Raw genomic sequence first — 56,065 nt, forward strand, 5'->3', positions numbered from 1 at the left:
CCGGTCCGGAGAGTGAACCCTTGTTGGGGACGGCGATGCGCAGCATGGGCTTCCTTTGGTGCGTAGTTGCGAAGGGTGTGGGCGGGGCGGGGCCCCGGTACTACGGGCTCCGGCCTAGAGGTGCGCGTAGACGTCGTCGAGGGAGATCCCGCGCGCCACCATCATCACCTGGACGTGGTAGAGCAGCTGTGAGATCTCCTCGGCGGCGGCGTCCTTGCCCTCGTACTCGGCGGCCATCCAGACCTCGGCGGCCTCCTCGACGATCTTCTTGCCGATGGCATGGACGCCCTCGCCGACGAGCTCGGCGGTGCGGGAGGTGCTGGGGTCGCCGTTGGCGGCCTTGTGCTGGAGCTCCGTGAAGAGCTCTTCGAAGCTCTTGGTGGGTTCGTTCGCCATGATGTCCTTAGGGTACGGGCTCACCCCGGTCCCCCGGTGCCGGGGTTCACTCCTTGGACTACCGCCAGGGTTCGCTGACGGTGCGCAGGGTCATGGCGGTGGAGACGGCGGCGGTGACCGCTTCGTGCCCCTTGTCCTCGTTCGACCCCTCAAGCCCGGCGCGGTCCAGCGCCTGCTCGTCGTTGTCGCAGGTCAGGACGCCGAAGCCGACGGGGACTCCGGTGTCGATCGACACCTGCACCAGGCCCTGGGTGACGCCCTGGCAGACGTAGTCGAAGTGCGGGGTGCCGCCGCGGATGACCACGCCGAGGGCGACGATGGCGTCGTAGCCGCGGCCGGCCAGCACCTTCGCGACGACCGGGAGCTCGAAGCTGCCGGGGACGCGGAGCAGGGTGGGCTCGTCGATTCCCAGCTCGTGCAGGGCCCGCAGGGCGCCGTCGACCAGACCGTCCATGACCTTCTCGTGCCACTGGGCCGCGATCACGGCCACCCGGAGGTCTCCGCAGTTCTTCACGCTCAGTTCGGGTGCGCCCTTGCCGCTCACAGCTCTGCTCCTCGGTGTTTCGGTTCCGCTGGTGTGTACGAGTGGTGTGTCTGCGTGGTTCTGGTTACTGGTTGCCGCAGGCGGAGGTGGGTACGGCACCCTCCAGCCAGGGCAGGTCGTGGCCCATCCGGTCCCGCTTGGTGCGCAGGTACCGGAGGTTGTGCTCGCCGGCCTCGACGGGCATGGCCTCGCGGCCGGTGACGGCGATGCCGTGGCGGACGAGGGCGGCCGACTTGTCGGGGTTGTTGGTCAGCAGCCGGACGCTGCGGACGCCGAGGTCGGCGAGCATCTGGGCGCCGGCCCCGTAGTCGCGGGCGTCGGCGGGCAGGCCGAGCTCCAGGTTGGCGTCCAGGGTGTCGCGGCCGCGCTCCTGGAGCTCGTAGGCGCGCAGCTTGGACAGCAGTCCGATGCCGCGGCCCTCGTGACCGCGCAGGTAGACGACCACTCCGCGGCCCTCGGCCTGGATGCGGGCCATGGCGGCCTGAAGCTGGGGGCCGCAGTCGCAGCGCTGGGACTGGAAGATGTCGCCGGTCAGGCATTCGGAGTGCATCCGGACCAGGACGTCCTCGCCGTCGCCGACCTCTCCGTGGACGAGGGCGACGTGCTCGACGCCGTCGGCGGTGGAGCGGTAGCCGTACGCCGTGAACTCGCCGACGGCGGTCGGCAGGCTGACCTCGGCCTCGCGGCGCACGGTCGGCTCGGAGGAGCGGCGGTAGGCGATCAGGTCCTCGATGGAGATGATCGTCAGGCCGTGCTTGCGGGCGAAGGGGATCAGCTCGGGCAGCCGCAGCATGACCCCGTCCTCGCCGGCGATCTCCACGATGGCGCCGGCGGGGCGCAGGCCCGCGAGGCGGGCGAGGTCGACGGCGGCTTCGGTGTGGCCGTTGCGGACCAGGACGCCGCCGGGCTTGGCGCGCAGCGGGAAGACGTGGCCGGGGCGGACGAAGTCGCCGGCCTCGGAGGTGCCGTTGGCCAGGAGGCGCAGGGTGGTGGCGCGGTCGGCGGCGGAGATGCCGGTGGTGACGCCGTGCGCGGCGGTGGCGTCGACGGAGACGGTGAAGGCGGTCTTCATCGACTCGGTGTTGTTCTGGACCATCTGCGGGAGCTCCAGGCGCTCCAGCTCGGGGCCCTCCATGGGCGCGCAGATCAGGCCCCGGCACTCGCTCATCATGAACGCGACGATCTCGGGGGTGGCCTTCTCGGCGGCGATGACGAGGTCGCCCTCGTTCTCGCGGTCCTCGTCGTCGACGACGACCACGGGGCGGCCGGCGGCGATGTCGCGGATGGCCTGCTCGACGGGGTCGAGGCGGAAGGCCTCCTGGGCGGCCGTCCCAGCCGGGTCCGGCACGGACTTGAGGATGGTGGTCATGCCGTTGCTCCTTCGAGGGCCGTGGCGGGGGTGGTGCGCGAGCGCTGGTACCAGTCGTAGGCGCCCCACAGGACGAGCGCGAAGTAGACGACGTAGACGAGGCCGGAGAAGGCCAGGCCGCTGTTGAAGGCGAGGGGGACGCCGACGAGGTCGACGAGGAGCCAGGCGAACCAGAACTCGACCAGGCCGCGGGCCTGGGCCACCATCGCCACGATCGTGCCGACGAAGATGTAGGCGTCGGCCCACGGGCTCCACGACAGGTCCGGGAACAGGGTGAACAGGCCGCCCACGGCGAGGGTGCCGGCGGCCGCCCCGGCGAGGAGCAGTCCGCGCTCCTTCCAGGTGGCGGTGCGCACGGCGATGGATCCGTCCTGGGCCTTCTGCCGGCCGAGCTGCCAGGCGCGCCAGCCCCAGACGGCGACCGAGATCACCAGGAGCTGCTTGCCGACGCCGCCCGCGAGGTGGGCGGAGGCGTAGGCGGCGACCAGGATCAGTCCGGAGAGGAGCTGGGCGGGCCAGGTCCATATGGAGCGGCGCCAGCCGAGGGCGAGGGCGGCCAGGCCCATCAGGTTGCCGATCATGTCGGACCAGATGACCTTCTGGCCGAACACCTCGAAGGCCTGGGCGTTGAGCCAGGTCAGGGCGGTCACTGCGCCGTCTCCTTCGCGTGGAGGGGGTCCACACCGGCGGCCAGCAGGCGCTCGACGTACTTCGCGAGGACGTCGACCTCGAGGTTGACCGGGTCGCCGCTCTGCTTGATGCCGAGGGTGGTCAGCGCGAGGGTGGTGGGGATGAGGCTGATGGTGAAGTAGTCGGCGGCGGCCTCGACCACGGTGAGGCTGACGCCGTCCACGGTGATGGAGCCCTTCTCCACGACGTACCGTGCGAGGTTCTCCGGCAGCGAGACCTTGACGATCTCCCAGTGCTCCGAGGGGGTGCGGGAGACGATCCGGCCGGTGCCGTCCACGTGCCCCTGTACGAGGTGGCCGCCGAGCCGTCCGCCGAGGGCCATCGGGCGCTCCAGGTTGACCCGGGAGCCGGCGGCGAGGGCGCCGAGGCTGGAGCGGTTGAGGGTCTCCTGCATGACGTCGGCGGTGAACTCGCCGTCCTCGGTCTCCACCACGGTCAGGCAGACGCCGTTGACGGCGATCGAGTCGCCGTGCTTGGCGCCTTCGGTGACGACGGGGCCGCGCAGGCGGAAGCGGGAGGCTTCGGCCAGCTGCTCGACGGCGGTGACCTCGCCCAGTTCTTCGACGATTCCGGTGAACACTCAGTGCTCCTTGGGGGCGTTGGTGGGGACGGCGGTGATGCGCAGATCGGGGCCGGTGCGGACGGCCTCGGTGATGTCGAGGCGTACCGCGCGGGCGATGTTCGTGATGCCGGCGCCGGCGAGGGCGGCGGGGCCGGCGCCGAGGAGGGCGGGGGCGATGTAGCCGACGACGCGGTCCACGGCCCCGGCCTCCAGGAAGGCTCCGGCGAGGGTGGGGCCGCCTTCGAGGAGGAGGGAGCGCACGCCGCGCCCGTACAGCTCGGCGAGGAGGCGGTCGAGGGGGACGCGTCCGTCGTGCAGCGGCAGCCGGAGCACCTCGGTGCCGGGCAGGTGCGCGGTGTCGGCGTCCTCGCCGGTGACGATCAGGGTGGGGCCGGCGTCGTCGAGGATGCGGGCGGTCGCCGGGAGGCCGGCGCGGGCGTCGAGGGCGACGCGCAGCGGCTGGACGGCTCCGTCGACGCCGCGGACGGCGAGGTGGGGGTCGTCGGCGCGCAGGGTGCCGCCGCCGACGAGGACGGCGTCGGCCTCGGCGCGCAGCCGGTGGACGTCGGCGCGGGACTCCGCGGAGGTGATCCAGCGGCTGCTGCCGTCCTCGGCGGCGCTGCGGCCGTCGAGGGTGGCGGCGTACTTCCAGGTGACGTGGGGGCGGCCGAGGCGCACGGAGGTCAGCCAGGCGGTGTTGCCCTGTTCGGCCTCGTCGGCCAGGAGCCCGGCCTCGGTGTCGACCCCGGCGGCGCGCAGGGTGGCTCCGCCACCGCTGGCCTGCGGGTTCGGGTCGGAGACGGCGTAGACCACGCGGGCGATCCCGGCGTCGACGAGGGCCTGCGCGCAGGGGCCCGTACGGCCGGTGTGGTTGCAGGGTTCGAGGGTGACGTAGGCGGTGCCGCCGCGGGCGGCGTCTCCCGCCGCGCGCAGGGCGTGGACCTCGGCGTGCGGGCCGCCGGCCCGCTCGTGCCAGCCTTCGCCGACGACGGCGCCCGCGGGGTCGGTGATGACGCAGCCGACGACGGGGTTGGGGCTGGTGGAGCCGAGTCCGCGGGAGGCGAGCTCGACGGCCCGGCGCATCGCGGTGATGCTCGGGTCGGGTGCTGCCTGCGCGGCATGTGTCGCCACCGGGTCCTCCTGCCTCATCGGGCACGGACTCCGGGGCCTGTCGGGATACGACAGATGAAGCGGGTAGCGCACGCGGGGACGCCGAGGCCGGATGACACGGTCCGTCCGACACGTATCCGCTGGGAATACGCCGATGGACCGCCGACGGCGGCGTACCGGTGACTGGCCCGCCGCGCACTGCCTCCCATCCGGACTTTAACCGTCGGTCCAGGAATTTCACCTGGTCAACCGGCCGCTGGATGCGGACGGGTCGCGGACTATACCGCCGGTTCGGAATTACACCGACCCCGGAGTGCGCTGCTACTGGTACTAGGGCCAGTGTGCCACGGGTGATCGGGGGCCATGCGGGTGATGCGCTGTGGCCTGGCTCACAGAAGCGCCGCCCCTTGAGCGCCCCTATTGCGCCAAGAGTGTCGCGATCCCCCCTCCCCCCGCTTTGGTCCAGACCTATTGACGGGTTGGTCTAGTCCTCTTAACGTTCCCTTCATCTTCCCCGGGAGCCGGCCTGTCGACGTGCGCACGTCACGGGCCAACCAGCGCCGTTTTTCTGCCTGTTGCCGCACGTTGGCCCTGTCACCCTCCCCTCCCCAGGAGGCACCATGCCGTCCCCCACACGTACGAGAGCGATGCTCCTGGCATCCGGCGCGACGATCGCCGGACTGCTGGTCGGCGGACTCTCCGCGGGCGTCTCCCACGCCGCCCCCGACAACGAGAGCTGTCGCCCCGACGGCCTCTACAAGACCGCCGGCGTCGACGTCCCGTACTGCTCGGTCTACGACTCCGAAGGCCGCGAGAAGATGGGCGCCGACCACCAGCGCCGCGTCATCGGCTATTTCACCGGCTGGCGCACCGGCAAGGACGGCAGCCCCGCCTACCTCGCCAACAACATCCCGTGGTCCAAGGTCACCCACCTGAACTACGCCTTCGCCCACGTCGGCGCGGACAACAAGCTCTCGGTCGGCGCGGACAACGCGAACAACGCCGCCACAGGGATGACCTGGCCGGGCGTCGCGGGGGCCGAGATGGACCCGGCCCTCCCGTACAAGGGCCACTTCAACCTGCTGAACAAGTTCAAGAAGCAGTACCCGAACGTGAAGACGCTGATCTCGGTCGGCGGCTGGGCCGAGACCGGCGGCTACTTCGGCGACGACGGCAACCGGGTCGCCTCCGGCGGCTTCTACTCGATGGCCACCAACGCCGACGGCTCGGTCAACCAGGCCGGCATCGAGACCTTCGCGGACTCCTCGGTGGAGTTCGTCCGCAAGTACGGGTTCAACGGCGTCGACATCGACTACGAGTACCCGACCACCATGAAGGACGCGGGCAACCCGCTGGACTGGCAGCTGTCCAACGCCCGCCGGGCCGGCCTGGTCAAGGGTTACGACGTCCTCATGAAGACCCTGCGCGAGAAGCTCGACCGCGCGGGCGCCGCCGACGGCAAGCACTACCTGCTCTCCGTCGCCGCCCCCTCCTCCGGCTACCTGCTGCGGGGCATGGAGACGTTCCAGATGCAGAAGTACCTGGACTACGTCAACATCATGTCCTACGACCTGCACGGAGCCTGGAACGAGTACGTCGGCCCCAACGCGTCCCTCTTCGACGACGGCAAGGACGCCGAGCTGGCGGCCGCGGGCGTCTACTCCACCTCCCAGTACGGCGGCGTCGGCTACCTCAACACCGACTGGGCCTACCACTACTTCCGCGGTTCGATGCCGTCGGGCCGGATCAACATCGGCCTGCCGTACTACACCCGCGGCTTCAAGAACGTGCAGGGCGGCACGGACGGCCTGTGGGGCAAGGCCCCGGCCACCGGCTGCCCGGCGGGCGCCGGTCTCACCAAGTGCGGTGACGGCGCGGTCGGCATCGACAACCTGTGGCACGACAAGGACGCGAACGGGGTCGAGTCCCCGGCGGGCTCCAACCCGATGTGGCACGCCAAGAACCTGGAGAAGGGCGTCGTCGGCGACTACGTCACCAAGTACGGCTTCCCCGCGAACACCACCCTGACCGGCAGCTACGCCCGCAAGTACGACTCCACGCTCGTGGCGCCGTGGCTGTGGAACGCGCAGAAGAAGGTCTTCCTGTCGACCGAGGACGAGCAGTCGGTGGCGGCCAAGGCCGATTACGTGGTCGACAAGGGCATCGGCGGCACGATGGTCTGGGAGCTGGCCGGCGACTACGCGTACAACGCGGCCAAGGGCCAGTACGAGATGGGCGACACGCTCACCTCGCTGATGTACGACAAGTTCAAGGCCGCCACCCCGTACGGCGCGAAGAAGGCGGGCGCCGCCCTGCCGGCGCAGGCCGTGGACATCAAGACGGAGTTCACCGAGTTCAAGCTGGGCGACTCCAACTACCCGATCACTCCGAAGCTCAGGATCACCAACAACACCAGGAGCACGCTGCCCGGCGGCACCGAGTTCCAGTTCGACTACGGCACCTCGGCCCCGGCCAACGCCTCGGACCAGTCCGGCTTCGGTACGAAGGTGATCGCCACCGGCCACACCGGCAGCAACGTCGGCGGCCTGAAGGGCGACTTCCAGCGGGTCTCCCTGAAGCTCCCGGCCTGGCAGACGCTGGCCCCGGGCGCATCGGTCGACCTCGCGTTCAACTACTACCTGCCGGTGTCCACGCCCTCCAACTGGACGGTGAACATCTCCGGCACCACCTACGCCCTCGCCGGCGACCTGGCGCGCGGCACCACCACCGGCGAGCCGGGCGGCGGCAGCACCCCGCCGACCACCCCGCCCACCACTCCCCCGACGACCCCGCCGACCACCCCCGGGACCTGCACCTCCCCGGCGTACGTGGCCGGCACCGTCTACAACTCCGGGAGCGTGGTCTCGCACAAGGGCCACAGCTGGAAGGCCCAGTGGTGGACGCAGAACGAGGAGCCCGGCAGCACCGGCCAGTGGGGCGTCTGGAAGGACCAGGGCGCCTGCTGATCACCCGTGACGGGGCGTGAGTGAGGACCCGGTGGCCCGGCGGCCACCGGGTCCTCGCGCGGGCTGTCACATTCCGCGGCTCCCGTCTGTCTCCTGGGCGAAGGCACCCCACGCGGAAGGACATCCACCATGAGCACGATCCTCGTCACCGGCGGCACCGGGAACCTCGGGGCACTGGTCGTCGACCGGCTGCGCGGCCGGGGGCAGGAGGTCCGGGTCCTGAGCCGGTCGTCCGCCGAGTACCCGGTCGACCTGCGGGACGGCAGCGGGCTGGACTCGGCGATGGCCGGCGCGCGGGTGGTGGTGCACTGCGCCAGCTCGCCGCGCGGGGGCGACGACGTCGCCGCCCGGCACCTGATCGAGGCGGCCCGGCGCAGCGGGACCGTCGGCAACATCGTCTACATCTCCATCGTCGGGGTGGACGTGGTGCCGTTCGGCTACTACCGGACGAAGCTGAGGGTGGAGGGGATGCTGGAGGGGTCCGGGCTCGGGGTCACCATCCTGCGGACCACCCAGTTCCACGACCTGGTGGCCCAGGTGACGGCCACGGCGGCGAAGCTTCCGCTGGTCCCGCTGCCCAAGGGGGTGCGGGTGCAGCCGATCGCGGCCGAGGAGGTCGCGGACCGGCTCGCGGAGCTGGCCGTGCCGGCCCCGGCGGGCCGGGTCCCGGACATGGGCGGCCCCGAGATCCGCACCCTGCAGGAGTGGGGCCGCGCCTACCTCGCGGCGACGGGCAGCAGGCGGCGCGTGGTCACGCTGCCGCTCGCGGGGAAGGCGTACGCGGGCTTCCGGCGCGGCGGGAACCTGGCCCCGGCCCAGGCGGTGGGCCGGACCACCTTCGGGGAGTTCCTGGAGCGGCGGGGGTAGGCGGCGGGCGGCCCTCCGGCCGCCGGGGCCCTCTGCCCCCTCAGCCCCCGAACAGGTCGTCCTGGGCGGCCTCCCGCGCGGCCAGGCGGGCGCCCTCCAGGACGGCCGGGCCACCGAGGGCGGTGGCGCGGACCTCCGTCGGGACGGGGGTCAGGACGGCCAGGCGGTCCGCGACGCGGGCGGCGAGACCGGGGCCGCCCGCGCGGCCGAGCTCCCCGCCGAGGACCACGCAGCCCGGGTCCAGGACGGCGGCGACGGCCGCCGCCCCGAGGGAGAGCCGCTCGGCGAGGGCGTCGAGGAAGGCCTCCCCCGCCGCGCCGGCCACGGCCTCCTCCACCGGGCCGGTGAAACCGTGCTCCGCGGCCAGGGCGGCCACCGCCGCGCGCGCGGCCAGCGAGTGGAACCCGCCGCCGCAGTCCGTGGCGGAGGGCAGGCCGGCGGTCCCGGGGACGGGGAGGAAGCCGATCTCGCCGGCCCCGCCGGAGGCGCCCCGGCGCAGCCGCCCGTCCAGGACGACGGCGGCGCCGACGCCCGCGCCGAGCCACAGCAGCACGAAGGAGTCCAGGTCCCGGGCGGCGCCGACGCGCTGCTCGGCGAGGGCCGCCAGGTTGGTCTCGTTCTCCACCACCACCCTGGCGGGCAGGGTCTCCTGGAGGGCGGCCACCAGGTCCCGGTGCCAGGCGGGCAGGCCGGCGGTGTCGCGCAGTTCGCCGCCCGCCGGGGCGACCAGGCCGGGCGCGCCGACGACCACCGTGTGCAGCTCCCGGGCGCCCGCCTCCCGGGCCAGCCTCGCCAGCCGGGCCACGGCCTCGCCGACCGCGTCGACGGGCAGGGAGGCGCGGGCCAGGGGGTGTCCGAGCAGGTCGGTGACGACGGCGGTCGCGCTGTCGGTCCGTACGTCCAGGGCGGCCAGGTGGGCGCGGCCGGCGACGATCCCGTACAGGCGGGCGTTGGGGCCGCGGCGCTGCTCGCCGGACTCCCCCACGACCTCGATCAGCCCGGCCTCGCCGAGCCGTTCGACGAGGTCGGCGACGGAGGGGCGGGACAGCCCCGTGAGCCGCTTGAGCTGGGCCGCCGTCAGGGGCCCCTCCTCCTGGAGGAGTTCGAGGGCGAGGCGGTCGTTGATGGCCCGGGCCGTGCTCGGCGAGGCGGGGGACGGCGCGGCCGTCGCGGCGGGGGTCAGCACCTTGGCAGGGGTCACGGCGCCCATCTTAGGGAGGGAAGGGCTCTAACTATCAGGCAGGCTCCCTGATAGTTTACGTCCCATGACCGGGGACCCCGACCTCAGCCCGGCGCGCCTGCGCCACGCCCGCTTCGCGATCGCCGCCGTCTTCTGCGTCCACGGCGCCGTCACCGGCTCCTTCGCCACCCGCATCCCCTGGATCCAGGAGCACGCCCAGCTCGGCGCGGGCACCCTGGGCCTGGCGCTCGCCTTCCCGGCGCTCGGCGCGGCGCTCGCGATGCCGCTGGCCGGGCGGATCAACCACCGCTTCGGCGCCCGCGCCGCCCTGCGCGGGCTGCTGGCCCTGTGGACCCTGTCGCTGGTCCTGCCGGGACTGGCCCCGAACCTGTGGACCCTGTGCGGGGCGCTCTTCGTCTACGGGGCCACCGCCGGGATGTCGGACGTGGCGATGAACGCCCTCGGCGTGGAGACGGAGAACCGGCTCGGCCGTTCGATCATGTCCTCGCTGCACGGCATGTGGAGCGTGGGCGCGCTGCTGGGTTCGGCCGCCGGTACGGTCGCCGCGCACGCGGGTGCCGACGCCCGGCTCCACCACCTGGTCGCGGCGTCGACCCTGACCGCCGCCGGGCTGGTCGCCGTACGCGGGGTACTGGACCTGCGCGCCGAGCACGAGGAGGAGGCCCCGCCGCGCTTCGCCCGGCCCCCGAGGACCGCCCTGCTGATCGGTGGGGTGGGCTTCTGCGCGGTCTTCGCGGAGGGGGCGAGCCTGGACTGGTCGGCGGTGTACCTGCGGGACGTCCTGGGCTCCGCGGCCGGTCCGGCAGCCGCCTCCACCACCGCTTTCGCGCTGACCATGGCCCTGGCCCGGCTGGCCGGGGACCGGGTGGTGGACCGGTTCGGGGCGGTGCGTACCGTACGGGCGGGCGGGGTGCTGGCCGTCGCGGGCGGGCTGGTGGTGGTCGGCGTCCGGGAGCCGGCGGCGGCCATGGCGGGCTTCGCGCTGATCGGGCTCGGCATCGCGGTGGTGGTGCCGCTGGCCTTCGCGGCGGCGGCGCGCAGCGGGCCTGCTCCGGCGCAGGCCATCGCCGGGGTGGCGACGATCACGTACACCTCGGGGCTGATCGCGCCGTCGGCGATCGGGGCGGTGGCGGACGCCAGCTCGCTGGTGGTGTCGTTCGGCCTGGTCACCCTGCTGGCGTGCGCGCTGACCGCGGGGGCGGGGGTGCTGCGGACCGGGCGGGTCCCGGGCGCGGCCGGTCCCGCCAATCGGGACGAACCAGCCCCTATCCGGCCGTAATATATCCGCTGGCCCGCTGCGGTGATCTCTGTGGTGATCTACCTGCAAGCGGCCAGGATCCTTGATCGGCCGACGGAACGGAAGTGGTGGGACATGGGCTTCGGCGTGCGCTGGACCCTGCACGGAGACGGGCGGACGCCCGCTCCCGGCGCGGTGGTGCGGCCCGAGGAGCGGCTGTCGTGGCCGCGCACCGCCGGACTCGGCGCCCAGCACGTCGTGGCGATGTTCGGCGCCAGCTTCGTCGCCCCGGTCCTCATGGGCCTGGACCCGAACCTGGCGATCATGATGTCGGGCATCGCGACGGTGATCTTCCTCCTGGCGACGCGCGGCCGGGTCCCCTCCTACCTGGGCTGTTCGCTCTCCTTCGTGGGCGTCGCGGCGGCGATCCGGGCGGGCGGCGGGGACAGCGCGGTGGTCACGGGCGCGGTCTTCGCCGTCGGCGCGGCGCTGTTCCTGGCGGGTCTGGCCGTCCAGCGGTTCGGGGCGCGGATCATCCACGCGGCGATGCCGCCGGTGGTGACGGGCGCGGTCGTGATGCTGATCGGCTTCAACCTGGCGCCGGTGACGGCCTCGACGTACTGGCCGCAGGACCAGTGGACGGCGCTGCTGACCATGCTGTTCACCGGGCTGGCGGTGGTGTGCCTGCGCGGTTTCTGGTCGCGCATCGCGATCTTCCTGGGCCTGGTGTTCGGGTACGCGGTCTCCTGGGTCTTCGACCTGCTCTTCGGCAAGATCCACTCCACGGTGGGCGGGCCCGAGGCCGTGGACCACTGGCGGCTCGACCTCTCCGGCGTGGGCGAGGCGGACTGGATCGGACTGCCGTCCTTCCACGCGCCGTCCTTCGAGTGGTCCGCCATCCTGATCGCGCTGCCGGTGGTGATCGCGCTGATCGCCGAGAACGCCGGGCACATCAAGGCCGTCGGCGAGATGACCGGCGACCCGCTCGACGACAAGCTCGGCACCGCCATCGCCGCCGACGGCGCGGCGTCGATGCTGTCGACGGCGGTCGGCGGCCCGCCGAACACCACGTACTCCGAGAACATCGGCGTCATGGCCGCCACCCGCGTCTACTCCACGGCCGCCTACTGGGCCGCGGCCGGCTTCGCCCTGCTCTTCGGCCTCTGCCCCAAGTTCGGGGCCGTCGTGGCCGCGATCCCCGGCGGGGTGCTGGGCGGCATCACCGTCATCCTTTACGGCATGATCGGCCTGCTCGGCGCGCAGATCTGGCTCAACGGGCGGGTGGACCTGCGCAATCCGCTGAACCTGGTGCCGGCCGCGGCGGGCATCATCATCGGCGTCGGCGGGGTCAAGCTGCACTTCACCGACAGCTTCGAGCTGGGCGGCATCGCGCTCGGCACGATCGTGGTGATCACCGGCTACCACGCGCTGCGCTACTTCGCCCCCGCGCACCTGAAGGAGCAGGAGCCGCTGCTGGACTCCGGCACGTCCGACTACGACGCGGACACCGACGCCGGGGGCGACAAGCGGGGTTGACGGTCCTTCGCCCGAACCGGCGAAGCGCACGGCCAAGTTCCCCGCGCGGGCCGTCCCGGCTGGGACGCTGCCTTGCATGGAAGCGGTACTCGCGCGGATGCGCGCCCTCGACGAGCGGCTCCCCGCGCAGGACGGTGTGGCCGTCTTCAACCGGGTGTACATGACCGTCACGCAGACCCTGCACCGGCGGATCGGCCAGGGCGAGTTCCCTGCGCCCCGGCGGGCCGAGACGCTGGCCGTCCGGTTCGCGGAGCGGTACCTGGCGGCGGTGGAGGCGGACCGGGCCCCGGCCTGCTGGCGCCCGCTGCTCCAGTACCGCCGCCACCCGGGCGTACGGCCGCTCCAGCACGCGCTGGCCGGGATCAACGCCCACATCGGGCATGACCTGGCCCTCGCGGTGGTGTCCGCCTGCCGCGCGCTGGACTGCCCGCCGACGGCGCTGGAGGCCGACTTCCACCAGGTCGGCGACACCCTGGTCTCCCTGGAGGAACGCATCCGGGAGGACCTGATGCCGGGCCCGGACCTGCTGGAGGTCGCCGACCCGCTGACGCACCTGCTGGGGTCGTGGAGCCTGGAACGGGCCCGGGCGGGCGCGTGGGCGTCGGCGCGGCTGCTGTGGACGCTGAGGCGCTCGCCGGATCTGGCCGAGGAGTTCGAGGAGTCCCTCGACGCCGGTGTGGGGCTGGTGGGCCGCTGCCTCCTGACCCCGACGGCCCGCCGGTCCGCTGCGCGGGGCTGCCCGTCCGGCTGGTGACGCCGGCCGGCTTCCGCCGGGCCTCCGGGCGGGGGCGCCGCCGCGGGCCCGGGGCCCTGCGGGGCTGTCCCCCACCCGCCCTTCCACCGTTCCCCGGGCTGCGCCCGGACCCCTCCTGGGGGCTCCGCCCTCAGACCCTCCCCCAGCCACCGCTGGGAGGTGCCCCCAGCGCCTCAGTCGCCGGCGGGGCTGAGATCGCCGGCCACCCGAACCGGCCCCGCCCCGCACCCGACGGCCGGAGGCCGGCGCAGCGGGCCCGAAGCCCGGGAGGCGCCCCGGCGCCGAGCGGTGCGAGGCCGCGTCGGAAGGGGCTAATCCTCCGGGAGCTCGACCGGGGCGATCTCGTCGAAGACGTCACCCGGGCCCGGGTTCGCGGCGTCCGTGGAGCCGCCCAGGTGGTGCATGACGCCCCAGACGGCGTTCAGCGCGGTCTGGACCGCTCCCTCGGCCCAGCCGGCCGTCCAGGAGATGTCGTCGCCCGCGAGGAAGATGCCGCGCTTGTCCTCGGGGAGGCGGTCCTGCATGAAGTGCGTGTACAGGCGCCGCTGGTAGCGGTAGTGGCCCGGCAGGTTGGCCTTGAACGCGCCCATGAAGTAGGGCTCGTTCTCCCAGGACACGGTCACCGGGTTGCCGATGATGTGGCGGCGGATGTCGACCTTGGGGTAGATCTCGCCGAGGGACTTCAGCATGACCTCCATCCGCTCGTTCGCGGACAGCGGCAGCCACTTCAGGCTGTCGTCGCACCAGGTGTACGACAGGCAGATCACGGCCGGCTGGTCCGGGCCGTTGTCCAGCAGGTAGGTGCCGCGGGTCATCCGGTCGGTCAGCGTCATCGACATGACGTCGCGGCCGGTCTCCTCGTCCTTGTCCAGCCAGAACGGGCGGTCCACCGGGATGAAGAGCTTCGAGCTCTCCATGTAGTGGGTGCGCTCCATCGCCGTCCAGTGGTCGATCGGGAAGAGCGTGTCGTCGCACGCGATCTTCGACAGCAGCATCCACGACTGGGCCGTGAAGATCGCGGCGCGGTAGGTGCGGATGTCGCCCGACGCGTCGGTGACGGTGATGCGGTTGCCGGCCGTGCGGTGCAGGCGGGTGACCGCCGGGCGCGGGGTGCCGTCGTGCAGCGAGGACAGGGACGTGCCCTGGGCCCAGTGCAGGATCTTCTCGGGCTCGCGCTCCCACAGGCGCATCGGCAGCTGCTGCGAGCCGCCGACGATGCCGCGGTGGTGGTCGTCCGCCTCGGTGTAGACGACGCGGAGGATCTCCAGGATGGAGTTCGGGAAGTCGGTGTCCCAGCCGCCGGTGCCGAAGCCGACCTGGCCGAAGATCTCGCGCTTGCGGAAGGACTTGAAGGCCTCGGACTTGCAGAGGAAGCCGTAGAAGGTCTCGTCGTCGAGCTTCTCGACGAGCTTCGCCCAGATCTCGCGGATGCGCGGGACGTCCCGCTCGCGCATGGCGGTGTTCATGTCGGAGAAGTCGGCGCCCTCGTCGAGGCAGGCGTTCCACGCGGCGGCGACGTCGCGGTAGACCTGCGGGAGGTCGGCGATGGTCTCGGCGTAGTGGGTCTCGCCCTTGAGGTCCACGACCGTGGAGGGGGTGGCCTCGGACAGCGGGTTCGGGAAGGGCTGGGTCTGCAGGCCCACGAGGTCGATGTAGTGCTGGAGCGCGGTGGAGGACGGCGGGAAGCGCATGGCGCCCATCTCCGCGGTCAGGCCCTCGGTGCCGGCGCCCTCGAAACCGACGGTGCGCAGGCGGCCGCCGATCTGGTCGGCCTCGTACACGACGGGCTTGAGGCCCATCTTCATCAGCTCGTAGGCGGAGATGATGCCGGACAGGCCGCCGCCGATGACGGCGACCTCGGTGCCGTGCTCGGTCGCCGGTATCTGGCCCAGGCCCGCCGGGTGGGCGAGGAAGTCGTCGTAGGCGTACGGGAAGTCCGGCCCGAACATGGTGATCGGGGGCTGGCCGTCGCTGTGCGGAACGGCGGTGGTGGGCACCGTGGACGTCATGGGGGCACGTCTCCTTGCGGCAGAACAGGCGGGGCGGGGAGGGCGGGGGCGGTGCTGGGGCTCAGACGAGGGAGGCGTAGAGCCCGGGGCGGCGGTCGCGCAGGTACGGGTTGTTCTCGCGGGAGGCTTCCAGGAGCTCCGGGTCGACCTGCCCGAACACCATTTCCTCGCCGCGGCCGGCCCGGGTACGGGTGACCCCGTCGGGGCTGGCGAGGCAGCTGAGGCCGACGAACTCGAACTCGCCCTCGGGGCCGGTCCGGTTGACGTACGCGATGTACATCTGGTTCTCGAAGGCCCGTACGGGAACCAGCTGTTCGGCGACGAACTGGAAGGGGTGCATCTGCGCGGTCGGGACCAGGAGGAGGTCGGTCCCGGCGAGCGCGTGCGCCCGTACGTTCTCGGGGAACTCCACGTCGTAGCAGATCATGATGCCGACGCGGAGGCCGTTCAGGTCCGCCTGGACGACGGGGGTGTCGCCGGGGGTGAAGGCGTCCTGCTCGAAGCAGCCGAACAGGTGGGTCTTGCGGTAGTTCGCCAGCCGGGCGCCGTCGGGGCCGATCAGCTGCGCCGAGTTGTAGACGGTGTCGCCGTCCCGCTCCGGGTAGCCGTACAGGACGGCGATCCCGTGGCGGCGGGCGATGCCCGCGATGGCGTGGGCGGACTCGCCGTCGGCCGGTTCGGCGTACCCCGGCACCTCCTGGAGGTCCAGCGCGTAGCCGGTCAGGAACATCTCCGAGGTCACGAGGAGCCCTGCCCCGCCCTGTGCGGCGCGCGACGCGGCCTCGTCGAGCCGCTTCAGGTTCTCGGCGGTGTCGCCGAGCCGTCCGGAGCTCTGGAGGAGTGCGGTGCGCAGCGGGGGCATGGGCGTACCTCTGTGACAGGTGGGGTGGGGGTCGTAAAACGGTACGTTCGCGCGTTCGACCGGGACAAGCCGTGAGCGTTGCGCTGGGCGCATCGATTCGTTGCGCGTTCCGGCGGATGTGCGGCGATTCGTTGCGCGGGGGGTTTCCGGGGGCTCCCGGGGCGGTGCGGGGGCCGGGGCGGGACCTGACGGTCGCGGGAAAAGCGGCTGCTCAGCCGGGCCCTGCGGGCTTACCCTGCGGCGACCGCCAAGGCCCTCAGGAAGGATCCCGCACCGACATGTCCGCCGAGAATCCCGCCTCCCCGCTCGACAACCCGGTGTGGGCCTCCCTGAACGGCGCGCACCACGCCTTCGCCGAGTACTCGGGGAGCGGGGCCGCGCGCTACCTGCCGGCCGCCAATCCCTTCGCGGCACTCGCCGACCCGGAGGACCCGGCTTCCTGGGCGGATCTGGCGGCGCTGGTCGGTCCCGGCCAGGAGGTGTGGCTGACGGGGCTGCCGACCCCGCCGGCGGGCTGGGAGACGGTGGCCGTCGTGCCCGGGGTCCAGCTGGAGGGCCGGGCGGTGCGGGGCGAGCACGCGCCGGACGCGGTCCGGCTCGGGCCGGCCGACGTGGAGGAGATGACGGCCCTGGTGAAGCTGACCGAGCCGGGTCCCTTCCTGCCCCGCACGATCGAGCTGGGCACCTATCTCGGGATCCGGCACGAGGGCCGGCTCGTGGCGATGGCCGGGGAGCGGATGCGGCCGCCGGGCTGGACCGAGATCAGCGCGGTGTGCACCCACCCGGACTTCCGCGGCCGGGGCCTGGCGGGCCGGCTGGTGCGGTCGGTGGCGGCCGTGGTCCGGGACCGCGGCGACCTGCCCTTCCTGCACGCGGCGGCGGGCAACACGGGCGCGGTCCGGTTGTACGAGGCGATGGGCTTCACCCTGCGCAGGGAGCCGGTGTTCATCGGCGTGCGCTCCCCGAAGTAGTAGACGATCTTCCGTAACACGCTTTAACACGGGGTTCATTGAGTACCGCCGGAGTTGCCCGTAGCGTCGGCGGTACGGGAGCGCGGGCGGCGGAAGGGCGGCCGTGGCGATGAACACGCAGCAGATCAGCGGTCGTCCGGACCGCCGCCGCGCTCCCGGTTCCCCGGCGGCGGGTTTCAGTGGGCGGCGAGCGGTCAGACGCGGAGCGAGGCCACTGAAAGGAGCCGCCATGACCGACCTCTCGCGCCTGCCCGGCGCCGCCCTCCACCACTGGCAGTGGCAGTCCCGGGCCGCCTGCCGCGCGCTCGGACCCGGCCGTTTCTTCCACCCCGCCGGTGAGCGGGGGGAGGAACGCGACGACCGGGACCGGGCGGCGAAGGAGGTCTGCGCCGGCTGCCCGGTCCGCGCGGCCTGTCTGGAGCACGCCCTGCGCACCCGTGAGCCCTTCGGCGTCTGGGGCGGGCTGACGGAGGAGGAGCGCCGCGCGCTCACCGGCCCCGCCGCCCGCCCGCTTTCCATGTGACCAGCGCTGCGTGACTACCGCTGCCGCTCTGCCCAGGCGCGGGCGAAGAGCTCGTGCGGGGGCAGCGGTGCGAGCAGGCGCAGCAGCGGCGGGTGGAGCGTCGTACCGGAGGCCGGCGCGAGGTGCGCGGCCAGCTTGGCGTGTTCCACGGGCAGGTGCGGGGCCTTGAGCTCGGTCCACTGGCCCGGGGCGAACAGGGTGCGGCCCGCGCGGGCCCGCTTGCCGCTCTCCACCGCACCGGAGGCCGCCAGCTCCGCCTGGGCGGCCTTGTGCCGGGCGGCCGTCCAGCCGTTCCAGCGGCGCACGGCGCGGTCCGTCGGGCGGACAAGGGCCAGCAGCTGGAGGTACAGGGCGGCGGCGTCCGCGCCGACCCCCAGGGACGCTGCGGCCTCCGCGACCAGCTCGGGGGCGCTCAGGGCCGGGTTCGCCTCGTAGCCGCCCTGGGGCACCGGGGTGTCGGCGGCGCGGGCGGCCAGCCGGGCGAGGCCGTCGAGGAGGTCCCGGTGCCGGCGCAGGACGGTCAGCAGGTAGCCGTCCCGGACGGTGGCGGCGATCCGCTCGGCCCGCTCCGTCCGTTCCGGGTCGGCGAGGGCGGCCACCCGCAGGAAGGCGTCCCCCCTGGGCACGGCCACCACGAACACCCCGTCGTCGAGGGCCGTGGAGGTGCCGGCGGCGCCCTCCCACAGCGGCTGGGGGCAGGGCAGTACGGGCCCCTCGTACGGGGTGAACGCCGGGTCGGCCTCCGCGATGCCGGCCAGCTCCTTGAAGAAGGCGCCGAGGGGGACCAGCGCGCCCGGGCCGTCCAGCTGGGCCCGCAGCCGCCCGTAAAGGGCGAGGGCGCCGCGGGCTCCGGGGTCGCCGACGGGCCGTTCCGTCAGCGCCCAGGCGATGACGGAGGCGGCCGTGTGGTGGGCGGGCTCGGAGCCGACCGGGTCCCCGATGGTGCCGTCCGGCCCGCTGTGGCGGAGGTGGATGCCCCCCAGGCGGTCCCCGACGAGTACGAGGCCCTCCTCGCCGAACGGCGCGTCGGCCGGGACCCGCCCGGCGGGCAGGGCCCGGGCCCAGGGCAGGGGCAGGCCCAGCTCGGCCTCCAGGGCGGCGGCCAGCTCCTCGTCCACCTGTTCCTCGGCGCCCAGCAGCCCGGTCCACACGGCGGCCATCCGCTCGGCGGCCCGGACGGTCCCGCCCGGCTCCCACAGCTCGGCCACGTCCTGCGGCAGGCCGGCGGCGAGGACGGCCCGCAGGCCCGCGTCGCCGAGGGCGCGGCAGAGGGCGTCGTACTCCCGGGCCAGGGGCTTGCCGGCCTTGAACGGGGCGGAGGCCAGCAGCTTCAGGTGGTCGCGGTCCCCTTCCCGGGCCGGGAACCCTGCGAGGACGAGGCGTGCGACCGGGCTGCGCACTCCGGTCAGCCGGACGAACGCGTCCACCGCTGCCGGATCCGCCGCCAGCGGGCCCCGTTCGGCGAGCAGCTCCAGCAGCCGGGGCAGGCGTACGGAGTCCTCGGCCCCGACGGTGGTGGTCACGCAGTCCTCGGCGCCCTCGGGGGCGGGGTCGGCGGCCCGCTGGACGAACCAGGCCGGGCCGTGGCGGACGGCGCCGGAGGCCAGGGTGTGCCCGGCGGCGCGGAGGGCGGCCAGCGCCTCCTCCCCGGCCCGGCCGGTCCGCCAGGTCCCGCCCGCTTCGGCGAAGGGCTGCCCGCTCCAGGTTTCCAGCAGTGCGGCCAGCGCCGTCCGCTGCTCGTCGGGGGTGGTCGCGGCGGCGGCGCGCCAGGCGACGGCGCCGATGCCGCCGAGCAGCGGCTCCCAGGTCTCGGGCGCGGCGGGCCGGGCCAGGACGCGGGCCTCGTCGTCGATCTCGCCGCGCAGGTGGCGCCCGTCGGCGGCGACGGCGGTGAGCATCGCGGGGTGCGGAGCGGGCGCGGGCTCGTCGTAGCGGCGGTGGCGGTGGGGGACGAGGCGGTACAGGGCGGGGGCGAGCACGGAGTCGGGGACCTCGGTGCGCAGCGAGACGACCGGCCCGGCCCGCATGACGGCGACCCGGCGGGCGAGCTCGCGCAGCCTGCGCAGGACGTCGGCGGCGAGCCGGGCGGCCCGGTCGGCTCCGGCGGCGATGCGGGGTTCGAGGCCTCCGGGCAGGGCGGGGGCCGGGTCGCCCGCGAGGGCGGCGTCGAGCAGGGCGCGTACGGCGGTGTCGCCGACGGTGCGCAGGGTTTCGGAGGAGGTCGCGCAGCGGGGGGTGAGGAAGTGCCAGAAGGCGGGTGGCGGGACCGGGCCGGCGCCTTCGCCGAAGCCGGGGGTGCGGCGCCGGTCGGAGCCGGGGAAGCCGTGCACCTGCCAGAGGAGGGAGTTGTCCTCGGCGGAGTGGCAGCGGATGGCCTCCTGGCCGACGAGCACGCCGTCCTCGCCTCCCCGGGGCATGCGCACGATGGCCCAGGGCTTGCGGCCCAGGCGGCGGCTGCGGTAGGAGGCGCGGCGGCCGTCGACGCCCTCCAGTTCGAAGCGGGTGGGCGAGGGGCCCGGGTACGGGGTGTGGTTGAGGACGCGGAAGCCGGTGAGGCGGCCGTCCTGGCCGAGCGGGGAGGCGGGGGCGCCTTCGGGGAGGGCGGCGAGGGTCTGGCAGGAGGACGAGAAGGGCTGCGTGCCGGGCGGGAGTTCGGCGAGGGTGTGGAACTCCGGCGGCGCGGTGTCCGCGAGGACCTCGCCGGTCTCCGGGTGGACGCGGGTCAGGGACTGCCCGTACCGGTGGCCGACGCCGCCGGAGCTCCAGTAGTGCCGGCCGTCGGCCATCTGGGAGTCGTACGAGCCGATGCCCTCCCGGCCTCCGGGGCGCAGGACGCGGCCGCCCTCGTGGCGGCCGCCGCCGTCCGGGGTCTCGAAGTGGTAGCCGAGGCCGCCCTGGATCATGCCGCCGTAGCGGCGCAGGCCGAGCTGCTGCTCGGGCTCGAAGACGTCCTCGGGGCGGTCGGCCCAGAAGGCCCGGTCGCCGAAGGAGGCCTCGGGGGTGGTGCCGAAGCCGACGAGGAAGGCGCCGCCGACGTAGTGGACGGTGTGCGCGGTGGCTTCCTCGGGGAGCCGGAAGGAGCAGGAGGCGCGGGGGCCCGCGTGGTCGACGGCCACGGCACGGTCGGGCCCGTAGACGGTCAGCAGCGGCCAGGTGCAGGTGACCCCGGTGACGGCGGCGGGGCCGCCGAGGCCGGAGACGGCCTCTTCCAGGGCGGGCCAGCCGTACTCCTCGGGCAGTCCGGCGCGCAGGGCGCGCGCGAGCGGGCCGGTGAGGTCCAGTGCGGCGAGGGCTTCGTCGATGCCGTCCAGGGCGCGGGCGGTGGGCCGGTCGAGGAGGGCGGCGAGCTCGTCGACGGCCTCGTCGGCGGCTCCGAGGCCGCCGCCGCGCAGGGCTCCGAGGAGGGTCTCGACGCGGCCGTGGACCTCGGCGGCGATGCCGGCGTTCTCGGGGAGGCGGCTGATGGCGGTGCCGGAGCCGCGCAGTGCGGCGTGGACGGTGCCCTCCAGGCGGGGTCCGAAGACCGGGTGGGCGGCCAGGGCCTTGAGGTCGCGCCGGGAGCGGCCGTCCCAGAAGACCAGTTCCACTGCGACGCCGGGGTCCGCGACGGCGATGCCTTCGGCGAGGCAGGCGTCGAGGAGGTCGGCGTCGAGCCCCCGGTAGGTGTAGCGGTCCTCGTGCAGCCGCAGCGGGCTGTCGGAGGCCCGCAGGCGGGGGGCGAAGAGGGTGAGGAGTTCGAAGAGTTCGGCGGGCATGGGCTGGCGCATGACGCCGCTGCCGCTGCGGCCGTGGGCGTAGCGGCCCGCGTACCGGGAGAACCATTCGGTGAGGCCGCCCTCGGGGGCGATCCGCCCGGCCGCGGCGGCCTCGGCGGCGCCGCAGCCGAGGAGCAGGCGCAGCCAGGAGGAGGCGTCGCCTCGGCTCTCGGGGAAGAGGTCGAGGAGCAGGGCGGCCACGTCCTCGGCGGGGGCGTGGGCGGTCAGCAGGGGGGTGGCGGCGTCGAGCAGCCGGTCGGGGACTTCCTTGCCGCGGGCGGCGGCGAGTACGAGGCCGAGGACGCGGGCCTCCTCGGCGGCGTCGAGGCCGGCGGCGCGTGCCGAGAGCCGGACGCGTCGGGCGAGGTCGGCGGGGAGGTCGCCGGGTGAGGCGGCCCAGGCGCGCAGGACCCGTACGTACTCCTCGTGCGCGGCGGCGGGCTCCAGGGCCTCGGCCAGCCAGGCCTGGTGGCCGCTGAGCTCGGTGGCGGGCAGGGCCCCGGCGCGGGCGAAGAGCAGGACGTTGCCGCGGTGCCAGTCGGGGTCGACGGGGAGGCGGTGGGTGCGCTCGGCCTTGCGGGCCAGGGCGTAGGCGCGGGCGGCGGAGCGCAGGTGCCAGGCGATGAGCTTGTGGCCGATGGTGTCCCAGAACCAGGGCAGGTGGGCGGGATCCAGTTCCCGTACGCGCCGCTCCAGGCCGTCCACGTAGCGGCCGGGCTTCTCGTAGGCCCGGTGGATCGTGCCGAGGGCCTCGTCGAGCAGCGCGGCGGCGGCCGGCCCGGAGGCGGGGTCGTGCGCGCGGGCCCAGTCGGGGTAGACGGTCGAGAGGTGCGGGTCGGCCGGCGGCTGGATCTGGATCTTCATGCGCCCGATGGTGGCACGCCCCGCCGACAGCCCCGTGCCCGCGCCTCGTGCGCGCGTACGCCGACGCCCCCGCCGGATGGTCCGGCGGGGGCGGCGGTGCGTGTCCTACGCGGGTGCGCCCGAGGTGAAGCGGCGCAGGAGCGGGCTGAGGACGAGGACGGACTTGGTCCGTTCCACGAAGGGCTCGCCCGCGATGCGCTCCAGGACGCGCTCGAAGTGGCGCATGTCGGAGGCGAAGACCTGGACGAGGGCGTCGGCGTCGCCGGTGACGGTCGACGCGGACACCACCTCGGGGTACCGCTCCAGCCCTCGCCGGATGTCGTCCGGCGAGGTGTTGTGGCGACAGTAGATCTCGATGAAGCCCTCGGTCTCCCAGCCCATCGCGGCCGGGTCCACCCGGACGGTGAAGCCGGTGATGGCGCCTTCGGCCCGCAGCCGGTCCACGCGTCGCTTCACGGCCGGGGCCGAGAGCCCTACCTCGGAGCCGATGTCCGCGTAGGAGCGGCGGGCGTCCTCGGCGAGGGCGTGCACGATGCGTTCATCGAGATCGTTCAGTCGCACTGCGGGCGGATCACTTCTCTGCTGTGGCCACTTCTTCCGTGGCCAGTCGGGAGCGGCGGATGCCGTACAGGAAGTAGAACACGAGGCCCACGACCATCCAGCCACCGAAGACCATCCACGTGGCCGTATCGAGGCTGAACATCATGAAGCCGCAGGCGAGGAAGCCGAGGATCGGCGTGACGGGGAAGAGCGCCACCTTGAAGGTGCGCGGCATGTCGGGCCGCTTCACGCGCAGGATGACGACGGCGACGTTGACCAGGCCGAAGGCGAAGAGGGTGCCGATGCTGGTGGCGTCGGCGAGCTTGCCGAGCGGGATGAAGGCCGCGAGGACGCCGCAGAACAGGGAGACGATCACCACGTTGGCGCGGGGGGCGCCGGTCTTCTCGTCGACCTTGGCGAAGACCTTGGGGACGAGGCCGTCGCGGGACATCGCGAAGAGGATGCGGGTCTGGCCGTAGAGGACGGCGAAGACGACGGAGAAGATCGCGACGACGGCGCCTGCGGCGAGGACGACGCCCCAGACGCTGGTGCCGGTGACGTCGGTCATGATCTGGGCGAGCGCGGCTTCGGTGCCCTCGAAGTCCTGCCACGGCATGGCGCCGACGGCGACGAAGGCGACGAGCACGTAGAGGACGGTGACGATGGCCAGCGACAGCATGATCGCGCGCGGCAGGTCCTTCTTCGGGTCCTTGGCCTCCTCGCCGGCGGTGGAGGCGGCGTCGAAGCCGATGTAGGAGAAGAAGAGGGTGGAGGCGCCGGCGGCGATGCCGCTCATGCCGAGCGGGGCGAGCGGGGTGTAGTTGCCGGCCTTGATGCCCAGGACGCCGATGCCGATGAAGAGCAGCAGGGTGACGATCTTCACCGCGACCATGATCGAGTTGACGGTGGCGCTCTCCTTGGCGCCGCGCATCAGGAAGACCATCGAGAGCAGGACGACGACCAGGGCCGGCAGGTTGATGAAGCCGCCCTCGCCCAGCGGTGCGGAGACCGACTCGGGGATGGTGACGCCGATGGTCCCGTCGAGGAACTCGTTGAGGTACTGGCCCCAGCCGACGGCGACGGCCGCGACGGAGACGGCGTACTCCAGGACCAGGCACCAGCCGCAGATCCAGGCTATGAGCTCGCCCATGGTGGCGTACGCGTAGGAGTACGAGGAGCCGGAGACCGGAACGGAGCCGGCCAGCTCGGCGTAGGAGAGGGCCGAGAACAGGGCGGTCAGGCCCGCGAGGACGAAGGAGATCGTCACGGCGGGGCCGGCCTTGGGCGCGGCGGTGCCGAGGACGACGAAGATGCCGGTGCCCAGGGTGGCGCCGATGCTGATCATGGTCAGCTGCCACATGGTGAGCGAGCGGCGCAGCGAGCCGCCCTCGCCCTGCCCGCCCTCGGAGACGAGCCGCTCGACCGGCTTGCGCCGCATCAGCGGGTTCACGGGCTTGCGCGTCTCCTTGGAGAGCGTGGGTGCCTGGCCCTGATCGAGCACGAGGGGACTCCTTTGACACTGCGGATGGGGACGGTTCGGGCGTCGACCGCAGCGGTCCGGAGCAGTTTGCAGACAGGGGTGAGCCCGTCTGGGCATGAGGGGACCGCCGAGCAGGCGGTCCGCGCCACTCCACGTACAGGGGGTGAGCCTACGAGCAGAGTGATACCGCCCGTAATGCACCATCCTTGCACATTGACGGACGATCGTTGCGCGGATCCGCCCGCCGTGGTCGTTTGTTGCGCACGGATGATCGATCGCTGCACGGGGCTCCTCCGGGTGCCTTCATTGACACTTCGTCAGATCTGCCGCACCGTGCCGCCATGGATCCGGCCGGCGCGGTCCGCCGCGGTCGAACCCGGCCCGCGCGGGGTACGGGTCTACGCAGTGGCCCCGGGGTGACGTGGACCCCGCGGGTCGCCGCACCGCCCGGACCGGGGGGACGGGAGCGCGACGCCGCCGACGCACCGCCGGACCGGACCGGCGTGACGTTCCCGTACCCGACGATCGGAGAAGCGGAGTGAGACCACCCCTGGGCCCCGACGGGCACTGGCAGGACCCCGGGCCCTTCCTGCGCGGGGTCGCCTGGCTGGACAAGGGCCGCCCGGTGCGCGCCGACCCGGACGACACCATGCGGCTGCCCTGGGACACCGGCGAGCGGGCCACCCTCCCCATAGGAGTGCGGCTGGAATTCACGACCCGCACCGCGCACGCGGTGGAGATCCGCTACCGGGCCGCCGTGCCCGGCCCCACCGACGCGCTGCGCGACCTCTCGCACGGCTTCGCCCTCTGGAACCGGCACGGGCTGCTCACCGAGGTCTTCACCGAGCCCGCCGCGGAGTCCGTCGTACGCCTGGAGCTGCCGCGGCAGCCCGGCCCCTTCACCCTGCACCCGCCCGAGGGCCAGTCCCCGCTGGTCCTGGGGCTGCGCGGCATCGGCGGCGAGCTCGCCCCCGCCCCCGAGGCCCCCCGCTGGGTGGTGCACGGGGACTCCATCACCGAGGGCTGGTGGTCCACCCGCCCCGCCCACGGCTGGCCCGCCGTCGCCGGCCGGGCCCTGGGCTTCGACACCGTCAACCTCGGCTACGCGGGAGCCGCGCGCGGCGAACTCGCCACCGCCGAGCAGCTCGCCGCGCTCCCGGCGGACGTCCTCACCCTCGCCTTCGGCACCAACTGCTGGTCCCGCGTCCCCTACACCGCCCCGCTGCTGTACGAGACCACGCGCGTGTTCCTCGACCTGGTCCGCCAGGGCCACCCGCGCACCCCCCTGCTGCTCCTGTCCCCCGTGCTGCGCCCGGACGCCGAACGCACCCCCAACCGCCTGGGCGCCACCCTGGGCGCGCTCCGGGACGCGATGGAGCGGGCCGTCCGGGACCGGATCGCCGCCGGGGACGGCCGGCTGGCCCTGCTGCCCGGCCGGGACGTGCTCGGCCCCGAGCACCTCGCGGACGGGCTGCACCCCGACGACGCCGGACACCAGGTCCTCGGCCTCGCTGTGGTCACGGCCCTGAGGCGGGCCGGGTTCGACGGCGGGTGAGTGAAACACGCCATACCGCTCCCGCTGAACAGGGCGCCCCCGCGGCGCCGTGTCCCCCACAAGCAGCCGGGGTCCCGGGGCCGCGCACGACGCGGCGGACCGGCCCCGGACCCGGCGGACACACACGTGGGAGAGAACACCATGGGCATCAAGCGCGGAACCACCCTGGCCGCCGTCGCGGTCGTCGTCACCCTGGCGGCGACCGCCTGCGGGACGAACGTCAAGGGCGGCGCGACCGGTCCGGCCGGGGCCGCGTCCGCCCAGGCTCCCGCCGCCGACCCCTACGCCGACGGGCAGCAGCCCGCACAGCAGGCCGGTGACGCCAAGCCCGCCGGGCAGCTGGCGGTCGCGGCCACCGACCAGCTCGGGCAGGTCCTCACCGACAGCGCCGGCTTCACCCTGTACCGCTTCGACAAGGACACCGCCAAGCCGCCCGCCTCCAACTGCGAGGGCGACTGCGCGAAGGCCTGGCCCGTGGTCGCGGCGGGCGAGGTCACCGCCGCCGCCGGGATGGACCCCGCACTGCTGGGCGAGGTGGTCCGCAAGGACGGCGGCAAGCAGCTGACGGTGGCGGGCTGGCCCGTGTACCGCTTCGCCAAGGACACCAAGGCGGGCGACCTGAACGGGCAGGGCGTCGGCGGCACCTGGTTCGCCTTCGCCCCCGACGGCAAGAAGGCCGCGAAGGGGGCGGCCACCCCCGCTCCCGCCGGGGCCGGCCAGGCCGCGGGCGCGCTGACGGTGGCCAAGGACCCCAAGCTGGGCGACCACATCGTCGACGGCAACGGCATGACGGTCTACCGCTTCAAGCCCGACACCGCCTGGCCCATGGTGTCCAAGTGCACCGGCGACTGCCTGGCCAAGTGGCCCGTGGTGCCGCCGGTCGACAAGGCGAACGCCAAGGGGATCACCGAGAAGAACTACCTGGTCCTGGACCGGCCCGACGGCAAGAAGCAGCAGACGGTGAACTGCTGGCCCGTCTACACCTTCGCCGGCGACAAGAAGCCCGGCGACACCAACGGCCAGGGCGTCGGCGGCACCTGGTACGCCGTCACCCCCGACGGGGCGCTCATCACCGCCCAGTAACCGCCACCCCCAGCCGCGCGGCCCCCGCCTCCCTCCCCCCGGGCGGGGGCCGCGCACCGTTTGCCGCGCCGGAGGCCTTCTCTAGACTCGGCCCCATGCTGCGCGTACTGGCCGTCGACGACGAGAAGCCGCTCCTGGAGGAACTCCTCTACCTGCTGCGCTCCGACCCGCGGGTGCGCAGCGCCGAGGGCGCCTCGGACGCCACGGAGGCGCTGCGCCGGATCACCCGGGCGGTGGAGAGCGGGCCGGACGGGCCCGACGCGATCGACGTGGTCTTCCTGGACATCCAGATGGCCGGGCTGACCGGGCTGGACATCGCCCGGCTGCTGGCCGGGTTCGCCCGGCCGCCGCTGATCGTGTTCGTCACCGCGCACGAGGGCTTCGCCGTGCAGGCCTTCGACCTCAAGGCGGTGGACTACGTGCTCAAGCCCGTGCGGCCGGAGCGGCTGGCCGAGGCCGTCCGGCGGGCCCGCGAGCTGCTGGGCCGGCCCCTGCGGGAGCAGGGGCCGGAACAGGACCCGGAGCCCGGCCGGGCGGCCGTCCCGGAGCCCCGGCGGCCGGACGCCGAGGTGTCCGCCGCCGAGCGGGCTCCCGAGCAGATCGCCGTCGAGCTGGGCGGGGTCACCCGGTTCGTGGCGATCGCGGACATCGCGTACGTGGAGGCGCAGGGGGACTACGCGCGGCTGCACACCGACGGGGGCAGCCACCTGGTGCGGATCCCGCTGTCCACGCTGGAGGAGCGCTGGGCGGCCCGCGGCTTCGTCCGGATCCACCGCAGGCACCTGGTGGCGCTGGGCCGGATCGACGAGCTCCGGCTGGACGCGGGCACCACCAGCGTCCGCGTCGGCCCGGCCGAACTCCAGGTCAGCCGCCGCCACGCGCGCCAGCTCCGGGACCTGCTGATGCGGCAGGCCACCGGCTGACCCGCGCCCGCGGGCGGACCGGCGCACGACCGCCCGGCGTACCAGGGTGCCGTTCGTCGCGCGGGGACGGGCGTACGGCGATCCGCCGGGCCCGTCGGCCGCAGGGGGCTCCGCCGCGGCCCGTCGCCGGGACCACGCGCGCATATCGTGGACCATCCGGCCCGGGAGGAGCGATATGTCCGAGATCCAGGCGCTGTTGGACGCGCTGAACGGACTGCCCCGTACCCGGCCCTCGGGGCCCGCCGAGGCCGAGGAGCTGCTGGCCCGGCTGCGCAGCGCGGCCGCCCGCTGGGCCGATGTGCTGTACGAGGCCCGGGAGGGCACCCGGTTCCTGCTGCCGCCGCGCGCGGAGGCGGCCCTGACGCTCGCGTTCCGGCGCGCGGAGGAGTCGTACGTGGAACTGGAGATCGCCCTGCGCGACTGCGCGGAGCACCGCGACCCGGCGGTGTGATCCAGGGGCCGGAACGGGCCTGTTGTCCCGCCGGAGGCGCTGCGTAGACTCCCCGGGATCCCCGCCCCCGTCGAAGGACCCTCCGGTGAACCAGACGTACGCGCTGACCGCGGTCACCGTCGTCGTCCTGGTGACGGTGCTGGTCGGCGCGCTGGGGCTGCGGATATCCCGGACCACCTCCGACTTCTACGTGGCCTCGCGGACCGTCGGCCCCCGGCTGAACGCGGCGGCCATCAGCGGGGAGTACCTCTCCGCCGCCTCCTTCCTGGGCGTCGCCGGGCTGGTGCTGCTCCAGGGGCCGGAGATGCTCTGGTACCCCGTCGGCTACACGGCCGGGTACCTGGTGCTGCTGGTGCTGGTCGCGGCGCCGCTGCGGCGCTCGGGCGCGTACACCCTGCCGGACTTCGCGGAGGCCCGGCTCCAGTCGCCGGCCGTGCGGCGGATCGCGGTGGTGTTCGTGCTCGGGGTGGGCTGGCTGTACCTGCTGCCGCAGCTCCAGGGGGCGGGGCTGACCCTGACCGTGCTGACGGGGGCCCCGCACTGGGCGGGCGGGGTGGTCGTCGCCTTCGTGGTCACGGCGGCCGTCGCGGCGGGCGGGATGCGCAGCATCACCTTCGTGCAGGCCTTCCAGTACTGGCTCAAGCTCTGCGCCCTGCTGGTGCCCGCCTTCTTCCTGCTGGCCGCGTGGGCCGGGGACGGGGCGCCGCGCGCCTCCTTCGACGCGCCGGCGGTCTTCCGCGAGCACACCGCCGTCACCCTGGGCCAGGACGTGCGGCTGTCGCTGGACGAGCCGCTCACCGTGACGGTGACGGGCCGGGTGGACGGGCTCGACCACGCGGACGCCCCGCTGACCCTGGCGGCCGGCCGGCACACGGTACGGGCGCACACCCGGCTGGAGTTCGCTCCCGGGACCGCCGTCCCGGAGACCGCGGCCCGGGCGGGCTCGGCGCCCGACTCGCCCGGCTGGGCGAGGCCGCTGTCGGCCGGCGACCGCGAGCACCGGCTGTACGCCACGTACGGGCTGATCCTGGCCACCTTCCTCGGCACGATGGGGCTGCCGCACGTCGCGGTGCGCTTCTACACCAGCCCCGACGGCCGGGCCGCCCGGCGGACCACCCTGGTGGTGCTCGGGCTGCTCGGGGTGTTCTACCTGCTGCCGCAGGTGTACGGGGCGCTGGGCCGGATCTACGCGCCGGAGCTGGCGCTGACCGGGGACGCGGACGCGGCGGTGCTGGTGCTGCCGGAGCGGATGCTGGGCGGGCTGCTCGGGGACCTGCTGGGGGCGCTGCTGGCCGGGGGCGCGTTCGCGGCGTTCCTGTCGACGGCCTCGGGGCTGACGATGGCGGTGGCCGGGGTGCTGCACCAGGACGTGCTGCCGCGGCGCGGGGTGGGGAGCTTCCGCCTGGCGGTGGTGGTGGCGATGGCCGTGCCGCTGGCGGGCGGGGCGGTGGGCACGCGGGTGCCGGTCGCGGACGCGGTCGGGCTGGCCTTCGCGGTGTCGGCGTCCTCGTTCTGCCCGCTGCTGGTGCTCGGGATCTGGTGGCGGGGCCTGACCCCGCCGGGTGCGGTGGCCGGGCTGCTCACGGGCGGCGGGGCGGCGCTGGGCGCGGTGCTGGCGACGCGGGGCGGGGTGGCGCCGAGGGGGTGGGCGCACGCGCTGCTGGCCTGGCCGGCGGTGTGGTCGGTGCCGCTGGGGTTCCTGACGATGGTGCTGGTGTCACTGGCCACCCGGTCCCGGGTCCCGGCGGGGACGGCGGCGGCGCTGGCACGGCTGCACCTGCCCGAGGGCGTGGCCGGGGAGCGGGCGGCGGGGGGCGCCTGGTGACCGGGGCGGTGCTCGGGGTGCTGGCGGCGGCGGGGGCGGTGCTGCTGCCGGCGCTGGGCTGGGCCGGGGGGCGGTGGCAGGCCCTGCGCGGTGAGCGGACGGCGGGGCTGGACCTGGGCACCCCGGTCGAGCGGGCCACGTTCCACACGCTGCACACCGCTTCGCTGGCCGCTCCCCCGCTGCGGGCGGGCCTGACCGAGGACGCCGCCCGCAAGGCGGCGCGGCGGCTGCGGTCGCTGCTGGGCACGGAGGCGCTGTGCCTGACGGACCGGGAGGCAGTGCTGGCCTGGGACGGCCCGGGCGCCGACCACCACCAGCGGCGGGCGATGGCCCGGGTGGCCCAGATGCTGGAGTCGGGGCGCAGCCAGAGCCTGCGGACGGACTGCCAGCGGCCGGAGTGCCCGCTGAAGTGGGCGGTGTTCGCGCCGCTGACGGGTGAGGACGGGGTGCTGGGGGCACTGGTCGCGTACGGGTCGCGGGAGTCGGCGGTGCTGGTGCGGGCCGCGACGGAGGTGGCGCGGTGGGTCTCCGTGCAGCTGGAGCTGTCGGAGCTGGACCGGGCGCGGACGCGGCTGATGGAGGCGGAGATCAAGGCGCTGCGGGCGCAGATCTCCCCGCACTTCATCTTCAACTCCCTCGCGGCGATCGCCTCGTTCGTGCGGACGGATCCGGAGCGGGCGCGGGAGCTGCTGCTGGAGTTCGCGGAGTTCACGCGCTACTCCTTCCGCCGGCACGGGGAGTTCACCACGCTGGCCGAGGAGCTGCGGTCGATCGAGCAGTACCTGGCGCTGGCCGGGGCCCGGTTCGGGGACCGGCTGAAGGTGACGTTGCAGGTGGCGCCCGAGGTGCTGCCGGTGGCGCTGCCGTTCCTGTGTCTGCAGCCGCTGGTGGAGAACGCGGTCAAGCACGGGGTGGAGGACTCCACGGAGGAGTGCCGGATCACGATCGCGGCGCGGGACGCCGGTGCGGAGGCGGTGCTGACCATCGAGGACAACGGCGTGGGGATGGATCCGGAGCGGCTGCGGCGGATCCTGGCCGGAGAGCGGGCGGGGTCCGCGTCGGGGATCGGGCTGCCGAACGTCGACGAGCGGATGCGGCAGGTGTACGGGGACGCGTACGGGCTCGTCGTGGAGACGGGTCTCGGAGCGGGCACGAAGGTCACGGTCCGGATCCCCAAGTACCGTGCGGGAGTGCACACCTCGGGCCCGGGGGCGGGCCGGCCGGGCCCGCCGCCCGCGTAGGCCCCGCGTAGGCCGGGAACGCCCGTGGCCCCGCCCCTGCCGGAAGGGCGGGGGCGGGGCCACGGGGACGGCCGACTAGCTCCAGCTGGCGTGCAGCGGCTTGCCCTCGGCGTAGCCGGCGGCGGACTGGATGCCGACGACGGCCTTCTCCTCGAACTCGGCCAGCGAGCCGGCACCGGCGTAGGTGCAGGAGGAGCGGACGCCCGCGATGATCGAGTCGATCAGGTCCTCGACGCCCGGGCGGGCCGGGTCGAGGAACATCCGCGAGGTGGAGATGCCCTCCTCGAACAGACCCTTGCGGGCGCGGTCGTAGGCGGACTCCTCCGAGGTGCGGTTGCGCACGGCGCGCGCGGAGGCCATGCCGAAGGACTCCTTGTACAGGCGGCCGTCGGCCGCCTGCTGGAGGTCGCCCGGGGACTCGTACGTACCGGCGAACCAGGAGCCGATCATGACGTTGGAGGCGCCGGCGGCCAGCGCCATCGCCACGTCGCGCGGGTGGCGGACGCCGCCGTCGGCCCAGACGTGCTTGCCGTACTTCTTGGCCTCGGCCGCGCACTCCAGCACCGCGGAGAACTGCGGGCGGCCCACGCCGGTCATCATGCGGGTGGTGCACATGGCGCCGGGGCCCACACCGACCTTGATGATGTCGGCACCGGCGTCGATGAGGTCCTTGACGCCCTCGGCGGCGACGATGTTGCCGGCGACGATCGGGACCCGCGGGTCCAGGGCGCGGACGGCCTTGATCGCGTTGATCATCGACTCCTGGTGGCCGTGGGCCGTGTCGATGACGATGGTGTCCACGCCGGCGTCGAGGAGCTGCTTGGCCTTGCCGACGAAGTCGCCGTTGATGCCGACGGCGGCGGCGATGCGCAGCTTGCCGTTGGCGTCGGTGGCGGGGGTGTACAGGGTCGCGCGCAGGGCGCCCTTGCGGGTCAGGATGCCGACCAGCCTGCCGTCCTTGTCGACGGCCGGGGCCAGCTTGCGGTGGCCCGCGTCGAGCTGGTTGAAGGCGTCGCGGGGGTCGATGTCGGCGTCGATGAGCAGGAGCTCCTTCGACATGACCTCGGAGAGCTGGGTGAAGCGGTCCACGCCGGTGAGGTCGTGGTCGGTGACCACGCCGACGGGGCGGTTGTCCGCGTCGACGACCACGCCGGCGCCGTGGGCGCGCTTGGGCAGCAGCGACAGCGCGTCGGCGACGGTCTGGGTGGGCGCCAGCGTGATCGGGGTGTCGAGCACGAGGTGGCGGGTCTTGACCCAGGAGATGACGTCGGTGACGACCTCGATCGGGATGTCCTGGGGGATGACGACGATTCCACCGCGGCGGGCGACGGTCTCGGCCATCCGGCGGCCCGCGATGGCGGTCATGTTCGCCACCACGAGCGGAATGGTGGTGCCGGTGCCGTCGGGCGAAGAGAGGTCCACGCCCTGGCGGGAGCCGACCGCGGAGCGGCTCGGCACCATGAACACATCGTCGTACGTCAGGTCGTACGGCGGCTTCAGGTCATTGAGGAAACGCACGTGCTGAACATCCCAGTCGATCGAAGGATCTTTCTACGGCCTCGACGGGGCAGCCAGCCGAGGAAACGCACGTACTTCATTCTCCCACGACCTGGCGTTCACGCCGCCCCGGCCGATCGTCCAGGACATTCCGGGCCGCATGGTCCTTTCCTACGGGACCTTGGTCCCGCGGGGCCGGCGGGGGCCGGTGGATCGGGGTCCGGCCGCCGGTCAGCGGGGTCGCGGGGGCCGCGTTGCGGGCGGCGGTGAACTCGGCGGCGATAGCGAGGGCGGTCTCCTCGGGAGTGCGGCCGCCCAGGTCCAGGCCGATGGGCGATCTGAGCCGGGCCAGCTCGGCCTCGGTCACCCCCTCGGCACGCAGCCGGGCCGCCCGGTCCTCGTGGGTGCGGCGCGAGCCCATGGCGCCGACGTAGGCCAGCGGCAGCCGCAGTGCCCGGGTGAGGACGGGTACGTCGAACCTGGCGTCGTGGGTCAGTACGCATACCGCCGTACGGGTGTCCAGGCGCCCGGCGGCGGCCTCCGCGGCCAGGTGCCGGTGCGGCCAGTCGACGACCACCTCGTCGGCGCCGGGGAAGCGGTCCGGGGTCGCGAAGACGCCCCGGGCGTCGCAGACGGTGACCCGGTGCCCGAGGAAGGCTCCGATCCGGGCCAGGGCGGCGGCGAAGTCGACGGCCCCGTAGACGATCAGCCGGGGCGGCTCGGCGGCGGATTCCACCAGCAGGGTGAGCGGGTCGCCGCAGAGCCCGCCGGCGGTGCCCAGCTCGGCGGTGCCGGTCCGCCCGGCCAGCAGCAGGGCCCGGACCCGGTCGGCGGCGGCCCGGTCCAGGGCGGCGCCGCCGCCGAGGCCGCCCTCCCAGGAGCCGTCGGCGTGGACGGCCAGGGCCCGCCCGAGCCGGCCGGGCGGGCCGGATACCACCCGGGCCAGGGCGGCGCGGGCCCCGCCCGCGGCGGCGTCCAGCACCGCCCCGAGCACGGGCCGCACGGGGTCCCCGCCGCGTACCGGGGTGACCAGCACGTCCAGGGTCCCGCCGCAGGTCAGCCCCACCGCGAAGGCGTCGTCGTCGCCGTGGCCGAAGCGGTGTACGCCGCCGGCCCCGGTGGCGATGGCCTCCAGGCACAGCTCGTGCACGGCGGATTCCACGCAGCCACCGGAGAGGGAGCCGAGCGCGGTGCCCCCGGCGTCCACCGCCAGCGAGGCCCCGGGTCCTCGGGGCGCGCTGCCGCTGACGGCGACGACGGTGGCCAGGGCGAACTCCCGTTGCTCGGCGTACCAGGCCCGCAACCCGGCGGTGATGTCGAGCATCAGGGGATGCAGGCGCGGCGCGCCGACTGTCCGGGGATCAGCGGCCGGGGCGGCAGTACGGCCGGCGGCCGGGCGGAGCCGGGGCCCTGGTAGCGGGCGGGGGTGCCGCGGGGCACCGGGTCGGGGGTCCGCCCGCCGGTGCCGAGGAGCCTGGCCGCGTGGGCCACGCTGGCGAGGGTGGCGTGGTGGTGCCAGCCGCGGAAGGAGCGGCCCTCGAAGTCGCGGATGCCGACCGGTTCGCAGGTCTCGGTGAAGTCCAGCGCGACCCGGTCGGTGAGCTTGGCCAGCAGGAAGAGCTGGGCGAGCGGCCGGTCGCCGATGTTGGTGATCCAGAACTCGGAGGGCAGCAGGGAGGTTTCGGTCCAGGCGCCCATCAGCAGAAGCGGGGTGGGCGGCGCGGGCGCGGGGCGTTCCTCGCCGGGGGTGGCGAGTATGGCGGCCGAGGTCAGCAGGGTCACCGCTCCCTCGGTGCGGCCGTGCCGGGTCCATTCGACGACCCGCCGCTGGGAGCGCAGCGAGTCGATCAGTTCGCGGGCGGGCGCGGTGTACGGCCCGGGTTTGTGGCGGCCGGTGCCGCCGAAGGAGACGGGCAGGGAGCCGTCGACCTTGAGGACGAAGGGGATGTCCTGGAGGGCGAAGGCCTCGATGGTCTGCGGGAGGTCGGTGTTGGAGACCTCCATCACGACCGGGCGGCGCTGGAGCTGCCAGGTCGCGGCCATGCGCTGTACGGCGTGCACGGCGTCCTGCGCGGGGGTGAGGGACCGTGCGGTGTCGGGGATTCCGGCCCGCCTGCGGCGCAGCAGTTCGCTGGTCCACGGGGCGGGGAGGGTGAGCGTCCATTCGACGGGGAAGCCGGCCTCGCTGGAGGCGAGCCAGATTCCGGAGGCCTGCTGACAGTTGGCGGTGCGGCCGAGCTGGGGTACGAACTGCCTGCCGACGCCCACGGAGCGGTCGCCGGCCTTCTCGATGACCATGGGCTGCACCACCCAGGCCAGCGGGCGCTGTGCGGTGCGTTCGAGGTGCTGGGCGAGGGACCGGCGTACGGGGGTCCAGTCCCAGGGCGATTTACTGATGAACTGCTGGAGGCTCTGCTCGACGGAACTCGCCCCAGTTCCGGCGATGTTTCGGATTGTTTTCTTCCCGGTAGTGCGGACGAGCCCGTTCAGATAAACGCGGGCCCAGTTTCGCTGGTCCCGCCTGGGTAAGGACTCGAAGAAAAGCGAGATCAATACGTCGATCAATTCGGAGATATCCCTGGTGGAATCCTCCGGCAGCACTGCGCGAACCATCTTGGCCTCCCCCGCGACCAGACTAGATCCTTGACCCTACTGGACCGCGGAGAACGGCCGTAGGGCCCGGCGGCTACTTCCTGAGGTCGCTGGCAGATTCGAGCCGCTCTTCCTCTACCACGAGCGGGATCGGGATTTGGTTCGCCGCGTAGTAGAGCGCGATCAGGAAGTGTGCGACGAGAGTGAGAGGTGCCGAGAAGAAGGACAGAACCACGGTCAAGGGGTAGGCGACCGCACCGAGCCCGAATCGGACGCGAGTGGCCCGGGCCCCGTCCTTGTCCACCGTTTCGTGGAAGAGGTGCCCGACCTTGGTGACGTACCACCAGAAGGCCAGGAAGGCGAGAGCGTACACGACGGTCCACGAGCTGTAGAGGATTGCGGCCACATTGGCCGATTCCCCGTCCGTGAGGTGCTCGGCGAGCACGTTGGTGGTGTACGGAATCACCGACACCACCATCAGCACCAGGAGATTCAGGAACAACAGCGGCCGGTCGACCCGCTTGAGGTGACTGAAGATCGTGTGGTGGTTCACCCACATGACGCCGATGATGAGGAAACTCACGAGATAGGCCGCGTAGTGCGGCCATTGCTCCCAGAGTCCGTGCCACAGCTCCGACCCCTGCTCCTCCGGAACCTTTAACTCCAGCACCAGAATGGTGATCACGATGGCGAATACGCCGTCGCTGAACGCCTCCACCCGGTTGGTTTCCTGCTCCATGTCCTCCCCTTCGCGGAAGTCATTCACGTGAGCGGGGAGGGCGTGGTCCCCGCCCTCCCCGCTCACGCTACCCAGGAAAGGGCGGTCAGCCGCCGAAGCCGGCCGTCTGGCGCCAGATCCGGCCATCGCGGACGACGAGCGTCCCGAACGCGTGCTCCGGCTCGCCGTTCAGGTTCATGATCGCCCGGTAGAAGATGGTGTCCTCGGTCTCGATGTACTCCTGCAGTTCGACCAGCGTGGGCTTCACCGTGAGATAGCCGGTGAACGTCTCGCGAACGGCGTCGATGCCCACCGAGACGCCCTCGAAGCGCAGCAGCACGGCGTCGTCGGTGTAGTTCTTCATCACCGCCTCGATGTCCAGGGCGGCCAGCGCCTCCATCTGGCGGACGAAGACCGGGTGCAGCTTGGCGATGTCGTACTTGGCCATGTTCGACTCCTTTTCAGGGTGTGGAAGTTGACTCGCCGGGCGGTTCGGCGCAGGCGGCGGCCCCGGTGAGCGGCAACCGGACGACCATCCGGGTCTCTCCCGGCTTCGAGCGGGCCGTGATCGACCCGCGGTGTCGCTGGGTCACGATGCGGTAGCTCAGGTGCAGGCCGAGGCCCGTGCCCTTGCCGACGTCCTTGGTGGTGTAGAAGGGCTCGAAGATCCGCGGCAGGGAGTCCGCGGGGATCCCGCGGCCGGTGTCCGTGATCTCCACGACCAGGCAGACGCCCTCCGCGCGGACCCGCAGGGTGAGGGTGCCCGAGCCCTCCATGGCCTCGGCCGCGTTGTCGACCAGGTTGGTCCACACCTGGTTCAGCTCGCTCGGGTAGCCGTCCAGTTCGGGCAGCCCGGGCTCGTACTCGCGGACGATGGTGATGCCCGGCAGCTTGGAGCGCAGCACGATCAGGGTGTTCTCCAGCCCGTCGGGCACGGAGAACCGCTGTTCGGGGGCCCGGTCGAGGTTGGCGTAGTCCCGGGTGGCCGAGACCAGCTGGGAGATCCTGGGCCCGGCCGCGCGCAGTTCGGCGGCCAGCGAACGGGCCTCCAGCAGCGCCGCCAGGTGGTCGAGGGCGGCGGGCAGGGCGGCCTCGCCGACCCCCTCCAGCCGCTCCAGCAGCCAGCCGAGTTCCAGCCCGAGGTCGGCGGCGCCGGAGCCGAGCAGCCCGGGGCGTTCGGCACCGGCCTCCTCGGCCCAGTCGGCGATCTCCTCCTCGGCGTCCGCCTGGGCGAACGGGTCGGTGGTGTCCGGGGGCGGGAGCTTGTCCAGCTCCTCGGCGAGCCGGTCCAGTACGGGGCGCTCCGCGCCCGAGGCGGCCGCGCCCCACGCGCAGGCGGTGGCGGTGAGCCGGTCCAGGGCCGGCGCCAGCTCCTGCGCGGCGCGGGCGACCGCCGCGGCCGGGTTGTTCAGCTCGTGCGCCAGGCCGGCGGCCAGGGTGCCGAGTGCCTCGACGGTGGCCCGTTTGCGGGCCTGGACCTCGGAGGACTTGATCCGCCAGGCCAGTACCGGGATCAGGACCGCGGCCACCCCGTGGCAGCGGGTCAGCATCTCGAAGAACACCGGCTTCGGATAGGCGACGACGGTGGTCGCCGGCCCGCTCGCGGACGCGGTGGCCACGTAGGAGCCGTCCGTCAGCAGGGGCAGCTCCCCGGTGAAGCGGTGCGCGGCGGAGGGCTTGCCGTCGTGCTCCTCCGCGGCCGCGCCCTCCTCCTCGGTGGAGTGCCGGGTGAGGACCTCCTCCCGGCCGTCGACGACCTTGGTGACGACGAGGCCGCCGGAGAGCAGGACGTGGAAGCCGGTGGCCTCCTCCCCGTCGCGGAAGAGGACCTCCCCGTCGGCGAGGACGCGCGGATCGGACACGGAGGCCAGCCAGTCCAGCTGGTCCTCGGTGATCTGCGCGAAGATCTCCAGTCCGCGCAGGGCGGTACGCAGTTCTCCGGTGTTCACTCGGTGCTCCCCTCGGCCCTGGTGCGCGCGGCCAGCCGCAGGGTCGTCAGCAGGGCCAGCGCGCACACCCCGGCGACGGCCGCCATGAAGCCGACCGAGGTGCGCTGTAGCCCGTGGATGTTGGTCAGGAGTCCGGCGAGGACCGCCGGGACGCTCATGGCGAGGTACGCGAAGACGTAGACCGCGGCGGTGAGTTCGCCGCGGTGCGCCGGGTCGGCGAGCGAGCTGAGGGCGCGGAAGGAGCCGAGGAAGGCGGCGCCCCAGCCGCTGCCCAGGACGGCGGTGGCGGCGAGGAACACGGCCGCCGAGCCGGTGCCCAGCGAGAGCAGCACCAGGGCGAGCCCGGCGAGCAGCCCGAGCAGGCCGAGGACGGCGGTGCGCAGCGCCTCGGTGCGGCCGAGCAGCAGCTGGGCGGTGGTGGCGGCGCCGGCGAGCAGGGCCACCGTGGCCCCGCCCAGCAGGTAGTTGGTGCTGCGGAACAGGGCGAGGGCCAGGTGCGGCCCGAGCGAGAGGTAGAAGCCGCCGACGGTCCAGACGGCGACCACGGTCAGCACGAGCACGGCGAACTTCCGCCGCACGTCCGCGGGTACCCGGATCCGGTGGGGCACCACCCGCAGCCGGCCGTCCGCCCCGGGGGCGCTCTCGGCCATCCGGGCCACCCCGACGAGGGTGAGCGCGAAGGCCCCGGCCAACAGGAGGTAGCTCAGTACGGTCGGCGCGGGCGCGTACTGGACGAGCAGTCCCGCCCCGAGCCCGCCCAGGCCGATGCCCACGGTGGGCCCGGCGCTGTTGACCTGGGCGCCCAGCGCGGGCCGCGAGCGCGGGCTCAGCTCCAGGAGGGCGGCGCCCATCGCCCCGGTGGCCAGGCCCACCGCCAGCCCCTGTACGGCGCGGGCGGCGAGCAGCAGGCCGAGCCCCCGGGCTCCGGCGAACAGGCCCATGGAGACGATCGCGAGGACCAGGGCGGCGGCCAGGACGGGCCGCCGGCCCAGGGTATCCGAGAGGGATCCGAACAGCAGCAGGCCGGCGAGCACGGTGACGGCGTACACGGCGAAGACCACCGTGACCACGCCGGAGGACAGTCCCCATTCCTGCTGGTAGAGCACGTACAGCGCCGAGGGCACGGAGGAGGAGAGCATCAGCAGGACGAGGACCGCGCCCACCACCCGGAAGCCGGAGGCCCTCGCCGTGCGGGCGGTGCCCCCGCTCGTTCCGTCTCCCGTGCCCCTCGTCTCGGTCGGTCCGGCCACTCTGGTCAACTCCCCTCCCCCGGGCCGCCCTCGCGGGCGGTCAGGCGGTGATCAGGGCCGCCCGGGCCAGCGCGCGGGCGGTGAGTACGCCCGCGAGGTGGCCCAGGTATTCGGCCGAGGTGCCTCGCCCGGGGACGAACAGCTCCCGGGGCTCGGCTCGGAAGGCCGCGAGCACCGCCTCCGTCGTGTACGGGCCCCCGCGCAGCCGGTCCTCGACCCCGCGCAGGCGCAGGGCGCGCGGCGTGGCTCCGGTGACCGCGATCCGCGGCCCGTCCGGGGTGATCCGTACGGCGGCGGCGCACAGCGGGTAGCGGGTGGCCCGGTCGGCGGCCTTCTCGAAGGCGGCGGCCGGGCCGGCGGCGGGCACCAGCAGGGCGGTGACCACCGATCCGGCGGGCACTCCCGAGGCGGCGAGCCGTTCGGCGCCCGTCGTGGTGCGCCCGCCGGGTCCGGCGAGCTCCACCCGGGCGTCGGCGGCCAGCGCCGCCACGGGCAGGTCGGTGGCGCGCCCGGCGGCGGCCAGGTTCCCGCCGGCGGTGCCGAGGTTGCGGACCTGGGGGTCGCCGTTGGCGCGGGCCGCGGCGGCCAGCTCCGGTGCCCCTTCGAGCACCAGCGGGTGCGCGGCGAGTTCGGCGAGGGTGGTCAGGGCCCCGATGCGCAGGGCTCCGCCGCTGCGGGCGGTGCCGCGCAGCTCCTCCAGGTGCCGTACGTCGACCAGCAGCCGGGCCCGCTCCGCGCCGGTGCGCAGCCCGGGCAGCAGGCTCTGCCCGCCGGCCAGCACGCGGGCGCCGGGGGTGGCGAGCAGCGTCAGGGCCTCGTCGAGGGTGGCGGGCCGGGCGTAGTCGAAGTCGGTGAGGATCACGGGGCTTCCCCTCTCAGGCGGCGCCAGACCTTCTCGGGGGTGAGCGGCATGTCGATGTGCCGTACGCCGAGGTCGGACAGGGCGTCCACGACGGCGTTGACGACGGCGGCGGCGGGCGGCACGGTGGCGATCTCCCCGGCGCCCTTGGCGCCGAGCGGGTTGTGCGGGGAGGGCGTGACGGTCTTGTCCAGGGTGAAGAAGGGCGCGTCGGCGGCGCGGGGCAGGGCGTAGTTCTCCAGGTCGGAGGTGATCAGGACGCCGTTCTCGTCGTACTCGGCGGCTTCCATGAGGGCCTGGCCCAGGCCGTGGACGATGCTGCCCTCGATCTGGCCGAGGACCACCTTCGGGTTGCCGATGTGCCCGGCGTCGTCGACGGCGGTGTAGTCCACCACCTCGGTCTCGCCGGTGAGTTCGTCGACCTCGACGACGGCGATGTGCGTGCCGAAGGGGTAGTTGAAGTCCGGCGGGTCGAAGTGGGTGGTCTCGTCGAGGGCCGGCTCGATCTCCGGGGGCAGCCCCCAGCCGTACCACATGGCCATGGCCAGTTCGGCGAAGGTCTTGGCGTTGTCCGGGTTGCCGGCCTCGTGGACGCCGCCGTTCTCGTAGACGACCCGGTCCTCGGGCACGTTCAGGAAGACGGCTCCGGCCCGGACCAGTTTGGCCTTGATCTTGCGGGCGGTGAGGGCGACGGCGGGCCCGGCCATGCTGTAGGAGCGGGAGCCGTAGGTGCCCTGCCCGTAGGGGGCCTTGAGGGTGTCGCCCTCGTGCACCTGGACCTGGCCGGGGTCGATGCCGAGCTCGTCGGCGGCGACCTGCGCGAAGACGGTGCCGTGGCTCTGGCCGGTGGAGGCGGAGCCGACGGTGACGGTGACCTCGCCGGTGGGGTGGACGCGGATGTTGGCGCTCTCCCAGGTGCCGCCGAGCATGCCCTCCTTGGACATGCGGGTGGAGGGGCCGACGCCGCAGACGGCCACGTAGGTGGCGATGCCGACGCCGAGGCGCTTGCCGCGGGCGCGGGCGGCGGCCTTGCGGGCGGGCATCGCGTCGTAGCCGGCGAGTTCGACCGCCCGGTCGAAGTTCAGCCGGTAGTCCCCGGAATCGTAGGTCCAGCCGAGGCCGTTGTCGTACGGGAACTTCTCCTTGGGCACCAGGTTCCGGCGGCGGACCTCCGCCGGGTCCATGCCGATCTCGGCGGCGTACCGGTCGACGAGCCGTTCCATCAGGAAGGCGGCCTCGGCGCGCCCGCTGCCGCGCTGGGCGCCGAGCGGGACGGTGTTGGTGAAGGCGGCGTACACCTCGCAGAAGGCGGCGGGGATGTCGTACATGCCGCTGATGGAGCGTCCCATCAGGGCGGTGGCGACTCCGGGGCCGATGGTGGAGGGGTAGGCGCCGAGGTTGGCGTAGCTGGTGCAGCGCACGGCGGTGATGCGGCCGGCTCGGGTGCCGGCGAGGGTGACGTGCTGGCGGTGGTCGCGGCCCTGGACGGTGGAGTTCATCAGGCCGGTGCGGGTGTCGACCCATTTGACCGGGCGGCCGCCGAGGGCCTTGGACAGGAGCAGGACCAGCGCCATGTCGGAGTAGAGGTAGCCCTTGGTGCCGAAGCTGCCGCCGACGGTCGGGGCGATCACCCGGAGTTTGTTGAAGGGGATGCCGAGGACCAGCGCGGCGAGCAGGAAGCGGTGGTTGTGCGGGCCCTGGGTGGAGGCGTGGAGGGTGTACTCGCCGGTGGCCGGGTCGTACGCGCCGACGGCTCCGCGCGGCTCGATGGGGCTGTTGATGGTGCGCTGGTTGACCAGGTCCAGCTCGACGGTGACCTCGGCGGCCGCGATGGCCGCGTCGGTGCGCTCCTGGTCCCCGCAGGTCCAGTACGCGTTCAGGTTGCCCGGGACGGCCTCGTGGAGCTGGGGCGCGCCTTCGGCGAGGGCGTGGTCGGCGCGGGTGACCACGGGCAGCGGCTCGTACTCGACGGAGATCGCGGCGAGCGCGGCGGCGGCCTGGCGCGGGGTCTCGGCGACGACGGCGGCGATCGGGTCGCCGACGTGGCGGACGGTGTCGCCGGTGAGCACCGGGCGGGCGCCGGGGAGGCCGTAGGGGTGGGGCGGGAAGTGGCTCTCGACCCCGCCGGGTATCCAGATGCAGGGCAGCGGCATCACGTCGGGGAAGTCGGCGGCCGTGGCCACCTTCAGTACGCCCGGGAGCTGCTCGGCGGCCTTGGTCTCGATGGACAGGATCCTGGCGTGGGCGACGGGGCTGCCCAGGATGGCCATGTGGGCGGTGCCGGGCAGGTCGATGTCGGCGACGTACACGGCTTCGCCGCGCAGCAGGCCGGGGTCCTCGCGGCTGTCCAGGGGCCGGCCGAGGACGCCGTCCCGTGCCTGTGCTTCCCGTTCCGGCTGGACGGTGGTCATCGCGGTCACCGCCCCTCGGGTTCGGCGGGGGCGCAGGCGCGCTGCACTCCGCGGACCACGCTGTGGTAGCCGGTGCAGCGGCACAGGTTGCCGGTGAGCCATTCGCGGATCTCGGGCTCGGTGGGGGGCGGTCCGCCCGAGGTGTTGTCGACGAGCTCGCCGAGGGCCATCACCATGCCGGGGGTGCAGAAGCCGCACTGGGTGCCGTGCTCCTGGCGCAGTGCCTCCTGGAGGCCGGTCAGCTCCCCGCCGGGGGTGGTGACGCCCTCGATGGTGGTGACCTCGGAGCCCGCGGCGGAGGCGGTGAGGATCAGGCAGCTCTTGACGGACCTGCCGTCGAGGCGGACCACGCAGGTCCCGCACTGGCCGGTGTCGCAGCCCACCTTGGTGCCGGTGAGCCCGAGTCCGTCGCGGAGCCGTTCCACGAGGAGTTCGCTCGGCGGGGCCGCGAACTCCTCGGGTCTTCCGTTCACGTGCAGGGTGAGTTCGATGCGCGTCAGATCCATGCGAGCGCCTGCGCTTCCGTGAGCGACCGGTTGAAGAGGGGACCGCCGGGCTGCTGGAGAATTCCTCCCGAGTGCAGCGGGCCGGTGTCGACGGGGGCGTATCCGAGGTCGGTGATGATTCCGGCGACGATTTCCTTCGCCTTCGTGTCGTCGCCCGCCGTGTAATGGGCGAGGCGCTGCGATGCCGTGCGGCCGGAGGCGGTGCCGGCGACGGCGAGGGTTTCGAAATGCATGGTGTTCAGGGATTTCACGACCCGGGCGCCGGGGTACCACTCGGCGACGAGTTCGCTGGAGCCGCGCTCGCCGAGGTCGGCGGGGGTGCCGGGGCCGCTGAACGCGTTGGTGGCGTCCACCAGCACCTTGTCCTGGACGACGTGCGGGGGCAGCAGCCCGCGGACGCCGGCGAAGGGCACCATCAGCACCAGCAGGTCGGCCTCGCCCGCCGCCTCGACGGGGTGTGCCGCCGCCGCGGCGGGGCCGAGTTCGGCCAGGAGCGGGGCGAGCGTGCCCGGCCCGGTGGCGTTGGCGAGGACGACCGGATGGCCGGCCGCCACCAGGATCCTCGCGAGGGTCGAGCCGATCCGGCCGGTGCCGATGATGCCTGTCCGCATGAGTGGCTCCTCGATGGTGTGGTGTCAGTCCATGCCGATCCAGACCGACTTGGTCTGGGTGTAGCTCTCAAGGGATTCGGGTCCGCACTCGCGCCCGTAGCCGGAGGCCTTGTAGCCGCCGTAGGGCACGGAGGGGTCGTACTGGTTGTAGCAATTGACCCAGACCGTCCCGGCCTTGATCTGGGAGGCGACCCGGTGGGCCCGCCGCAGGTCCTTGGTGTGGACGCCGGCGGCGAGGCCGTACGCGCTGTCGTTGGCGATGCGTACGGCGTCCTCCTCGGTGTCGAAGGGGATGACCGACAGGACGGGTCCGAAGATCTCCTCCTGGGCGATCCGCATGCCGTTGTCGACGCCGGTGAAGACGGTGGGCAGGAAGTACAGGCCCTGGCTGGAGGCCCCTTCGGGGGTCCAGCCGGTGCCTCCGGTGCGCAGCAGGGCGCCTTCCTTCTCGCCGACCTCGATGTAGGAGCTGACCTTGTCGAACTGGGCGCGGTGGGCGAGCGGCCCGAAGAGGGTCTCGGGGTCCCGGGGGTCCCCGGGCTTGAGGGCGGCGGCCCGGCGGACCAGGCGTTCGACCATCTCGTCGTGGACGGGGCGCTGCAGCAGGAGCCGGGAGCCGGCGGTGCAGATCTCGCCCTTGTTGTAGTAGATGCCGAAGAAGGCGAGTTCCTCGGCGGCGTCGAGGTCGGCGTCGGCGAAGACGATGTTGGCGGACTTGCCGCCGAGTTCCATCGTGACCTTCTTCAGGGTGCCGGCGGACTTGCGGATGATCGACTGGCCGACCGCGGTGGAGCCGGTGAAGGCGATCTTGTCGATGTCCGGGTGGCCTGTGAGGGTCTCCCCCAGTTCCACGCCGGGACCGGTGACGACGTTGAGGACGCCGTCGGGGATCTCCGCCTCCTGGAAGAGCTCGGCGATCTTCAGCGCGGTGAGCGGGGTGGCCGGGGAGGGCTTGTGGACGACCGTGTTCCCGGCCGCGAGGGCCGGGGCGATCTTGGTCATCGACAGCAGGAGCGGGAAGTTGAAGGGGGTGATGGCGCACACCACGCCGAGGGGTTCGCGCAGGGTGTAGGCGAGCTGTCCGCCGGCGGGGGCCCTGGAGGAGCCGTCGACCCGGGTGACCGCGCCGGCGTAGTAGTGCATCAGCTGGGCGGCCATGGGGGCGTCGACGGTGCTGGAGAAGGCGAACGGCTTGCCCATGTCCACCGTTTCCAGCAGGGCTATCTCCTCCAGGTCCCGTTCGATCAGCTCGCCGACGCGGTTCAGCCGCAGCGCGCGCTCCTGGGCGGACAGCCGGCTCCACGGCCCTTCCTCGTACGCCGCGCGGGCGGCCGCGACGGCGGCGTCCGCGTCGGTCGCGGCGGCCTGGGCCACCGGCACGATCTCCTGGCCGTCGATCGGGCTGATGTCCGGCTCCGTACGGCCGTCCCGGGCGGGGACCCATCGGCCGCCGATGAACAGCTTCCCGGGGTTGGCCAGGGGGTGGTCGCTGAGCACGCGCTTGGTCATGGCTGCACCTTCCGGTGTCGCGGGGGCTAGCCGTCGCCGAGCTGCCGTAGGAAGGTCTCGGCGAGGGCCTTGGAGGAGTAGGGGTTCTGACCGGTCGTGAGCCTGCGGTCCACGACGACGTGCGAGTCCCAGATCGCGTCGGCCTTCTCGTAGCGGGCGCCCAGTCTGGTCAGCTCGGCTTCGAGGATGAGCGGGAGCCGGCCGGCCATGTTGGTGACCAGTTCCTCTGCATGCGAGAAGGCGGTCATCCGGTATCCCTCGAAGGGCCAGCGGCCCTCGCCGTCCCGCAGGGACAGCAGTGCGGTGTGGCCGTGGCAGACGGTGGCGAGCGGCTTGTCCTGGCCGATGGCCCAGCGCAGCAGCTGCGCCAGCTCGTCGGACTTGGGCAGGTCGCCGATGGCTCCGTGGCCGCCGCTGACGTAGATGCCGTCGTACTCGGCGATGTCCTTCTCTTCGAGGGATTCCACCGCGAGGGGCTGTTTCAGCTGGGGGGTCTGTTCGATGACGCGGACGTACTCGGCCGCGTTGGCCGTGTCCTGGTCCGGGGAGCCCTCGGGGCGGACCCACCGCAGGAAGTCGGGGTCGATGCTGGTCCGGTCGACCGTGGGGACCTCGCCCCCGATCGTCGCCACGTCGACGGTGTGGCCGGCTGCTCGGAAGAGGGTATAGGGAACGGCGAATTCCTCGGCCCAGAATCCCGAGGGGTGCTGTTCCCCGTCCAGCAGATGGAGGGTGGCCTTTGCCGTCAAGACGACGAGAATCCTCATGATTCTCTCCTTGTTCTGGATCGCTGCCGATTCAACACGCCCCTTCGCGAGGGGCGTAAGGGGGCGGCGTCAGGCCCGCGATACTTCGTCACGTGCGTCCAACGCCGTGAGGATCGTGCGGAATTCACCGACCAGGGGGTGGCCGGGAAGGGCTTCCGCGAATATGCGCTCTCCGTAGAGGGCCGCCATTTCCGGAACGTACGGGAGAATTCCGGCCAGGGGGGCGCCGTATACCTCCTCGGCCCTGCGGGCCACCGCCTCCCGGTCGACGCCCTCGGGTGCCATGCTCAGCACCAGGGCCCGCCGGCAGGCCAGCCGCCCGGCCAGGGCGATGGTCTCCTCCGCTCCGGAGAGGTCGACCCGGTCGGCCCTCGCCATGATCAGCACGATGTCGGCGCTGCCCATGGCGGTCACCGACTCGTTGTTGAGCCCGGCGTGCGTGTCGAGCAGCAGGACGTCGAGCACGTGGCTCCGCGCCAGCCGGTCGAAGCCCTCCGGGAGCAGTCCCACGTCGTACCCGGTGGTCATCAGCTCCCGCAGGGCCGCCGTCCCGGTCCGGGCCGGTACGACGTACAGCCCGGGCACGGCGGTGGTCCGGGCCGCGGTCTCGATCTCGCAGCGGCCGAGGAGGTAGTCGGCCAGCGAGCCGGTGCCGGGCCCGAGCCGGAACAGCAGGTCCAGGGTGGGCGACTGGAGGTCCGTGTCGACCACCCCCACCCGGCGCCCCTCGGCCGCCAGCAGCAGCGCGAGGTTCGCCAGCACCGAGGACTTCCCGGTGCCGCCGCGGTGCGAGTGCACCACGATGGTCCGGGTCATCAGGCCACCACCCGGTAGCCGGTGTCGTCCGCGTGCGGCCCCCGCGCCGTACGCGGCCGGTGCACGGCCAGCATGGTGACGTCGTCGTGCTGTTCGGCGGTGCCGGTGTGCTCGCGCACCGCCCGGTCCATCAGGTCGACCGCGTCCCGGCCGCTCGCAGGGGGGCCCGCGAGCAGTTCCAGCATCCTCTCGTCACCGAGGAAGCTGCCGTCGGGACAGCGGGCCTCGGGCACTCCGTCGGTGAACACGAAGAGGGTGTCGCCGGGGTTCAGCTGGGCGTAGCCGAGGGTGTAGACGCAGTCGGGGAGCACCCCGACCGCCGGCCCCGTGACCTCCAGGGCCCGGGGTACGGAGCCGTCGCCGGAGAGCAGCAGGGGCGGGTTGTGGCCGCCGTTGATGTAGACGAGGCTGCCGGTCCGCGGGTCAAGGACGCCGAAGAACAGGGTGGCGAAGTAGCCCTGCCTCAGATGGTTCCGGGTGAGGTAGCCGTTGGTGGCGGTGACCGCGTCGAGCAGCGGGGTGGCCCCGACGACCGGGGTGCGGCGGCTGCCGCCGGTGCGGCCGGCGGCCATCAGGTGCTGGAGCCCGCTGTTCTCGGCGGTGTGGCGGAGCAGGGAGCGGATGAGGGCCATGAACAGGGCCGCGCCGACGCCCTTGTCGCAGACGTCGGCGACGACCACCGCGAGGCGCCGGCCCCGGGAGATCTCGAAGACGTCGTAGAAGTCCCCGGCGACCTGCCGGGCGGGCCGGAAGCGCACGTCGATCTCCCAGCCGTCGGGGACGGGCAGCGCCTCGGGCAGGAAGCCGGCCTGGATCTCGCGGCCGATCTCCAGCTCCTTCTCGTAGCCCATGAGTTCGGCGCGGGCGTCGGCCTCGCGCAGGGTGCGTCCGAGTCCGGCACGTTCGGTGCAGCTGTGCAGCCGGGCTCCGACCAGGGCGGGCAGGAAGGGCGGGACGAGGTAGTCGTGGCCGAGGCGGACGTGCCGCTCCAGGGCGGCGAACTCCCGGACGGTCCAGACGACGACGATGGGCGCGCCGGCCCAGCGCCGCAGCCGGCGCACGGCGCTGCGCACGGTCTCCCCGTCGGCTTCGGCGGGGGCGAGCAGTACGTCCGCGACGGGCAGCAGTTCGAGGCGGCCGCGCAGCAGTTCCCCCAGGGTGCGGGGGACGAGTTCGGCGTCCATCAGCCGCAGCGCGTCCAGCAGTTCGACGGGCGGCGGCGGGTACACGTCCAGGATGATCACGGTCGTGGAGGGCATGCGTCCGTCCCCTCATCGGCCTTCACGGTCAGCGTGCTGACGTTCCGGCCGTCCCTGCGGGCATAGGCGTACGAGTCCACGCTGGTCAGGGCCAGGTGGATGCCGAGACCGCCGACCCTGCGCCGTTCCGGGGGGATCCCGGGGGCGGGGGGCAGGCGGCCGGCGACGGGATCGAACGCGGGGGCGGTGTCCTCGATGACGATCCGCACCCCGTCGGGCCCGGAGCGGCCGCGGACGGTGATCCGTCCGCTGCCGCCCCGGTACCCGTGCATCACGATGTTGGTGGCCAGCTCGTCCACGGCCAGCCGGATCCGGTACGTGGCCCCCTTGCCGAGGCCCGCCCGGCCGGCCAGCCGCAGGACGAACGCGGCGATCTCGCCCAGTGCCCCCACCGTCGCGGGCACGTCCAGTACGGCGGGCTTCCTCGCCAGTTCCACCATCTCAGTCACCGTTCCGGGCGGGCTGCTCAGTCATCGGAGAGGACGATGCTGCGGTCGAGCCCGGCCGTACGGATGGTCCGGGCGACGGGCTCGATGGCGCCGGTCACCTTGATGGTGACCTCGCCCCCCACCTTCTGCTGGGCGAAGACCAGGGAGCGCAGGCCGGCGCTGGCCATGTAGCCGACCCCGGCCATCCGGATCTCGACGGTGCCGGTGCCGTGCCCGGCTGCCTTCTCGATCGTCTGGTGGAACTCCGGGGCGGTCTTGGCGTCCAGCTCGCCCGTCAGTTCGATCACGGTGGTGTCGCCCTCGATGCTCAGGGACACGGAAAGCGGCATGTCAGGGTCTCCTTCGGTCTGGGCGGGTCAGTCGTCCCGGGGTTCGGGGTCCGTTGCGCGGCCGACCAGGATCACGACCGAGCGCGGGCCGATCAGGTACTTGCCGGCGTTGTCGAGCTCCTGTTCCGCGCCCGGCGTGCGGATGTCGTGCGGCGCCTCGGCGCCGGTGTCGGCGAACAGGTGCCAGCTGCGGCCGCCGGGCAGGGCGGGCAGTTCCAGGTCGTGGGCCTCCCAGTGGGAGTTCATGGCCACGTACACCACGTCCTGGTCGCCGGTGCCGCAGCGGGCCACCGCCAGCAGCCGGCTGTCCGCCGACCAGTCGGGCTGCCAGGCCCGCTCCCCGTGCCAGCTGATGTCGGGCAGGCCGAGGCCCTCCCGGAGCCGTCCGGTGGGGTGCGAGGTGGAGCGCAGCTCGCGGTGGTGTCCACGGAAGGCGATCATCTGGCGGGTGAACCGGAGCAGTTCGGCGTTCTCGTCGACCTGGTCCCAGTCGAACCAGGACAGCTCGTTGTCCTGGCAGTACGTGTTGTTGTTGCCCTGCTGGGTCCGCGCGACCTCGTCCCCGGACAGCAGCATCGGGATGCCCTGGCTGGTGAAGAGGATCGCGAGGGCGTTCTTCATCTGCCGCACGCGCAGCGCGTTGACCTCGGGGTCGTCGGTGGGTCCCTCGACCCCGCAGTTCCAGCTGTTGTTGTCGTTGGCGCCGTCGCCGTTGCCCTCGCCGTTGGCCCCGTTGTGCTTGTCGTTGTACGAGACCAGGTCGGCCAGGCTGAAACCGTCGTGCGCCGTCAGGAAGTTGACCGAGGCCGAGGTCCCGCGGCCGGTGTAGAGGTCGGGCGAGCCCGCGACGCGGGTGGCGAGTTCGCCGGTGACCCCGGGGTCGCCCTTGAGGAAGCGGCGGACGGTGTCCCGGTACTTGCCGTTCCACTCGGCCCAGCGCCCGTAGGCCGGGAAGTTGCCGACCTCGTAGAGGCCGCCGGCGTCCCACGCCTCCGCGATGAGCTTGGTGTGCCGCAGGACCGGGTCGAAGGCGAGCATCTCCAGCAGCGGCGGGTTGGGCAGCGGGGTGCCGTCCAGGTCCCGGCCGAGGATGGCGGCGAGGTCGAAGCGGAAGCCGTCGATGTGGTAGTCGGCGACCCAGTGGCGCAGGCAGTCCAGGACGTAGTTGCGGACCACGGGGTGGTTGCAGTTGACCGTGTTGCCGGTGCCGCTGAAGTTGAAGTAGTACCCCTCGGGCGTGAGCATGTAGTACGTGGCGTTGTCCAGGCCCTTGAAGGAGATGGTCGGGCCCTGCTCGTTGCCCTCGGCGGTGTGGTTGAAGACGACGTCGAGGATGACCTCGATGCCGGCGGCGTGCAGGTCCTTGATCAGGGTGCGGAACTCGTCGCCCTGCATGCCGTAGCGTCCGGTGGCCGCGTAGCCGGCCTTCGGCGCGAAGAAGGAGACGGTGTTGTAGCCCCAGTAGTCGTAGAGCTTCTCGCCGGTCTCGGGGTTGGTGCGCGGGTTGTCGCTCTCGTCGAACTCGAAGACGGGCAGCAGCTCGATGCAGTTGATCCCGAGCTCCTTCAGGTACGGGATCTTCTCCCGCAGCCCCGCGAAGGTGCCGGGGGCCGTGACCTGCGAGGACGGGTGCCGGGTGAAGCCGCGCACGTGGGCCTCGTACACGACGAGGTCCTCGGCGGGGATCCGCAGCGGGGTGTCGTCGCCCCAGTCGAAGTCCTGGAGGCAGACCCGCGAACGGTACTGGTAGCCGCGGCTGCGGTCCGGTTCCACGCCCCACACGTCCCGGCCCGCGATCAGCCGGGCGTAGGGGTCGGAGAGGACCTGCCGCGCGTCGAAGCGGTGGCCGGTGGCCGGGTCGTAGGGGCCGTCGGCCCGGTACCCGTACTCGATGTTCTCGTGGTCGAGGCCGAAGACCGTCATGGCGAAGACGCTGCCGGTGCGGAACTCCTCGGGGAATTCCAGCTCGGCCATCGGCTCGGGCTCTCCGCGCTTGTAGATGACCAGCGACATGGAGGTCGCCTGGTCGGAGAAGACGGAGAAACTGACCCCGCCGGGGACCACGTTGGCCCCGAAGGGGAACGGCTTGCCCGCGCGGACGCGGTACCCGCCCACCTCGTGGGTCGGGTAGGCGTCCACGCGCAGCACCTGCTCGGAGCGGGCCTCGCTCATCGCGCGGCCCTGGCCCTGGCGGCGGCCGCCTCGCCGGTCTCGAAGAAGTCGAGGAACCCGGTGGCCGACATGACGAACCGGACTTCCTCGCTCACCCCGTAGAGGGTGACCGCGACCCCGGCGTGCTGCGCCTCGCGGTAGACGACGAGCAGCGTGCGCAGCCCGGCGCTGGAGACGTAGGTGACGGCCGTCAGGTCGATCCGCAGCGGCCGGCCCTCGCGGACCAGCGGCAGCAGGGACTCCAGCAGGGTGCCGGAGGTCTCGCTGTTGATCTCGCCGGTGGCGACGAGCACGGTGGCCGTCTTGTTCCGGCGTTCCTTCACGTTCAGACTCATTGCCTGCTTTCCCCTCTTGTTGGGGCGCCCCCCGTGGGCACTACTGCTTGTTCACCGGCCGGAGCCGGACCTTGACCTTGACCCGGCCCTGGACGTCGGGGAGGTGGACGGTCAGCGCCTCGGAGTCGAACTCCTCGTAGGGCTTCTCGTCGATCTCCACGGACGCGATCCGCACCGAGCCCGCGGGCAGCAGGTCGGGCGAGACGCGCAGGATCCGGTCGGGCAGGTCGGTCGGGTCGGGCTGGAAGTGGAAGTCCATCTCCCGGCCGTTGATGAGAAGGTTGTTGTAGACGGCGGCCAGGTAGCAGAGCTCCGCCGAGTGGTACATGGACATCGAGTGGCTGCCCTTGAGCCGCTCCGTGCCGAGCAGGTACGGCGTACCGCTGGCGAGCACGTTGAAGTAGACCGCCCCCTCGTCGTGGTCGAGGAAGAAGGTGTTGTAGAAGGCCTGGGCCTGGCGCGCCTCGCGCAGGTTCGCGTCGCCGCCGACCGTGCCGTTCAGGATGAGGTAGGCGAGGATCGCCTGCTCCTGCTGCCACCAGGCCTTGCGGTCGTGCCAGGCGAACCGGTACGCCTCCTGGTCGCCCTCCTTCACGCGCTCCACGACGTCGTACCAGCCGCCGCGCTGCCGGTCGCTGCCGACGGCCGGCATGATCTCGCCGATCTTCCTGGCGAGCTGCTCGTAGGCGGGCTTGGCCTTCAGCGAGTTCATCCGCATCAGGTTCCAGGCGATCTTCAGGTTGTGCCCGACGACCGCGCGGTTCTGCTGCCAGCTGTGCGCGGTGTCGTGCGACCAGTCGCGGAAGAAGCGCTCCTGGACGAACGGGCTGTTCTTGTAGTCCGGGAACCGGTCCGCGATGGTGTCGAAGGTGTACTCCAGGAAGTCGGCGTACTTCTGCTCGCCGGTCGCCAGGTACAGGTTGACGAGGTACGCGGGCGCGTGGTCGCCGACCGAGTTCCAGTTCTTGCGCTCGGCGTTCTCGCCGAGGGACTCGTGGTCGGCGCTGAAGAGGATCGGGTCGATGTGCGAGTAGTACCCGCCCTGCTCCTCGTCCTTGAAGAACTTGTCGAAGAGCCGGATGGTGGCGTCGGCGTCGTTCCTGATCCGGACGTCGCCGGTGATCCGGTAGGTCTGGACGGGGCCGGCCAGCGCGTAGATCTGCTCGTACATCGGGATCGCGTCGTAGTCGTCGGAGAACTCCGAGGTGAAGAGCTTGCGCTCGCTGTCACCGTCGACGCTGATGCCGTGGTACCAGAAGACCACGTCCTCCTCGCTGTCCACGACCCGCATGTGCTTGCGCAGGTACTCGGTGCCGCGCTCGGCGATCTCCAGGTACTCGTCCTTGCCGGTGAGCAGGTAGGCCGAGGCCATGCCGTAGACCAGGCGGGAGATGGTGTCGGTCTCCTGGACGTGGCTGGCGGTCTTGTCGCCGCCGAGGCGGATCTCGGTGCGGTACTCGGTGAAGTCCACCGGGCCGTCGCCGAACTGGGCCCGCTTGTAGAAGTCGGCCAGCGACTCGATCTGCCGGATCCACCAGCCGGCCTCCTCGAAGCGGTAGTCCTCGGCGCCGCGGCCCAGGAACACCAGCCGCTTGGCCTCGAAGCGCCCGCCCTGCTCGGGGTAGTGGACCCCGTAGGCGAAGAGGAACCGGCCCGGGGAGAGCATCTCGTCGACGTGCCCGGAGGCGTCGACGTACGGCTCGTCCAGGTTGCGGACCAGCTCGGCGCTGGGGCCGGAGGCGAGGGAGACCTCGAACTCGCGGTCGTCGGTGGTCTTCAGCCGCAGCAGCCGGGCCGAGGAGTCGAAGCGGACCACGTAGCCCGCGATCGTGTCGGAAAAGGAGAAGTTCAGCGAGCCCGCCATGTCATGCACCGTCCTTGTCGTGTGAGCGGTCGTCCTCGTACCCCTGGCTGACCTCGACGATCACCCCGTCGGGGTCGCGCACCCAGACGGTCCGCCAGCCGCAGATGAAGTCGTCGAAGTCCAGCGGGCCCAGCGTCACCTCGGCCGCATCGCCCAACTCCGCGAGGAACGCGTCGACGCTGTCGGTCTGGAAGGCCAGGTGGCGTATCCGGCCCGGGGCCGGCGGGCCGTCCTCGTGCGCGGTGCGGGCGGCCGGCTCGGCCGTCGCGAAGAGCTCCAGGTACGCGTCCCCCTTGCGCAGGAAGACGATCTGCGTGGCGCCGAGGTCGACCACCCGGGCCCGGGCGAAGCCGAAGTACCGGGTGTAGAACTCCTCGGTGGTCTTCTGGTCGGCGCAGTTGAGGCCCACGTGCGACCAGGCCATCGCCCCCATCAGGCGCTCCCCCGGCCCCGGCCCGCCGCGAGCAGTTCGATGATCCGGCGGGCGAAGAGGTGGTGGTGGGCGCCGGTACGGCCGGTGACGAGGTCCCCGTCGACCACCACGTCCTCGTCGACGTACTGGGCGCCCATGTTGCGGACGTCCCCGATGAGGTTGTTGTGGCAGACCACCTTGCGGCCGCGCACCTTGTCCGGGATCGAGGAGGCCAGCCACATGCCGTGGCAGATGATCCCCTTGAGGACGGTCGGCTCCTCGAAGGCCCGGCGCAGGAACTCCGTCGCCGGGGCGAGGACGTCCACGTCCTCGGTGTAGCGCAGCCGGTCGGCGACCATGCCGGAGGGCACGATGACGGCGGCGTAGCCGCGCAGCCCATCGTCGTCCAGCCCCTCCAGGGACTTGGCCGCGGTGAAGGGCGCGCGGTACTCGTGCCCGGTGAAGGTGATGGAGTCGTTGCCCCACAGCCGGGTCAGGAAGTCGACCTCGGCCCCTTCCTCGGCGAACCGGCGCTGGTAGTAGAAGATCTCCGGTTCGTAGAAGTCGCTCTCGACCAGGACCGCGATCCTGGTCCCGGTCAGCGCCCCCTCGCGCAGGACCACGTCAGGCACGGGAGATCCCCCTCAGGAAGTCCGCCGCGCGCTCGGCGATCATCGCGATGGCGGTGTGGCAGTTGCCCGACGGGACGGCGGGCATCACGCTGGCGTCGACGACGCGCAGGTTGCGTACGCCGTGCACCCGCAGCTCGGGGTCGACGACCGCGAGGTCGTCGACGCCCATGCGGCAGGAGCCGGCCTGGTGGTGGTAGCTCTCCGCCTTCTGCCGTACGAAGGTCCGCAGCTCCTCGTCGGAGACGGAGCCCGGGCCGGGCTGGAGCTCCTGCTTGTACCAGGGCGAGAAGGCGGAGGTCGCGAAGAGCTCCCGGGCGAGCTTGACGCCCTGCACCATCCGCTCCAGGTCCCACCGGTCGCCCAGGTAGTTCGGGTGGATCAGCGGGTGGGCCAGCGGGTCGGCGCTCGCGAGCCTGATCCAGCCGCGCGAGACCGGGCGTACGACGCCGGGCAGGATGGAGACGGTGTTCGGGTGGTCCTTGCCGACGATCACGTCGAACGGGACGTGGACGAAGGCGATCTGGAGGTCCGGGGCGGGCAGTCCGGGCCGGGAGGACAGGAACAGGGCGCTCTCGGACAGGTTCTGCGCCGGCGGCGGGAGTTCCTGGGCGACCTCGGCCATCAGCCCGGTCAGGACGTGGTTGTGGAAGTTCTCGCCGACCCCGGGCAGCGCCGCGGTGACCGCGATGCCGTGTTCGCGCAGCCGCTCGGGGTGCCCGATGCCGGAGAGCAGCAGCAGCTTCGGGGACTCGATGGCCCCGGCCGCCACGATCACCTCGCGCCGGGCCCGTACGGTGTGCGGCCCGGGGGCCGGTGTCGTGCTGTGGCCGTCCCGTACCGTGCGGCCCGGGACGTCGGCGGGGGCCCGGAGCCGGACGTACTCGACGCCCGTGCAGGTGTCGCCGTCGAAGAGCAGCCGGGTGGACTGGGCGCTGGTGCGCAGGGTCAGGTTGGGGCGGACGAGCGCCGGCTCCAGGTAGGCGGCCAGGGTGCCCTGGCGGCGGCCGTCGGCGACGTCGATGTGGTGCCAGCCGGTGCCGAAGAGGCCGCGCCGGGGGCCGTCGGTGTTGAAGTCGGCGATCTCCTGGTGGCCGAGCTCGACGGCGGCGTCGATGAAGGCGCGGGAGACGGGGTTGGGGCCGTGCCGTCCGGCGTTGGTGATCCGCTGCGGGCCGGCCGTGCCGGTGGTGGCGGCGGTGGCGTCCTCCTGGCCCTCCAGCAGGGCGAAGTACGGCAGGACGTCCTCGTACGCCCAGCCGGCCGCGCCCTGGTAGGCCCAGTTGTCGAAGTCCGAGGCGTGGCCCCGGATGTGCATCATGATGTAGAGGTTGCTGCTGCCGCCGGGGGCCTTGCCGCGCGGTTCGTACGTACGGCGTCCGCCGAGGCCCGGCTGCGGGACGCTGGTGTAGCCCCAGTCGACGGGCCCGCCGAGCAGCTTGTACCAGGAGGACGGATCGTCCACCTCGGGCGGGATGCGGGGGCCGCCGGCCTCCAGGACCAGGACGGAGACGTCCGGGTCCTCGGAGAGGCGGTTCGCGAGGACGCTGCCGGCGGTGCCGGAGCCGACGATCACGTAGTCGTACTGTTCCGTGGCCACGAGTCCGGTCCCCTCAGCCCTGGCCCAGCACCTGGAAGGGGGCGGTGTCGTGGTAGTTCGCCATGTAGGCGATCCGTCCGTCCACGATCTCGAAGTAGTTCATCACCTCGGCCTCGACGGCCTCGCCGGAGGCGCTGACGGCGCTGAGGTGGGAGACGGCCGCGGCCTTGGTCCCGTCGACCAGGAAGTGCACGGGCTCGTTGCGGAAGACCCGGTA

The 56,065-nt window shown here is 73.0% G+C and carries 50 protein-coding genes and 1 riboswitch (2 of these 51 running past the window's edge); of the genes, 13 read left to right on the forward strand and 37 right to left on the reverse strand.

Annotated features, from left to right (window positions below; all coding sequences use genetic code 11):
* The 7 genes from hisG to ribD all read right to left on the reverse strand — a co-directional run.
* On the reverse strand, nucleotides 1–46 hold the 5' portion of the coding sequence (gene hisG, locus ACZ597_RS20925) for an ATP phosphoribosyltransferase (protein WP_471332163.1). The gene continues 803 nt to the left of window position 1, outside the view; only the first 46 of its 849 coding nucleotides appear in the window; it begins with the start codon at nucleotides 44–46; its stop codon lies off the left edge, out of view.
* A 68-nt stretch (nucleotides 47–114) separates the two neighbouring features.
* Nucleotides 115–396 carry a phosphoribosyl-ATP diphosphatase gene (locus ACZ597_RS20930; RefSeq protein ID WP_471332165.1) on the reverse strand — a complete coding sequence of 94 codons (282 nt, stop codon included), beginning with the start codon at nucleotides 394–396 and terminating at the stop codon, nucleotides 115–117.
* A 58-nt stretch (nucleotides 397–454) separates the two neighbouring features.
* A complete protein-coding gene (gene ribH, locus ACZ597_RS20935) occupies nucleotides 455–940 on the reverse strand; it encodes a 6,7-dimethyl-8-ribityllumazine synthase (RefSeq protein WP_007262951.1) in 486 nt (161 codons plus the stop codon).
* Nucleotides 941–1,004: 64 nt separating this feature from the next.
* Entirely contained in the window at nucleotides 1,005–2,309 is a 1,305-nt protein-coding gene (locus tag ACZ597_RS20940) for a bifunctional 3,4-dihydroxy-2-butanone-4-phosphate synthase/GTP cyclohydrolase II (protein ID WP_471332168.1), read from the reverse strand.
* Entirely contained in the window at nucleotides 2,306–2,959 is a 654-nt protein-coding gene (locus ACZ597_RS20945) for a nicotinamide mononucleotide transporter family protein (RefSeq protein WP_471332171.1), read from the reverse strand. The genes ACZ597_RS20940 and ACZ597_RS20945 overlap by 4 nt, the downstream gene beginning before the upstream one ends.
* Nucleotides 2,956–3,579, reverse strand: a complete 624-nt coding sequence (locus ACZ597_RS20950) for a riboflavin synthase (protein WP_471332174.1) — start codon at nucleotides 3,577–3,579, stop codon at nucleotides 2,956–2,958. Before ACZ597_RS20950 ends, ACZ597_RS20945 begins: the two co-directional genes overlap by 4 nt.
* The gene (ribD, locus tag ACZ597_RS20955) at nucleotides 3,580–4,710 is read right to left on the reverse strand and encodes a bifunctional diaminohydroxyphosphoribosylaminopyrimidine deaminase/5-amino-6-(5-phosphoribosylamino)uracil reductase RibD (protein ID WP_471332177.1); all 1,131 of its coding nucleotides are present in this window, start codon (nucleotides 4,708–4,710) and stop codon (nucleotides 3,580–3,582) included.
* Nucleotides 4,711–4,862: 152 nt separating this feature from the next.
* Nucleotides 4,863–4,992, reverse strand: a riboswitch (FMN riboswitch).
* A 299-nt stretch (nucleotides 4,993–5,291) separates the two neighbouring features.
* Here ribD and ACZ597_RS20960 point away from each other — a divergent pair.
* Together ACZ597_RS20960 and ACZ597_RS20965 are read left to right on the forward strand one after the other, a co-directional pair.
* Entirely contained in the window at nucleotides 5,292–7,637 is a 2,346-nt protein-coding gene (locus ACZ597_RS20960; protein WP_471332179.1) for a chitinase C-terminal domain-containing protein, read from the forward strand.
* Between the two features lie 129 nt (nucleotides 7,638–7,766).
* On the forward strand, nucleotides 7,767–8,504 hold the full coding sequence (locus ACZ597_RS20965) for an SDR family oxidoreductase (protein ID WP_471332182.1): 738 nt from the start codon (nucleotides 7,767–7,769) through the stop codon (nucleotides 8,502–8,504).
* A 40-nt stretch (nucleotides 8,505–8,544) separates the two neighbouring features.
* Here the strand turns inward: ACZ597_RS20965 and ACZ597_RS20970 are convergent, their stop codons facing one another.
* Complete coding sequence (locus ACZ597_RS20970; RefSeq protein WP_471332185.1) at nucleotides 8,545–9,714, reverse strand: ROK family transcriptional regulator; 1,170 nt, start codon at nucleotides 9,712–9,714, stop codon at nucleotides 8,545–8,547.
* A 55-nt stretch (nucleotides 9,715–9,769) separates the two neighbouring features.
* On the opposite strand from ACZ597_RS20970, the gene ACZ597_RS20975 reads away from it, so the two are divergent.
* The 3 genes from ACZ597_RS20975 to ACZ597_RS20985 all read left to right on the forward strand — a co-directional run bounded on the left by ACZ597_RS20975 (nucleotide 9,770) and on the right by ACZ597_RS20985 (nucleotide 13,232).
* Nucleotides 9,770–10,984 (forward strand): MFS transporter, encoded by a 1,215-nt coding sequence (locus ACZ597_RS20975; RefSeq protein ID WP_471332188.1) that lies wholly within the window; start codon nucleotides 9,770–9,772, stop codon nucleotides 10,982–10,984.
* Between the two features lie 93 nt (nucleotides 10,985–11,077).
* Entirely contained in the window at nucleotides 11,078–12,478 is a 1,401-nt protein-coding gene (locus tag ACZ597_RS20980) for a uracil-xanthine permease family protein (RefSeq protein ID WP_471332191.1), read from the forward strand.
* A gap of 76 nt (nucleotides 12,479–12,554) precedes the next feature.
* Complete coding sequence (locus ACZ597_RS20985; protein WP_471332194.1) at nucleotides 12,555–13,232, forward strand: DUF5995 family protein; 678 nt, start codon at nucleotides 12,555–12,557, stop codon at nucleotides 13,230–13,232.
* Between the two features lie 311 nt (nucleotides 13,233–13,543).
* Here ACZ597_RS20985 and ACZ597_RS20990 read toward each other — a convergent pair whose 3' ends face one another.
* Together ACZ597_RS20990 and ACZ597_RS20995 are read right to left on the reverse strand one after the other, a co-directional pair.
* Entirely contained in the window at nucleotides 13,544–15,241 is a 1,698-nt protein-coding gene (locus ACZ597_RS20990) for a flavin monoamine oxidase family protein (RefSeq protein WP_471332197.1), read from the reverse strand.
* Between the two features lie 61 nt (nucleotides 15,242–15,302).
* A complete protein-coding gene (locus ACZ597_RS20995) occupies nucleotides 15,303–16,103 on the reverse strand; it encodes a carbon-nitrogen hydrolase family protein (RefSeq protein WP_471332200.1) in 801 nt (266 codons plus the stop codon).
* Between the two features lie 278 nt (nucleotides 16,104–16,381).
* Between ACZ597_RS20995 and ACZ597_RS21000 the strand changes: the two genes are divergently transcribed.
* Nucleotides 16,382–17,074: a GNAT family N-acetyltransferase gene (locus ACZ597_RS21000; RefSeq protein WP_471332202.1), complete on the forward strand. Its 693-nt coding sequence runs from the start codon at nucleotides 16,382–16,384 to the stop codon at nucleotides 17,072–17,074.
* Nucleotides 17,075–17,303: 229 nt separating this feature from the next.
* On the forward strand, nucleotides 17,304–17,597 hold the full coding sequence (locus ACZ597_RS21005; RefSeq protein WP_471332205.1) for a WhiB family transcriptional regulator: 294 nt from the start codon (nucleotides 17,304–17,306) through the stop codon (nucleotides 17,595–17,597).
* A 14-nt stretch (nucleotides 17,598–17,611) separates the two neighbouring features.
* Here ACZ597_RS21005 and ACZ597_RS21010 read toward each other — a convergent pair whose 3' ends face one another.
* The 3 genes from ACZ597_RS21010 to ACZ597_RS21020 form a co-directional block, all read right to left on the reverse strand.
* Entirely contained in the window at nucleotides 17,612–22,216 is a 4,605-nt protein-coding gene (locus tag ACZ597_RS21010) for a hypothetical protein (RefSeq protein ID WP_471332208.1), read from the reverse strand.
* A 105-nt stretch (nucleotides 22,217–22,321) separates the two neighbouring features.
* Entirely contained in the window at nucleotides 22,322–22,777 is a 456-nt protein-coding gene (locus ACZ597_RS21015) for an Lrp/AsnC family transcriptional regulator (RefSeq protein ID WP_007262967.1), read from the reverse strand.
* A gap of 10 nt (nucleotides 22,778–22,787) precedes the next feature.
* Nucleotides 22,788–24,257, reverse strand: a complete 1,470-nt coding sequence (locus ACZ597_RS21020) for an amino acid permease (protein ID WP_471332211.1) — start codon at nucleotides 24,255–24,257, stop codon at nucleotides 22,788–22,790.
* Nucleotides 24,258–24,774: 517 nt separating this feature from the next.
* Between ACZ597_RS21020 and ACZ597_RS21025 the strand changes: the two genes are divergently transcribed.
* The 6 genes from ACZ597_RS21025 to ACZ597_RS21050 all read left to right on the forward strand — a co-directional run bounded on the left by ACZ597_RS21025 (nucleotide 24,775) and on the right by ACZ597_RS21050 (nucleotide 31,314).
* Nucleotides 24,775–25,791: a GDSL-type esterase/lipase family protein gene (locus tag ACZ597_RS21025; RefSeq protein ID WP_471332213.1), complete on the forward strand. Its 1,017-nt coding sequence runs from the start codon at nucleotides 24,775–24,777 to the stop codon at nucleotides 25,789–25,791.
* A gap of 141 nt (nucleotides 25,792–25,932) precedes the next feature.
* On the forward strand, nucleotides 25,933–26,874 hold the full coding sequence (locus ACZ597_RS21030; protein ID WP_471332728.1) for an SCO0930 family lipoprotein: 942 nt from the start codon (nucleotides 25,933–25,935) through the stop codon (nucleotides 26,872–26,874).
* Nucleotides 26,875–26,969: 95 nt separating this feature from the next.
* Entirely contained in the window at nucleotides 26,970–27,797 is an 828-nt protein-coding gene (locus ACZ597_RS21035) for a LytR/AlgR family response regulator transcription factor (RefSeq protein ID WP_471332216.1), read from the forward strand.
* Nucleotides 27,798–27,972: 175 nt separating this feature from the next.
* A complete protein-coding gene (locus tag ACZ597_RS21040; RefSeq protein WP_471332219.1) occupies nucleotides 27,973–28,248 on the forward strand; it encodes a hypothetical protein in 276 nt (91 codons plus the stop codon).
* Between the two features lie 85 nt (nucleotides 28,249–28,333).
* Entirely contained in the window at nucleotides 28,334–30,073 is a 1,740-nt protein-coding gene (locus ACZ597_RS21045) for a sodium/solute symporter (RefSeq protein ID WP_471332221.1), read from the forward strand.
* Entirely contained in the window at nucleotides 30,070–31,314 is a 1,245-nt protein-coding gene (locus tag ACZ597_RS21050; RefSeq protein WP_471332224.1) for a sensor histidine kinase, read from the forward strand. Before ACZ597_RS21045 ends, ACZ597_RS21050 begins: the two co-directional genes overlap by 4 nt.
* Nucleotides 31,315–31,389: 75 nt before the next feature.
* Here the strand turns inward: ACZ597_RS21050 and ACZ597_RS21055 are convergent, their stop codons facing one another.
* The 24 genes from ACZ597_RS21055 to ACZ597_RS21170 all read right to left on the reverse strand — a co-directional run.
* Nucleotides 31,390–32,832, reverse strand: coding sequence for a GuaB1 family IMP dehydrogenase-related protein (locus ACZ597_RS21055; protein WP_471332227.1), 1,443 nt, complete (start codon nucleotides 32,830–32,832; stop codon nucleotides 31,390–31,392).
* Between the two features lie 76 nt (nucleotides 32,833–32,908).
* Nucleotides 32,909–34,135: an XdhC family protein gene (locus tag ACZ597_RS21060; protein ID WP_471332229.1), complete on the reverse strand. Its 1,227-nt coding sequence runs from the start codon at nucleotides 34,133–34,135 to the stop codon at nucleotides 32,909–32,911.
* Nucleotides 34,135–35,424 (reverse strand): IS701 family transposase, encoded by a 1,290-nt coding sequence (locus tag ACZ597_RS21065; RefSeq protein ID WP_471332231.1) that lies wholly within the window; start codon nucleotides 35,422–35,424, stop codon nucleotides 34,135–34,137. Before ACZ597_RS21065 ends, ACZ597_RS21060 begins: the two co-directional genes overlap by 1 nt.
* A 73-nt stretch (nucleotides 35,425–35,497) precedes the next feature.
* Complete coding sequence (locus tag ACZ597_RS21070) at nucleotides 35,498–36,142, reverse strand: TMEM175 family protein (protein ID WP_471332234.1); 645 nt, start codon at nucleotides 36,140–36,142, stop codon at nucleotides 35,498–35,500.
* A gap of 85 nt (nucleotides 36,143–36,227) precedes the next feature.
* Complete coding sequence (locus tag ACZ597_RS21075) at nucleotides 36,228–36,569, reverse strand: nuclear transport factor 2 family protein (RefSeq protein ID WP_471332237.1); 342 nt, start codon at nucleotides 36,567–36,569, stop codon at nucleotides 36,228–36,230.
* Between the two features lie 13 nt (nucleotides 36,570–36,582).
* Complete coding sequence (locus tag ACZ597_RS21080; RefSeq protein ID WP_471332240.1) at nucleotides 36,583–38,070, reverse strand: ATP-binding protein; 1,488 nt, start codon at nucleotides 38,068–38,070, stop codon at nucleotides 36,583–36,585.
* Nucleotides 38,067–39,320, reverse strand: coding sequence for an MFS transporter (locus ACZ597_RS21085; protein WP_471332242.1), 1,254 nt, complete (start codon nucleotides 39,318–39,320; stop codon nucleotides 38,067–38,069). Before ACZ597_RS21085 ends, ACZ597_RS21080 begins: the two co-directional genes overlap by 4 nt.
* A 40-nt stretch (nucleotides 39,321–39,360) precedes the next feature.
* The gene (locus ACZ597_RS21090) at nucleotides 39,361–40,182 is read right to left on the reverse strand and encodes an FAD binding domain-containing protein (protein ID WP_471332245.1); all 822 of its coding nucleotides are present in this window, start codon (nucleotides 40,180–40,182) and stop codon (nucleotides 39,361–39,363) included.
* A complete protein-coding gene (locus ACZ597_RS21095; RefSeq protein ID WP_471332248.1) occupies nucleotides 40,179–42,590 on the reverse strand; it encodes a xanthine dehydrogenase family protein molybdopterin-binding subunit in 2,412 nt (803 codons plus the stop codon). Before ACZ597_RS21095 ends, ACZ597_RS21090 begins: the two co-directional genes overlap by 4 nt.
* Nucleotides 42,591–42,595: 5 nt before the next feature.
* The gene (locus tag ACZ597_RS21100) at nucleotides 42,596–43,096 is read right to left on the reverse strand and encodes a (2Fe-2S)-binding protein (protein ID WP_471332251.1); all 501 of its coding nucleotides are present in this window, start codon (nucleotides 43,094–43,096) and stop codon (nucleotides 42,596–42,598) included.
* Complete coding sequence (locus tag ACZ597_RS21105; protein ID WP_471332254.1) at nucleotides 43,087–43,707, reverse strand: NADPH-dependent F420 reductase; 621 nt, start codon at nucleotides 43,705–43,707, stop codon at nucleotides 43,087–43,089. The genes ACZ597_RS21100 and ACZ597_RS21105 overlap by 10 nt, the downstream gene beginning before the upstream one ends.
* A 24-nt stretch (nucleotides 43,708–43,731) precedes the next feature.
* Nucleotides 43,732–45,216, reverse strand: a complete 1,485-nt coding sequence (locus ACZ597_RS21110; RefSeq protein ID WP_471332257.1) for an aldehyde dehydrogenase family protein — start codon at nucleotides 45,214–45,216, stop codon at nucleotides 43,732–43,734.
* Between the two features lie 26 nt (nucleotides 45,217–45,242).
* A complete protein-coding gene (locus ACZ597_RS21115; RefSeq protein ID WP_471332260.1) occupies nucleotides 45,243–45,983 on the reverse strand; it encodes a type 1 glutamine amidotransferase domain-containing protein in 741 nt (246 codons plus the stop codon).
* 69 nt (nucleotides 45,984–46,052) lie between these two features.
* The gene (locus ACZ597_RS21120) at nucleotides 46,053–46,799 is read right to left on the reverse strand and encodes a MinD/ParA family ATP-binding protein (protein WP_471332263.1); all 747 of its coding nucleotides are present in this window, start codon (nucleotides 46,797–46,799) and stop codon (nucleotides 46,053–46,055) included.
* Nucleotides 46,799–48,058, reverse strand: coding sequence for a PP2C family protein-serine/threonine phosphatase (locus ACZ597_RS21125; RefSeq protein ID WP_471332266.1), 1,260 nt, complete (start codon nucleotides 48,056–48,058; stop codon nucleotides 46,799–46,801). Before ACZ597_RS21125 ends, ACZ597_RS21120 begins: the two co-directional genes overlap by 1 nt.
* The gene (locus tag ACZ597_RS21130; RefSeq protein ID WP_471332731.1) at nucleotides 48,040–48,498 is read right to left on the reverse strand and encodes an ATP-binding protein; all 459 of its coding nucleotides are present in this window, start codon (nucleotides 48,496–48,498) and stop codon (nucleotides 48,040–48,042) included. The genes ACZ597_RS21125 and ACZ597_RS21130 overlap by 19 nt, the downstream gene beginning before the upstream one ends.
* Nucleotides 48,499–48,524: 26 nt before the next feature.
* Complete coding sequence (locus ACZ597_RS21135) at nucleotides 48,525–48,836, reverse strand: STAS domain-containing protein (RefSeq protein ID WP_007262990.1); 312 nt, start codon at nucleotides 48,834–48,836, stop codon at nucleotides 48,525–48,527.
* 27 nt (nucleotides 48,837–48,863) lie between these two features.
* Nucleotides 48,864–51,008, reverse strand: a complete 2,145-nt coding sequence (glgX, locus tag ACZ597_RS21140; protein ID WP_471332269.1) for a glycogen debranching protein GlgX — start codon at nucleotides 51,006–51,008, stop codon at nucleotides 48,864–48,866.
* Nucleotides 51,005–51,343: an STAS domain-containing protein gene (locus tag ACZ597_RS21145; RefSeq protein ID WP_471332272.1), complete on the reverse strand. Its 339-nt coding sequence runs from the start codon at nucleotides 51,341–51,343 to the stop codon at nucleotides 51,005–51,007. The genes glgX and ACZ597_RS21145 overlap by 4 nt, the downstream gene beginning before the upstream one ends.
* A gap of 40 nt (nucleotides 51,344–51,383) precedes the next feature.
* Nucleotides 51,384–53,207, reverse strand: a complete 1,824-nt coding sequence (locus tag ACZ597_RS21150) for an AGE family epimerase/isomerase (RefSeq protein ID WP_471332275.1) — start codon at nucleotides 53,205–53,207, stop codon at nucleotides 51,384–51,386.
* Between the two features lies 1 nt (nucleotide 53,208).
* Complete coding sequence (locus ACZ597_RS21155) at nucleotides 53,209–53,640, reverse strand: VOC family protein (protein WP_471332278.1); 432 nt, start codon at nucleotides 53,638–53,640, stop codon at nucleotides 53,209–53,211.
* Nucleotides 53,640–54,251 carry a DJ-1/PfpI family protein gene (locus ACZ597_RS21160; RefSeq protein WP_471332281.1) on the reverse strand — a complete coding sequence of 204 codons (612 nt, stop codon included), beginning with the start codon at nucleotides 54,249–54,251 and terminating at the stop codon, nucleotides 53,640–53,642. Before ACZ597_RS21160 ends, ACZ597_RS21155 begins: the two co-directional genes overlap by 1 nt.
* Nucleotides 54,244–55,848 (reverse strand): GMC family oxidoreductase, encoded by a 1,605-nt coding sequence (locus ACZ597_RS21165; protein WP_471332283.1) that lies wholly within the window; start codon nucleotides 55,846–55,848, stop codon nucleotides 54,244–54,246. The genes ACZ597_RS21160 and ACZ597_RS21165 overlap by 8 nt, the downstream gene beginning before the upstream one ends.
* A 13-nt stretch (nucleotides 55,849–55,861) precedes the next feature.
* On the reverse strand, nucleotides 55,862–56,065 hold the 3' portion of the coding sequence (locus tag ACZ597_RS21170) for a nuclear transport factor 2 family protein (RefSeq protein ID WP_471332287.1). 168 nt of this gene lie beyond the right edge of the window; 204 of the gene's 372 nt are visible here — the last part of the coding sequence; the start codon falls outside the window, past its right edge; the stop codon is at nucleotides 55,862–55,864.

It is taken from the genome of Streptomyces sp. NPDC040718, assembly GCF_055593565.1.

What these genes read in the sequence shown, in the direction of transcription:
- ACZ597_RS20930 (WP_471332165.1), bottom strand. Translation starts at nt 396, where the DNA reads ATGGCGAACGAACCCACCAAGAGCTTCGAAGAGCTCTTCACGGAGCTC.
- ACZ597_RS20940 (WP_471332168.1), bottom strand. Translation starts at nt 2,309, where the DNA reads ATGACCACCATCCTCAAGTCCGTGCCGGACCCGGCTGGGACGGCCGCC.
- ribD (WP_471332177.1), bottom strand. Translation starts at nt 4,710, where the DNA reads ATGAGGCAGGAGGACCCGGTGGCGACACATGCCGCGCAGGCAGCACCC.
- ACZ597_RS20960 (WP_471332179.1), top strand. Translation starts at nt 5,292, where the DNA reads ATGCCGTCCCCCACACGTACGAGAGCGATGCTCCTGGCATCCGGCGCG.
- ACZ597_RS20965 (WP_471332182.1), top strand. Translation starts at nt 7,767, where the DNA reads ATGAGCACGATCCTCGTCACCGGCGGCACCGGGAACCTCGGGGCACTG.
- ACZ597_RS20970 (WP_471332185.1), bottom strand. Translation starts at nt 9,714, where the DNA reads ATGGGCGCCGTGACCCCTGCCAAGGTGCTGACCCCCGCCGCGACGGCC.
- ACZ597_RS20975 (WP_471332188.1), top strand. Translation starts at nt 9,770, where the DNA reads ATGACCGGGGACCCCGACCTCAGCCCGGCGCGCCTGCGCCACGCCCGC.
- ACZ597_RS20980 (WP_471332191.1), top strand. Translation starts at nt 11,078, where the DNA reads ATGGGCTTCGGCGTGCGCTGGACCCTGCACGGAGACGGGCGGACGCCC.
- ACZ597_RS20985 (WP_471332194.1), top strand. Translation starts at nt 12,555, where the DNA reads ATGGAAGCGGTACTCGCGCGGATGCGCGCCCTCGACGAGCGGCTCCCC.
- ACZ597_RS20990 (WP_471332197.1), bottom strand. Translation starts at nt 15,241, where the DNA reads ATGACGTCCACGGTGCCCACCACCGCCGTTCCGCACAGCGACGGCCAG.
- ACZ597_RS20995 (WP_471332200.1), bottom strand. Translation starts at nt 16,103, where the DNA reads ATGCCCCCGCTGCGCACCGCACTCCTCCAGAGCTCCGGACGGCTCGGC.
- ACZ597_RS21000 (WP_471332202.1), top strand. Translation starts at nt 16,382, where the DNA reads ATGTCCGCCGAGAATCCCGCCTCCCCGCTCGACAACCCGGTGTGGGCC.
- ACZ597_RS21005 (WP_471332205.1), top strand. Translation starts at nt 17,304, where the DNA reads ATGACCGACCTCTCGCGCCTGCCCGGCGCCGCCCTCCACCACTGGCAG.
- ACZ597_RS21010 (WP_471332208.1), bottom strand. Translation starts at nt 22,216, where the DNA reads ATGAAGATCCAGATCCAGCCGCCGGCCGACCCGCACCTCTCGACCGTC.
- ACZ597_RS21030 (WP_471332728.1), top strand. Translation starts at nt 25,933, where the DNA reads ATGGGCATCAAGCGCGGAACCACCCTGGCCGCCGTCGCGGTCGTCGTC.
- ACZ597_RS21035 (WP_471332216.1), top strand. Translation starts at nt 26,970, where the DNA reads ATGCTGCGCGTACTGGCCGTCGACGACGAGAAGCCGCTCCTGGAGGAA.
- ACZ597_RS21040 (WP_471332219.1), top strand. Translation starts at nt 27,973, where the DNA reads ATGTCCGAGATCCAGGCGCTGTTGGACGCGCTGAACGGACTGCCCCGT.
- ACZ597_RS21060 (WP_471332229.1), bottom strand. Translation starts at nt 34,135, where the DNA reads ATGCTCGACATCACCGCCGGGTTGCGGGCCTGGTACGCCGAGCAACGG.
- ACZ597_RS21065 (WP_471332231.1), bottom strand. Translation starts at nt 35,424, where the DNA reads ATGGTTCGCGCAGTGCTGCCGGAGGATTCCACCAGGGATATCTCCGAA.
- ACZ597_RS21070 (WP_471332234.1), bottom strand. Translation starts at nt 36,142, where the DNA reads ATGGAGCAGGAAACCAACCGGGTGGAGGCGTTCAGCGACGGCGTATTC.
- ACZ597_RS21075 (WP_471332237.1), bottom strand. Translation starts at nt 36,569, where the DNA reads ATGGCCAAGTACGACATCGCCAAGCTGCACCCGGTCTTCGTCCGCCAG.
- ACZ597_RS21095 (WP_471332248.1), bottom strand. Translation starts at nt 42,590, where the DNA reads ATGACCACCGTCCAGCCGGAACGGGAAGCACAGGCACGGGACGGCGTC.
- ACZ597_RS21100 (WP_471332251.1), bottom strand. Translation starts at nt 43,096, where the DNA reads ATGGATCTGACGCGCATCGAACTCACCCTGCACGTGAACGGAAGACCC.
- ACZ597_RS21105 (WP_471332254.1), bottom strand. Translation starts at nt 43,707, where the DNA reads ATGCGGACAGGCATCATCGGCACCGGCCGGATCGGCTCGACCCTCGCG.
- ACZ597_RS21110 (WP_471332257.1), bottom strand. Translation starts at nt 45,216, where the DNA reads ATGACCAAGCGCGTGCTCAGCGACCACCCCCTGGCCAACCCCGGGAAG.
- ACZ597_RS21115 (WP_471332260.1), bottom strand. Translation starts at nt 45,983, where the DNA reads ATGAGGATTCTCGTCGTCTTGACGGCAAAGGCCACCCTCCATCTGCTG.
- ACZ597_RS21120 (WP_471332263.1), bottom strand. Translation starts at nt 46,799, where the DNA reads ATGACCCGGACCATCGTGGTGCACTCGCACCGCGGCGGCACCGGGAAG.
- ACZ597_RS21125 (WP_471332266.1), bottom strand. Translation starts at nt 48,058, where the DNA reads ATGCCCTCCACGACCGTGATCATCCTGGACGTGTACCCGCCGCCGCCC.
- ACZ597_RS21130 (WP_471332731.1), bottom strand. Translation starts at nt 48,498, where the DNA reads ATGGTGGAACTGGCGAGGAAGCCCGCCGTACTGGACGTGCCCGCGACG.
- ACZ597_RS21135 (WP_007262990.1), bottom strand. Translation starts at nt 48,836, where the DNA reads ATGCCGCTTTCCGTGTCCCTGAGCATCGAGGGCGACACCACCGTGATC.
- glgX (WP_471332269.1), bottom strand. Translation starts at nt 51,008, where the DNA reads ATGAGCGAGGCCCGCTCCGAGCAGGTGCTGCGCGTGGACGCCTACCCG.
- ACZ597_RS21145 (WP_471332272.1), bottom strand. Translation starts at nt 51,343, where the DNA reads ATGAGTCTGAACGTGAAGGAACGCCGGAACAAGACGGCCACCGTGCTC.
- ACZ597_RS21150 (WP_471332275.1), bottom strand. Translation starts at nt 53,207, where the DNA reads ATGGCGGGCTCGCTGAACTTCTCCTTTTCCGACACGATCGCGGGCTAC.
- ACZ597_RS21155 (WP_471332278.1), bottom strand. Translation starts at nt 53,640, where the DNA reads ATGGGGGCGATGGCCTGGTCGCACGTGGGCCTCAACTGCGCCGACCAG.